This is a genomic window from Posidoniimonas corsicana (genome assembly GCF_007859765.1).
Classification (GTDB): Bacteria; Planctomycetota; Planctomycetia; order Pirellulales; family Lacipirellulaceae; genus Posidoniimonas; species Posidoniimonas corsicana.
The window spans coordinates 186,767-244,437 of sequence record NZ_SIHJ01000001.1 but is presented as its reverse complement, the minus strand read 5'-3'; the positions used below and the strand labels follow the sequence as shown (position 1 = coordinate 244,437).

35 protein-coding genes (1 of these 35 cut by a window edge) are annotated in these 57,671 nt (G+C 64.9%); 8 read left to right on the top strand and 27 right to left on the bottom strand.

Going from position 1 to position 57,671, the window contains the following annotated elements; translation table 11 throughout:
* The 8 genes from KOR34_RS00920 to KOR34_RS00885 form a co-directional block, all read right to left on the bottom strand.
* Window positions 1–1,033: the beginning of a LamG-like jellyroll fold domain-containing protein gene (locus KOR34_RS00920; RefSeq protein ID WP_146561356.1), read on the bottom strand. The gene continues 2,543 nt to the left of window position 1, outside the view; 1,033 of the gene's 3,576 nt are visible here — the first part of the coding sequence; its start codon is at window positions 1,031–1,033; its stop codon lies beyond the left edge, outside the window.
* 223 nt (window positions 1,034–1,256) lie between these two features.
* Window positions 1,257–2,480, bottom strand: coding sequence for a glycoside hydrolase family 113 (locus KOR34_RS00915; RefSeq protein ID WP_146561354.1), 1,224 nt, complete (start codon window positions 2,478–2,480; stop codon window positions 1,257–1,259).
* 14 nt (window positions 2,481–2,494) lie between these two features.
* Window positions 2,495–4,429 carry a glycoside hydrolase family 113 gene (locus KOR34_RS00910; protein WP_146561352.1) on the bottom strand — a complete coding sequence of 645 codons (1,935 nt, stop codon included), beginning with the start codon at window positions 4,427–4,429 and terminating at the stop codon, window positions 2,495–2,497.
* Between the two features lie 58 nt (window positions 4,430–4,487).
* Window positions 4,488–4,916, bottom strand: coding sequence for a hypothetical protein (locus tag KOR34_RS00905; RefSeq protein WP_146561351.1), 429 nt, complete (start codon window positions 4,914–4,916; stop codon window positions 4,488–4,490).
* Between the two features lie 27 nt (window positions 4,917–4,943).
* Window positions 4,944–6,077 (bottom strand): DUF1559 domain-containing protein, encoded by a 1,134-nt coding sequence (locus KOR34_RS00900; protein WP_146565737.1) that lies wholly within the window; start codon window positions 6,075–6,077, stop codon window positions 4,944–4,946.
* A 51-nt stretch (window positions 6,078–6,128) separates the two neighbouring features.
* Entirely contained in the window at window positions 6,129–7,664 is a 1,536-nt protein-coding gene (locus tag KOR34_RS00895) for a hypothetical protein (protein WP_146561349.1), read from the bottom strand.
* A 128-nt stretch (window positions 7,665–7,792) separates the two neighbouring features.
* A complete protein-coding gene (locus KOR34_RS00890; protein ID WP_197531024.1) occupies window positions 7,793–9,001 on the bottom strand; it encodes a PEP-CTERM sorting domain-containing protein in 1,209 nt (402 codons plus the stop codon).
* 365 nt (window positions 9,002–9,366) lie between these two features.
* The gene (locus tag KOR34_RS00885; protein ID WP_197531023.1) at window positions 9,367–10,407 is read right to left on the bottom strand and encodes a LacI family DNA-binding transcriptional regulator; all 1,041 of its coding nucleotides are present in this window, start codon (window positions 10,405–10,407) and stop codon (window positions 9,367–9,369) included.
* Between the two features lie 365 nt (window positions 10,408–10,772).
* Here KOR34_RS00885 and KOR34_RS00880 point away from each other — a divergent pair, with 365 nt between their 5' ends.
* Both KOR34_RS00880 and KOR34_RS00875 read left to right on the top strand, forming a co-directional pair.
* Window positions 10,773–15,038: a lamin tail domain-containing protein gene (locus KOR34_RS00880; RefSeq protein WP_197531022.1), complete on the top strand. Its 4,266-nt coding sequence runs from the start codon at window positions 10,773–10,775 to the stop codon at window positions 15,036–15,038.
* 341 nt (window positions 15,039–15,379) lie between these two features.
* Window positions 15,380–16,627, top strand: coding sequence for an NAD(P)/FAD-dependent oxidoreductase (locus KOR34_RS00875; protein WP_146561341.1), 1,248 nt, complete (start codon window positions 15,380–15,382; stop codon window positions 16,625–16,627).
* Between the two features lie 66 nt (window positions 16,628–16,693).
* On the opposite strand, the gene KOR34_RS00870 is transcribed toward KOR34_RS00875, so the two are convergent.
* The 10 genes from KOR34_RS00870 to KOR34_RS00825 all read right to left on the bottom strand — a co-directional run bounded on the left by KOR34_RS00870 (window position 16,694) and on the right by KOR34_RS00825 (window position 32,475).
* Window positions 16,694–19,867 carry an error-prone DNA polymerase gene (locus tag KOR34_RS00870; protein ID WP_146561339.1) on the bottom strand — a complete coding sequence of 1,058 codons (3,174 nt, stop codon included), beginning with the start codon at window positions 19,865–19,867 and terminating at the stop codon, window positions 16,694–16,696.
* A 1-nt stretch (window position 19,868) separates the two neighbouring features.
* Window positions 19,869–21,425: a Y-family DNA polymerase gene (locus KOR34_RS00865; RefSeq protein WP_146561337.1), complete on the bottom strand. Its 1,557-nt coding sequence runs from the start codon at window positions 21,423–21,425 to the stop codon at window positions 19,869–19,871.
* Between the two features lie 6 nt (window positions 21,426–21,431).
* Window positions 21,432–22,112 (bottom strand): hypothetical protein, encoded by a 681-nt coding sequence (locus tag KOR34_RS00860; protein ID WP_146561335.1) that lies wholly within the window; start codon window positions 22,110–22,112, stop codon window positions 21,432–21,434.
* Between the two features lie 243 nt (window positions 22,113–22,355).
* On the bottom strand, window positions 22,356–25,535 hold the full coding sequence (locus tag KOR34_RS00855; RefSeq protein WP_228714451.1) for an alpha-L-rhamnosidase: 3,180 nt from the start codon (window positions 25,533–25,535) through the stop codon (window positions 22,356–22,358).
* Window positions 25,536–25,744: 209 nt separating this feature from the next.
* Window positions 25,745–27,688 carry a dockerin type I repeat-containing protein gene (locus KOR34_RS00850; RefSeq protein ID WP_146561331.1) on the bottom strand — a complete coding sequence of 648 codons (1,944 nt, stop codon included), beginning with the start codon at window positions 27,686–27,688 and terminating at the stop codon, window positions 25,745–25,747.
* Window positions 27,689–27,756: 68 nt separating this feature from the next.
* Window positions 27,757–28,680 carry a discoidin domain-containing protein gene (locus KOR34_RS00845; protein WP_146561329.1) on the bottom strand — a complete coding sequence of 308 codons (924 nt, stop codon included), beginning with the start codon at window positions 28,678–28,680 and terminating at the stop codon, window positions 27,757–27,759.
* Window positions 28,681–28,766: 86 nt separating this feature from the next.
* A complete protein-coding gene (locus KOR34_RS00840; RefSeq protein WP_146561328.1) occupies window positions 28,767–29,168 on the bottom strand; it encodes a hypothetical protein in 402 nt (133 codons plus the stop codon).
* Complete coding sequence (locus KOR34_RS00835) at window positions 29,165–30,163, bottom strand: DUF1559 domain-containing protein (protein WP_146561326.1); 999 nt, start codon at window positions 30,161–30,163, stop codon at window positions 29,165–29,167. Before KOR34_RS00835 ends, KOR34_RS00840 begins: the two co-directional genes overlap by 4 nt.
* A gap of 273 nt (window positions 30,164–30,436) precedes the next feature.
* On the bottom strand, window positions 30,437–31,933 hold the full coding sequence (locus KOR34_RS00830) for a FecR domain-containing protein (RefSeq protein ID WP_146561324.1): 1,497 nt from the start codon (window positions 31,931–31,933) through the stop codon (window positions 30,437–30,439).
* Window positions 31,933–32,475 carry a sigma-70 family RNA polymerase sigma factor gene (locus KOR34_RS00825; protein ID WP_146561322.1) on the bottom strand — a complete coding sequence of 181 codons (543 nt, stop codon included), beginning with the start codon at window positions 32,473–32,475 and terminating at the stop codon, window positions 31,933–31,935. Before KOR34_RS00825 ends, KOR34_RS00830 begins: the two co-directional genes overlap by 1 nt.
* A gap of 454 nt (window positions 32,476–32,929) precedes the next feature.
* On the opposite strand from KOR34_RS00825, the gene KOR34_RS00820 reads away from it, so the two are divergent.
* Both KOR34_RS00820 and KOR34_RS00815 read left to right on the top strand, forming a co-directional pair.
* Window positions 32,930–33,676 (top strand): PEP-CTERM sorting domain-containing protein, encoded by a 747-nt coding sequence (locus tag KOR34_RS00820; protein ID WP_197531020.1) that lies wholly within the window; start codon window positions 32,930–32,932, stop codon window positions 33,674–33,676.
* A 93-nt stretch (window positions 33,677–33,769) separates the two neighbouring features.
* The gene (locus tag KOR34_RS00815) at window positions 33,770–35,425 is read left to right on the top strand and encodes a hypothetical protein (RefSeq protein ID WP_146561318.1); all 1,656 of its coding nucleotides are present in this window, start codon (window positions 33,770–33,772) and stop codon (window positions 35,423–35,425) included.
* A 63-nt stretch (window positions 35,426–35,488) separates the two neighbouring features.
* Here KOR34_RS00815 and KOR34_RS00810 read toward each other — a convergent pair whose 3' ends face one another.
* Together KOR34_RS00810 and KOR34_RS00805 are read right to left on the bottom strand one after the other, a co-directional pair.
* Window positions 35,489–37,294, bottom strand: coding sequence for a LamG domain-containing protein (locus tag KOR34_RS00810; protein WP_146561316.1), 1,806 nt, complete (start codon window positions 37,292–37,294; stop codon window positions 35,489–35,491).
* A 15-nt stretch (window positions 37,295–37,309) separates the two neighbouring features.
* Window positions 37,310–37,831, bottom strand: a complete 522-nt coding sequence (locus tag KOR34_RS00805; protein WP_146561314.1) for a sigma-70 family RNA polymerase sigma factor — start codon at window positions 37,829–37,831, stop codon at window positions 37,310–37,312.
* Between the two features lie 426 nt (window positions 37,832–38,257).
* Here KOR34_RS00805 and KOR34_RS00800 point away from each other — a divergent pair, with 426 nt between their 5' ends.
* The 4 genes from KOR34_RS00800 to KOR34_RS00785 all read left to right on the top strand — a co-directional run bounded on the left by KOR34_RS00800 (window position 38,258) and on the right by KOR34_RS00785 (window position 45,580).
* Window positions 38,258–39,172, top strand: coding sequence for a hypothetical protein (locus KOR34_RS00800; protein WP_146561312.1), 915 nt, complete (start codon window positions 38,258–38,260; stop codon window positions 39,170–39,172).
* Between the two features lie 118 nt (window positions 39,173–39,290).
* Window positions 39,291–41,555: a BNR-4 repeat-containing protein gene (locus KOR34_RS00795; RefSeq protein WP_146561310.1), complete on the top strand. Its 2,265-nt coding sequence runs from the start codon at window positions 39,291–39,293 to the stop codon at window positions 41,553–41,555.
* A 38-nt stretch (window positions 41,556–41,593) separates the two neighbouring features.
* Window positions 41,594–44,551, top strand: a complete 2,958-nt coding sequence (locus tag KOR34_RS00790; RefSeq protein ID WP_146561308.1) for a hypothetical protein — start codon at window positions 41,594–41,596, stop codon at window positions 44,549–44,551.
* A gap of 42 nt (window positions 44,552–44,593) precedes the next feature.
* On the top strand, window positions 44,594–45,580 hold the full coding sequence (locus KOR34_RS00785; protein ID WP_197531019.1) for a DUF1559 domain-containing protein: 987 nt from the start codon (window positions 44,594–44,596) through the stop codon (window positions 45,578–45,580).
* A 652-nt stretch (window positions 45,581–46,232) separates the two neighbouring features.
* On the opposite strand, the gene KOR34_RS00780 is transcribed toward KOR34_RS00785, so the two are convergent.
* The 7 genes from KOR34_RS00780 to KOR34_RS00750 all read right to left on the bottom strand — a co-directional run bounded on the left by KOR34_RS00780 (window position 46,233) and on the right by KOR34_RS00750 (window position 57,533).
* Window positions 46,233–47,516 carry a sulfatase family protein gene (locus KOR34_RS00780; RefSeq protein WP_146561304.1) on the bottom strand — a complete coding sequence of 428 codons (1,284 nt, stop codon included), beginning with the start codon at window positions 47,514–47,516 and terminating at the stop codon, window positions 46,233–46,235.
* 187 nt (window positions 47,517–47,703) lie between these two features.
* Window positions 47,704–49,587: an alpha-L-rhamnosidase-related protein gene (locus KOR34_RS00775; protein WP_197531018.1), complete on the bottom strand. Its 1,884-nt coding sequence runs from the start codon at window positions 49,585–49,587 to the stop codon at window positions 47,704–47,706.
* 306 nt (window positions 49,588–49,893) lie between these two features.
* Window positions 49,894–50,904, bottom strand: coding sequence for a FecR domain-containing protein (locus tag KOR34_RS00770; RefSeq protein WP_228714635.1), 1,011 nt, complete (start codon window positions 50,902–50,904; stop codon window positions 49,894–49,896).
* 535 nt (window positions 50,905–51,439) lie between these two features.
* Entirely contained in the window at window positions 51,440–51,985 is a 546-nt protein-coding gene (locus KOR34_RS00765; protein WP_146565735.1) for a sigma-70 family RNA polymerase sigma factor, read from the bottom strand.
* A gap of 692 nt (window positions 51,986–52,677) precedes the next feature.
* Complete coding sequence (locus KOR34_RS00760; protein WP_146561298.1) at window positions 52,678–54,228, bottom strand: sulfatase; 1,551 nt, start codon at window positions 54,226–54,228, stop codon at window positions 52,678–52,680.
* A gap of 37 nt (window positions 54,229–54,265) precedes the next feature.
* The gene (locus tag KOR34_RS00755) at window positions 54,266–55,030 is read right to left on the bottom strand and encodes a 3-keto-disaccharide hydrolase (RefSeq protein WP_146561296.1); all 765 of its coding nucleotides are present in this window, start codon (window positions 55,028–55,030) and stop codon (window positions 54,266–54,268) included.
* A gap of 319 nt (window positions 55,031–55,349) precedes the next feature.
* Entirely contained in the window at window positions 55,350–57,533 is a 2,184-nt protein-coding gene (locus KOR34_RS00750; RefSeq protein ID WP_228714634.1) for an alpha-L-rhamnosidase, read from the bottom strand.
* Window positions 57,534–57,671: the final 138 nt, after the last annotated feature.

Below are 57,671 nucleotides of genomic sequence, written 5' to 3'. Positions count from 1 at the left end.
GTGCGACGGCGCCGGTGAACGGGTTGACCGTGGCGCCGGTCGACCCGGGGATGCCGCTGTCGATAGTCCCCTCGCGCTCGGGCCAGCCGTAGTCGATGGGCGGGCCGCCGGTGTTGGTCCCGGCCTTAAGGAAGTTGACCTCCTCCCAGGTGGTCTCGCCGACATCGCCCATCCAGAGGTCGCCGGTCTGCGAGTCGAAGCTCGCCCGGTACACATTGCGGAGCCCGGTCAGCCAGGCCTCACCAAGCCCCGTGATTGGCGTTCCGGGATTGGCCGCGTTGTAGGCCGGGATCGGGTTGCTCGCCGGGATGGCAAAGTTCTTGCTGTCGTCGGCCGGGTAGGCATCGGCGCCCATGACATCGACCCGGAGCATCTTGCCGGCGATGTCGCTCGGGTTCTGCGAGGGCCGCCCATTGGGCGACTGGCCCCCGTTGACAGCGTTGCCGTACGAGCCGTCGCCGGTGCTGATGTAGAGGTAGTCCCGCTCGCTGCCGGTGGCGGTGGGGTCGAACCCGATCCAGTTGATCGTGTGGTTGAGCTGCTGGTTGTTGTCGTACTCCAGCAGCAGCCGGCTGGGCGTCGCCTGGTACGTGGGCGACGGCCCGCTGATGTCGACGTCAAACTCCTCCACCCGGTTGACGGCCGTCGCGGACGCCTCGGCGGAGGTGACGTACATCTTGCCAAATCCCGACGCGCCCTGGACGTTGAAGTCCGGGTGGAACGCCACGCCGATTAGGCCGGTGTCCTGGGTGACGAACCGGTCGAAGTTGAACACCTGCGTGCGGCTGGCGGTCTGCACGTCGTACCGCCAGATGCTCCCCATGTTGTTCGTGGCGGAGAACCCCGGGTTGGCGTCGTCGGTCCGCTCCGTGTAGTAGAGGATGTTCGCCGGATCGCCCGGCGCCTGCGTGACGTACGTCGGCTGGTTCAAACCCGCGGCGATGCGTTCCAGGCGGTACCCCTGAGAGGTAACTCGGGGAGGGAACACGACGGCCGAGACCACGACCGCTATCGCGGCGAGGGAGTGCTTCATGGGAGGTGAAGAGCCAAACAAGAGGAGAGGAGTAGCACGCCGGTGCGGCTATGGCTCTAACCCCACTACATCGGACCCAGGCCTAGCCGCCGCGGAAAACCTACAAGAAATTGCGATTTTCAGCCTAACCGCTTCGGCACCAAGATGGCGTTAAGTTTCCGCCAATTTCCCGTGAAGATGGGCGGCGGCAGCCGAATCTCGGTTGATTCGCGGTCTGCTTGCGTCACTCCGTCGAGCTAGATGGACCCGCGTCGAGAACGGGCCGCTCGCGCGAGGTGTACCAATCGCGGAGGATCCCTGCGGCTGGTCGACCGTACACGCAAAAGCTCCGGATCCTCGACGCCCGCTCCGCGGGGTAGAGCCGCGCGGGCCAGTCCCACCAGCAGAACCCGTGGAACCAGGGCTCCTGCCAGAAGGTCTCGAACATGGCCTCGTAGTAGCGGGCCTGCTCTTCGTCGCTGATGGGAAACGCGGGCATCGAGTAGGCGTGCGACCACGGTCGCCGCGCCGCCCCCCGCACATTGGTGACGCCGGTCTCGATGAACAGGATTGGCTTCCCCCAGCGCTCGCTGACGGCACGCAGTTCATGACGAACGTCGGCGAGCTCCGCGACCATCTGCTCCTTGGGGGTCACGGTCGCGAGCGCTTGCTCCAGCGACTCTCCGCTGCGCGGGGGGATCGGGTAGTAGCCGCTGACGCCGATGAGGTCGAGTTGGTCCCACCAGTTGATTGTGCTTTCCCGTCCGTGGTTGCAGTTGTAGGTCAGCACCCCGCCGTAGATCCGCCGGATGCCTTCGATAGTCGCCCGCCAACGAGTCTCGAACCCCTCGGTCGAGCTCATCTCGCAGCCGACGCAGAACGCCTCTACCCGCTCGTCGGCGGCGATCCGGGCGTAGTGTTCCAGGAACCGGCGGTAGTCGTCCCACCACTGATCCCACCGCTGCGTATCCACCACCTCGCCCTTTCGAAAGGACTCCTCGCTGGCCCAAGGGTCTGCTACGCCCGCGTGACCGGCCGCTGTTTCCTCGTCCGTCGCTGGGCGAAAGAACTTGATCCACGCCCGCCAGACGCCGTCCGCGGGGTTGACGGTGGGTTTCAGGATGACCTTCAGGTTGTGCCGCCTCGCGAGTCGGATGGCGGCTCGCACCTCGTCGTTGGACACCATCCGGGGGTTCTGATCGCCCCACAGGATGCGCGGTGTTTGGGCGGTGGGCATCTCGGCGGCAAACGCGATGCAGACGTGGTCGACACCGGTCTCGGCCAGCTTGGCCATCGACGCCTGCGCCGCGTCCGACGCGTAGTCGCCCCGCACCGCGTTCCATCCCCACGAGTAGCCGCGCACAAACCCAAGCTGCGCAGGCTCGTCGGCCAGGACCGGCCGGCCCGCCAGCAGGCTCACCCCGAGCAGGAGGGCGCTCCAACGCCAGGTTGCAACACGGGGAGGCATCTAATCTCTCCTGGTCAGTCCTGTCGGAATCGGTCGGCCCTCAGCGACGCCGCGCAGACCGCCAGTAGCAACGACGTGAAGGTGGCCGGCTCCGGCGCTGGCGAACCGTGGGTCGGCGATATCGCGGCTGCCTGTCCGTAGCTGCTCCGCCACAGTTCGTAGTCGCCCGCGTCGACGACCCCGTCGCGGTTGCCGTCCGCTGCAAGGCCAGCTCCTGTGGCGCCGAGCGTGTCCCGCCAGACCGTGTAGTCTGCCGCGTCGATAACCCCATCGCGGTTGAAATCGGCGTCGCCGATCGGCATGAACGCCGTGTCCGTCAACGCGATGCGGTCGATGTAGATCGTCGCCTCCTGGGCGCCCGGCCAACTGCCAGCAAAGCCAAGGTTCAGCGCGGCCGAGTTGAGCGCGTCGCCAAGGCCGAAGGCCGTGAGCGGGATCTCGACGCGGACGGTCTGATCCACGCCCGCCGCGATTGGCGCGGCGGAGTTGATCTGATTCCAGCCGGCCGGGCTGGCGTCGATCGCGACGTGCAGGTCGAGCGCGGCGAGACCGCTAGGCAGGTCTTCCGCCCGGTACACGACGTCGAGTTCCAGCAGGTAGTCCTCGGAAGACCCCGCCACGGCTTCCTGCAACGCGGCAAGCTGCTGACCGCCAAGGTTGACGCGAGCGTCCCACGTCCAGGACTGTGTCGGCTTGATTATGGCCAGCACCGTTTCGCCGTCGGTCGCCTGGGCGTGTGCGACCGTCTGCAGATGGCTGTCCGGTTCAGTCTCAAAGTCGGGGTAGTAGAACCCCTCCAGCCCGTCCTCAAAGCTGTACAGCACCGTGGTCGCCGCAGGCGGCGGGTCGGGGTCAGGGTCTCCGGGGTCGACGTTGGTCCCATGCACAAAGCTCGACAGCCACTGCGCGGCCTGCTGGTTGTTCGGCTGGTTCCCCCCGTCGGGGTTCATGTTCCACAAGCTTCCCGAGGAGCCTGGCATGTCCCACTGCCAGATGTGCGCCGCCAGCACCTCCCCACCCGCGAGCCGGCCATCCAGCGCACGCTGGAAGCCCTCAAACGCCATGGTCTGTTCGTCCCGATCGAGCGGCGGCGGCTGCCTCCCCGGGACCGACGGGTTAGTGTCGTCGCGTTGCGGTGTAGCGGTTGTCTGATCGTAGGGGAGGTACCCGATCTCGGTAAACTCGATCGGCAGGCCGGCGCCGGCCTTCCTCGACGCCGCGTAAGGGAGTATCTCGGCGTCGAGCTTCGCCTCCCAGGCGGACTGCACGTCGGAGATGAAGTTCGGGTCGGGGTAGGCGCCCGACTGCTGCGCGTCCTCGGCCGACAGCAGGTTCTGAAAGTACGAGTCGATCCCAAGGAAATCGATGCCCGGGTGGTCCCAGATCGCGGCTGCGACGTTCGGATGGTTGTAGTTGTCCCAGTTCGCCGCGTAGCCGAGCGTGCCGCTGAACGCCCCATCGACGGCCGAGATCACCGAGGTCCACTTTGCGTTGTGGCCCGCGTTCCTGCTGAGGGCGCGTAACTCGGTGCCGACGGTCATCGAGTCGGCGCCGCCGGCCTCGGCCATCGCGGCGACGTCCACCAGGTAGTCCTCGTAATGGCCCCAGAAGGTCGTCGCCTCGGGCGAGCCGGGCGCCGGGTCGTAGAAGCCACGCCACTCGCTGAAGCCGACCGGCTCCACGAACGGGTTAACCGTGACCCGCATCCCCAGCGACTTCGCCCGCTCCACGCCGGCCGCGACGTGGGAGAGCTCCGGCCCTTGGTTCGAGCTTGAAGCGATGGAGCCCGTGCCGATCGAGTAGAACCGAACCGGGCTGAGCGAGACCTCGGTGAACCCGGCGTCGTGGGCCGCCTGCACGGCGTCCTGCCACACCTGCGAACCATTCTGAAAATTCGCCCAAGACACCAGGTTGAATCCGACCCCCGGGTCAACGCCGTGCTCGTACACGGTCGGATCGGCTGAGGCAGGCCGGCCCGCCACCAGCGCGGCGGCCAGCAGAAAGAGCCTAGGGCCTCGGGATAGTGATCTGGAAGGGCGCATCCGCGGTGTCGACCGTGATCGGGGTGGTCGCGATGTTGGTGTACTCAGCCGGCACGAGCGAGTTGCCGTTCTCATCGACCGCGAACATGATCGCCACGGTGTGCTTGCCTGGCACCAGGCCGTCGCCCGGCTTGTGGCTGGTGACCGAATCGAACGTGCCATCGGGGTTGAGGTCGGCGCCCGCGGGCCTCGGGTGGGCGCCGCCCACGGCCGGTGCCATCGACTTGAAGATAACCTTGCCGACCTGAAGCGGCTGGCCGTCTTCGTACGTCACGCGGCCGCTCGCGGGCACGTAATCGAACGGCCCACCCCCGCAGCCAAACAACAGCGGCAGGGTCACGATCGCTAGTAAGACTCGCTGCGGCGGGGCCGCCGTCGTCGCTGTGTGCGTCATACGCGCCGCGGTGCTCCGCCGTGGTGGTTAGTTGCCGAGGTCGAGCACGTAGCCGTCGCGTGACACGTTCAGGCGCTGCCAGGCGCCGAAGAGCTCGGGTGAGGTGCTCCCGTCCCCGTTGGCGCCGCCGATCTTGCTGGCGACCGAGCCGTGGAACGGCTGGATCCCCGACTCGATGAAATCGCTGATGAACGTGACGCTGCCGTCGGCCATCGCGGCGTTGGCGCCTCCCGGGTGCCTGCTCCTGACGACCGATTGCCCACTCCGCTGCACGTAGCCGATGGCCATGCACTCGCCACGGAACAGGTCGCGGTTCTGGTTGTAGACGGCGCCGCTGATGAGGATGTCGTCGTCGTTGACGCAGTCGTTGATGGTCGTCGAGCCGTTGGTGGCGTGGCGGCAGTGCCAGCTTGAGCCGCACATTCCCATGGCCCACACGCCGCGGCGGTCCTCGGGGATCAGCCCCACGCGGAGCTCGGTGAGCATCAGCGTCTTGGAGGTGCCGTCGGTGATCTGCCCGATCCGCAGGCCCTTGTTGATCGTGCTGACACCGACGTTCCACTCGTCGTCGAACCGGTTGCCGGCGCCGTCGGTCTGGTCCCAGCTGTCGGGCCAGAACTGCACGCCGTTGAGCCCGTAGTTGCCCCGCGCCCAATTTCCGTCGGTGGAGCCGCTGATGACCGATCCACTCCCCTGCCGCGTGACCGAGCCGGTGAACTTGTTCCCGGCGCCGGTGTCGCTGGGGCACAGCATCACGTCCAGCTCGACCCCGCGCTCGGCCCAGTCCCCCGGCTCGTCCGGCCCCGCACCGTCGGAGATGCGTGCGAACTCAACGTCCAGGTCGAACCGGTCGTACAGGCTCTGCTCCTCGATAAAGGGCAGCGTCAACACGGCCCAGTTGGGGCCCAAACGGTCATCCCGCCCCACGGTGCTGAACTCGGTCTTCATCAGCGGCGGGAACGCGCCGTAGGTGTCGTGGTAGTTGTGCTGCGCGAGCGCAAGGTTGCGCAGGTTGTTCACGCACTGACTGCGGCGCGCTGCCTCGCGGGCCGCCTGAACCGCCGGCAGCAACAACGCCACCAGCACCCCGATGATCGCAATCACGACCAAGAGTTCGACAAGCGTGAAACCGCGACCCGCTGTGTGCCGGCTAGCGAGCATGTTGATTCACCTCCCTGGAAACGGTTGCCAACGACGCGGTGCGCCCACCAGTCAGGCCGTCCGCCGAGCGCTGCGCGAGCGGAGAGAGGCGATCGCCGCCGCCCCTAACGCCGCGAGCACGAAACCGCTTGGTTCGGGCGCCGCCGAGGCGGCCCCTTCGGGGACGATCGACCGCACTCGGAAGTTGTCGATGGTGATGGTCACGTCGTTGCCATCGGCCAGAACGTTCATGTTGGTCGCCAGATGGATGGTCAGGTAGCCGGTTTGATCGTAGATCCCTACGTCCGACAGCGACATCCCGTTGGTGTCGCTGTCGCCGCCAACGTCGTTGAACTGCGAGAGGAGCAGCTCAACGGTCGTTGGCTCCCCGGTGCCGATGCCGGCCACCAGTCCGTTGTCGTTCTGGAAGAACGGGTCCCCCGCGTTCTCGGGGCCGCCGTCGGCGGCCAACGCCAGGTGGATGATGAGGTAGTCTGGGTTGGACCTCGGGAACTGATCCTCGACCGTCACGTCGAACGCGATGGAGTAGGCGTCCGGGTCGTTCAGGGCGGCGACAATCGTGTCGATCTCGGCTTGCACCACCGGGTCGGGCCCACCGCCCACGGCGCCGTAGTTGCCGGCCCAGGCGTCGTAGTCGCCGGCGCCGACCTCGCCGCTCTCGCCGGGATCTCGGTTGGGCAGTTCGAACGCACTGCCCAGGTTGTCCCGCCACACGGTGTAGTCGGCCGCGTCGACGCCGCCGTCGTTGTTGTAGTCTCCCACCGGCGGCGCGGTGTTGGCGAACGCGTCCAGCGAGAAGGCCGTGCCCCACTCGAAACTGCTGGCGGTTGGATGGCGGGTGATCTCGAGGGCGTTGTTGCCGTCGGTCGCGCCAACCGCGGGCGAACCCACGGCGCCCTGACGGACCGCGACGCTGTGCGCGCCCGCCACGATCGGCGTCGAGTCCCAGCCGAGCAGGTCGCCGCCGTTCTCCCAAGAGAACAGCACGGTGTCGGCTAGCGTCGGGGGCTCGGGTGAGGTGCTGAGAGTCGCCATAGCTCCGTCGTAACCACCCAAGAACTCATCGCCGCCGAAGAGCTCCACTCCGAACGAGGTAATGTCCGTAGGGTCGCCGCCCAGCGAGATGATCTGATCCGGCGTGATCGACAGCGTGATCGGTTCAGTCCCCAGCGACACCGCCTGGCCGTTGCCGGTGAAGACCGCCCCGCCCGCCGACCGGACGAATAGCTGCGCCGCCATGCTGGGGAGGCCGGACGGCGCCACCACCGGATCACTGAATGTGAGCGAGAACGCGTCGAGCCCGGTGAGGTCGGCGGTGACGGGCGCCTCCATGGCCACGCGGTAGAGGTTGTCGTTGATGTCGAAGTCGGTCTTGAAGGTCACCTGAACGGCGTCGCCGCCTACGGCGGTCAGCCCCTGCAGCGCCGCCATGTCCGGCTCGGGATTGTCGATAAAGTCAGCGAACGCAAGCCCGAGCAGGTCTGTCTGACTGGGGCTGAAAATCGTCTGAGCGCGGCCGGCTCCGACCGCAATCAGCAAGACGCCGAGCACGAACGCTCGAAGAGTTAAATCCTTAGCCTTGGCCATGCTGTTTCCACCCAGTTGTTGGTTGCGTTCCTAACGGCTCCTGTAGCACCTTCAGCCAGCCCAACGCGCGGCGCCGGTCCTCCGGCGCCGCGGCGTTGGGCTTGTTCAACGCCCGGCTCCCGGCAGCTTCATGCCCACCGCCGCCGCCGTACGCCGGCAAACACCGACGACGCGATCAGCGTCAGCACCACGCCCGTCGGCTCGGGGACGCCAAGCACGACGCTCTGCACGCGGATGTCGATCGCCCCGCCTGCGTGGGGATCAATATTCAGGCCAATCCACTGCGTCAGGTCGAGGTCTCCGCCCGCGCCGAGGGCGTCAAGCGGGAACATCAACTCGTGGAACTGGCCATCGACGGGGAGCGTGAGACTCGTGCCCCCGAACGCGAATTGGTTGTTGGCGTCACGGTCTGCGTATTGGGCGTAGAACTGCACGCCCACCTCGGTGGCGGCGCCGGCGCCGGGGGTCGCCTTCATCGTGACCCGCGCCACCGAGTAGTTCGAGATATCGAGCGGCCGGGCGGAGAAGTTCACCGCCAGCGCATTGTTGTTGCCCCACGCGACCGCCCCGCCAGGGCCATCGCCCAGGTCCACCCAGCGGAGAGAGTCCTCCAGGTTGGTCAGGCCGTCCTGACTCTCGGTGCCCGTCGCCCCCGAAATGCCGCTCTCGTCAAACTTCACTACAGCGTTTTCTAGGCCGAGTGAATGGTCGGCGATCACACGCTCGTTGAGCGGGGTCCCGGCAGTGCGGATCTCGCTGATCTCATACGTGACGGGCGAGGGTTCCGAGTGACCGAAGATCTGGAAACCGACCGTGCGGGCGTACTTGGCCTCACCGTCGGTCCAACCAAGGCTGTTGAGATCGACAGAAACGGTGTTGGCGCCTGGGTTCAACGTAAACCCACCGGCGAAGAAGCCGCAGCAACCGGAGCTGTCGTCGGTCTGGAGAAAGACCTGTCCGAAGATGTCCCCCGTACCGTTGTGGCTGACATCGATCTCAATCGCGTCCAGCCCCAGCAGGTCAACGCCGCCAAAGTCGTAGCGTCCAGACAGGTCGGCGGCGCCCGCCGACTCTTTGGCGTAGTTGAACCCATCGGAGATGGCGAAATCGCCACCCAGAGCGGTTTCGGTGACGGTGAGCACACCGTCGGTAGCATTGGAAAGGTCCGGCGCCGCCGCGCCAAACTGGAACGACCACTCCTCAACGTTAGGGCCTCCGCTAGACCCAATACCGTGGTCCCAGCTGTACAGCACTCCGGGCGACTGCGCGTTGGCCACGCCGACTTGGTTAAGTGAAAGCAAGAGCGCGCCTACCCAGGCGAATCGACACAACCTCATGAGAACTCCCTCCGGACGCATGTGGTGCCAATTGAAAAGAGATTACCGTTCCGGCTCGAACCGCCGCGCCGACCGACCACAGCAACGCCTCGTCCTGTGAGCATTAAAGGCGTCCTGCCCGGCTTCCGCCGGTGCGTGGGGCTCGAAACGACAGCCCACGACTCTACTACTAGCTACGAACAGCTCTGCACGTGTAAGAAAAGCTGCCGGGCAAGCCCGGCGAATCACGTCACGACGGCATGGTAAAGTACTTGAACTAGCCAGTCAAGCATTTTCTCGGGCTTCTTGATCCCGCGTTCAACGCGGCAATCATGGCGGCGATCGCGCCTTTCGACGCGCCGCAAGCCAGACATGGCGGCAAGCATCTACTGATCGGCCGGCGCCGTTGACTCCCTCAAGATAACGTCCGCCTCGATTTTTGCCTTCGTAAAGGGACCGCTCACGGTCCCGTCCAACCGCTGGAGCACCAGCGAGGCCGCCTCGACGCCGATTTCCCGCGGGCGTTGGCGGACCGTCGACAGGGGGGGTGCCAGGCCCGCCGCAAAATCGAGATCGGCGAATCCGATCACGGACAGGTCGCTAGGAATCGACATACCGAGGGCTGCCGCCGCGTCGTAGACGTGGCGTGCTTCGTGGTCGGTGACGGCGAAAACCGCGGTCGGGCGGAAATCGCTGGTAAGAAGTTCGGTCGCCACTTCAACCCCGTTGGTTCCCTCGCGGTTCAACCGCCAGCTCCTCACCTCGGCGTCGGACTGCACCTCCACCGCCCGTTCAAACTCCTCACGGCGTTCGAGCGCCCAAGTCTGGGACTGACTCTCGCGGCTTGAGATGCACGCGATGCGCCGGTGGCCGAGGTCGAGCAGGTGCTTGGCCACCGTCTTGGCGGCAAGCGCCTCGTTAGTTCCGACCGTGTCACAGATCGGCTCATCGGGCTCATAGTCGATCACCACCACCGGCACGCTACGCTCGGCAAGGTCGCTGATGTGGCGCCGGTACGCCACAGCGAACGTCGGCCACATGATCAACGCGTCGACCCGCCGGTCCAGCAGACGGTTGATCTGACGCAGCCCTTCTTGCTCGTCTGCCTCGAAGTGCGGCATGTGGTCAAGGTCGCCCTGCCAGATCGTGATCGGCAGGTAGTCGGCCTCGCCGAGCCGGTGGTGGATGCCCGATAGCACCTTGACCCAAAACGAGTCGTAGGGCGGGATCATCACGCCAACGGTCATCGTACGGCCAGACTGGATGCTGCTCACCAGCAGATTGCGGCGCCAGCCAAGCCGTTCCGCGGTCGCGACTACTCGCCGGCAGGTCTCTTCGCCGAACCGGCCCACATCGCCACGCAGGATCTTGGACGCGGCGCTGACCGACACGCCGGCTTCCGCAGCGACGTCTTTCAAGCGCGGCACACGTGGCTCATTCATTGTGGGCCTACCCGGCCTCCGGTGGTTCGGCAAGTCTGGCGTTGATGCTGGCGTTCTCTGCTCCGCTGGGCGCCGGCCCCCATCTTAACGACCGGCCCACAGGCTGACGACGTCCGAAGTCCTTAGACCCACAAACGACGCCTCGAACCGGCGTCGATTCGACGTTGTTGTCTCGAAAGAAGCCTCCCATTGCGTCGTATCAACCGCAACACCCACCTAGAATGAGGTTAATCCTCGTTTCCTTCCCCTTTTCCCACCAGCAGCCCTTCACGGCGATCCCCGCAGGGCCGCACCAAAGCACACCCGGCCCCGCCGCATGTGCGGGGTTTCCGTTCTGCACCCGAGACTCTATGCCACGCCGACCCAGCCCCGCTGCACCGAAGAACGACAACTCCCGACACGGCCGCCGCCTGCAGTACGAAACGCTAGAAGACCGCCTGGCGCTGACGGTTGAGATTAGCGAATTCCTGGCGGGCAATGATTCTGGCCTGGAGGACGCCGCCGGTCATCGCCATGACTGGATCGAGCTGACGAACACCGGCGCGTCGCCCCAGAACATCTCTGGGTGGAGCCTGACCGACGACCAGCTGAACCTAACCAAGTGGCAGATCCCCTCGACGCCAGAGACCACAAGCCTGGCACCGGGTGAGTCGCTGCTGGTGTTCGCCTCGGGGGCGAGCGGCGAGGTAGGTGTGGTCAACGGCGAATTGCACGCCAGCTTCCAGCTGTCGATGGAGCCGGGCTACCTGGGGCTCGTGCGGGCCGACGGAACCACCGTAGAGGACGCCTACGACCTCTACCCTCAGCAGGTGGCGGACGTGTCGTACGGCCTGGGGGTCGGAACCAGCGCCACGACGACCGAGACGCTGATCACGGCGGGCTCGTCGGCTACTGGCGATGGCTCCCCGGCCAAGTTCCGCCGATTCACCGGGCCCAACGCCAGCGTCGACGATCACTGGACCGAGATCGACTACGTCGCAAGCTCCGGGGATGGCTGGACCAATGCGACCAGCGGGCTCGGCTACGGCTACGGCAGCCCCTGGCAGGACAGCACGGTCTCGCTGGGGGGCGAGATTGCGGGCTACGTGCGGATGCCGTTCACGGTCGACAACGCGGCTCAGCTGACGTCGCTCAACCTGGAACTGCGTGTCGACAACGGCTACATCGTGTACCTCAACGGCAGAGAGGTGCAGCGCGAACGCCTGCCGACAATGTTCAAGATCGGCAACGACTGGCTCGACGCCAACAACGGGCAAGGCGGGCTCAACAGCCGCGAGAACCTCAGCGATTCGACCATCACCGGGTCGCCGGCGGTGATCGATCTCACGGCCTGGCTCGACACGATCGAAGAGGGCGAGAACGTGCTGGCGATCTACGCCGCCAACCACACCAGCGACCAGGGCGACTACCTGGTGCACGCGGAGCTCACCGCCGGACGCGCGGTCGGCCCAGTGGCCGACTCGTTCATGGTTACGCCAACTCCGGGACTAGAGAACGGCGCGGGCTACCTGGGGGTCATCGAGGACACGCTCTTCTCGCATGACCGAGGATTCTACGACTCGCCGTTTCTGCTGGAGATCACCACGGCCGAGCCGGGCACGACCATCCGCTACACCACCGATGGCACGCGGCCAACGCTCTCCAACGGGTCTACCTACTCGGCCGGTTCACCGATCCTCGTCAACCCGGCGACGCTCAGCTACGCCGATGCCGGCGTGGTGACGATCCGCGCCGCCGCGTTCAAAGAAGGCTACTTCCCCACGAATGTCGACACGCAGTCGTACATCTTCCTGGACGACGTCCTCGACCAGGACGGCGCCGGCCTGCCCGACTACAGCGATTGGGGCTACGCCGGGCCGGATTGGGACATCGATCAGAGCATCGTCTCATCGGTGGGGCCCGAGAACCTGAAGGACGACCTCAAGTCGATCCCCACCATGTCGCTGGTGATGGACTGGGAAGAGATGTTCGGCAACGGCTCCAACGAGGGCATCTACACCGAGGACAGCCGCTGGCGCAACAAGAGCGACGAACGGCAGGCCTCGCTCGAGTACTTCACCGCCGACGGCGCCGAGGAGTTCCAGATCGACTCGGTGGTCGAGATCCAGGGGCACTCCAGCACCAACCGCTGGCGGAGCGACAAGCTCTCGCTGCAGGTCAAGTTCAAGCAGCCCTACGACACCAAGCTGGAGTCGGACACGCTCTTCGGCAACGCGGTCAACGCCGGCGAGAGCCCAGCGAACGACTTCGACACGCTTATCCTCGACGCGCAGTACAACTACACGTTCGCGGTCAACAACACGTCGGTCCAGGGCCCCTACGCCACCTACGTGCACGACCAGGTGGTGGCGGACTTGTCGAACCTGGCAGGCGTGCCGGCCGCGCACGGACGCTGGGTGCACCTGTACATCAACGGCGTCTACTGGGGCATCTACAACGCCCACGAGCGGCCCAGCGACTCGTTCGCCGAGGAGTACTTCGGCGGCGACAAAGACGACTACCTGGTGGTCAAGGGCTTCGAGGGGCGGGACCTGCTGCACGGCGGAACGCAGGACAAATACCTGCAGGACGACGGCGGTCTGGCCTCACAAGAAGCCTACCAAGAGCTGATCGACCAAGTAGACGACAACCTCGCGAGCCTGGGCCAGTACCAGGAAGTCGCCGCGTTGCTCGACATCGATGACTTTGTCGACTACATCATCATCCACTACTACGCCGGCAACTACGACTGGGGCGAGCTCAACTGGCTGGCGTCGTACAACAGCGTGGACCCGGAGGGCCGCTGGCGGTTCCACTCGTGGGACCAGGAACACGCGTTTCCCAACGACCAGAACGCGCCCGCGGGTGACGGCCGCAATCAGGACTACGACCACACCAGCCAGGTCGCCAACGACTTTGGTGAGCACGAGTTCGGCCCGACCGGCATCCACCACAAGCTGATGGCCAGCGAGGAGTACCGGCTGCGGTTCTCAGACCGGGTGGAGGAGCTCATGCGGAACGACGGACTTCTGACCCCCGCCAACGCGCAGGCGGTCTGGCAGGCCCGCGTCGACGAGATTTCGGGCGCCATCAACGGCGAGGCCGCCCGCTGGGGCGACAACCGCAGCCCGGACAAGGACGGCGACGACTGGGCGACCAACGCCCAGTACACGTCGGACCACTTCTTCTTCGCCAACGGGCCGTACCAGAGCCGCACCGACACGGTCATCGGCATCTTCAACAACACGTTCTCGCCGGGCAGCGACGATGACGAGGTCGGCAAGACCGACTGGCTCGTCAACCTCGACGCGCCCGACTTCAATCAGTTTGGCGGCGAGGTCTCCGGCCCGTTCGGGCTCACCATGAGCAACCCGAACGGCGGCGGGACCATCTACTACACGCTGGACGGCTCGGACCCCCGCACTCCCGGCGGCGGCGTCAGCCCGACGGCCACGATCTACACCGGCGCCGCGGTCAGCCTGGCTGAAACCACCCAGGTTCGGGCGCGCGTCCGCGACACGGCACAGTCGGGGACTTCCAACGACTGGAGCGCGGAGGTCGCCAAGACGTTCACCATCAGCCAGTCCGGCCTGCGGATTGTGGAGCTGATGTACAACCCGGCCGCCGCAGGCGACCTGGAGTACATCGAGTTGCTTAACACGGGCGACTACCCGGTCGACCTGAGCGGCGTGCAGATCACCGATTTCTCGAGCGGCGGTTACACATTCGCCGCCCAGATGCTGGAACCTGGCGAGCGGATCGTTGTCGCGCAGGACGTGGCGGCGTTCAAGTCGCACTACCCTGGGGTTGCAAATGTCGCCGCCACAGCCTTCTCAGGCAGCCTCAGCAATAGTGGCGAGACCGTCACGCTGCGTGACGCCAACAACAACGTGCTGCAGTCGTTCACGTACAGCGACGTCGCCCCCTGGCCAACCTCACCCGACGGCGGGGGCTACTCGCTAGAGTACATCGGCCCCTTCGACGCCGACGCGGCGGACCCGACGCAAGTCGCCGGCGACCCCTACGACAACGCCGCCAACTGGCGCGCGAGCCTGCTTGAAGGTGGCTCGCCCGGGACCGATGGATCTGCCAGCACCCTGCCGGGCGACTTCGACTCGAACGGCGCCGTGGAGCAGGCCGACTACGACGTCTGGCGATCAACGTATGGATCCACGTCAGACCTGCGTGCCGACGGCAACAACGACGGCCGCGTCGACGCCGCCGACTACAGCATCTGGCGTGACAATCTAGGCGCGGTCGCCGCCCCCATCATTGCGGCAGTCAGCGTCCCAGCGCCCGCGCCGCAGCCGGCGGCAGAACAGCCCACCGCATCGGCGGCCGATTCGGCGTTTGCCGAAGAATCGAACGAAACCAAACTAGCGGTTGCGTTTGCTTCGGCGACTGAGCACGCGGAAAGTGCATCAAACGCCTCTAGGTCCGCGATCGACCAGTCGTTAGCGGCTGCCGCCCGACCAGACAATCCGCTGCTGTTGTACTCCCTTCGGAGGAGCGGCGGTATGGATGGCGATCTGGATGAGTCCGAGCCGCTTACCGGCGAGCAGCTTGCGGCCCGTGACGAGGCTTACAACACCCTCGAGGGGAAACCGCTCGAGAGCTGGCGCCCTCCCGCGGTGTAGCCCGAGCGTCAATCACGCAGGCGCCAGCCGCCGACCTTCGGCCCGCCAGCTGGTCTGGCATCGAGCGTGCACGGCCCGAGGCAGTCCGGCTCACCGTCCCGAGGCGGCCTGCTCGGTCTGGCCAGCGTGTAGAGCCGCGAGCGTAACTACCTCGAGGCTAGAACCCATCCCATCCGACCCGTGTCGCCCTCCGCTGCGACCGCTTGCGTTAAGCACTTGCCGCGGCTCTACAATAAATTGCTTAGAGCGTTGTCGTTGTAGCGTCAGATGCTCACTGGGTTCAAAGCAACTCGCTCTTCTGCTGGTAGCTGGGTTGCTCCGCCGAATTGGGAGGCTGCCGTATGCCGCGTCGGGTGATTGTTGTTGGTGCTGGGCTGGCGGGGCTGTGCTGCGCCCGCAGGCTGTGCGACTCTGGCTGTGAGGTGCAATTGCTGGAATCAGCCGATGCGCCCGGCGGCCGCATCAGGACCGACAGAGTTGATGGGTTCCTGCTAGACCGCGGCTTCCAAACCCTGCTCTCTAGCTACCCAGAAGCCCGCGGGCAGCTGGACCTCGCCGCCCTCAACCTACACGCGTTCCAGCCCGGGGCGCTGGTGCGTCACCGCGGTGGGTTTCACAAGCTGTGCGACCCGTGGCGTACGCCGTGGGAAGGCGTGAAGTCCTTGATCACTCCGGTAGGCTCCCTGGCCGACAAGGTCCGCATCGCCCGCCTAAGGAGGCTCGCAACGGACGGGTCGCTTGAGTCGTTGCTTGGCGGGCCAGAAACACCGTCGCTGGAGTTTCTGCAGCAGCAGGGATTCTCCGCCACCATGATCGATTCGTTCTTCCGCCCGTTCCTGGGTGGGGTCTTTCTAGACGGTTCACTGGCCACGTCCAGCAAGATGCTGCTGTTCGTGTTCCGCATGTTCGCCACCGGCGATGCGTGCCTGCCCGAGTCCGGGATGCAGGCGATCCCGGAGCAGCTCGCCGCCGAGCTCCCCCACCACGTCCTGAGGTTGCAGACGCGTGTCGAAGCGATAAGCGAAGATGCCGTAACCCTCGCGTCCGGCGAGCACTTGGCGGCGGACGCGGTGGTGATCGCCGCCGGCCCCGGTGCGAGCGGCAGGCTGCTCGACGCCGAGCGCGACCTGCCCACACAAGGAGTAACCTGCCTGTACTACTCGGCGCCAGCCCCGCCGGTCACTGCTCCAATGCTCGTACTCGATGGAGAGGGCGGCGGGCCGGTCAACAACCTGTGTGTGCCGAGCTCTATTGCCCCGTCCTACGCGCCGAGCTGCAAGAGCCTGATCTCGGCTTCCGTCCTGGGAATCCCCGACCAGTCGGATGACGAGCTCTCTCGAGAGGTCATCGAGCAGTGCCGTGGCTGGTTCGGCGACCAGGTTGGCGCCTGGTCGCTGCTCCGCGTCTACCGAATCGCGGACGCTCTGCCGCAACAACTGCCGGGCGCGCTGTCGCCCTCTGAACGCCCCGTGAAGCACGCCACCGGCGTCTACGTTTGCGGCGACCACCTCGACAACGCATCGATTCAAGGAGCGATGACTTCGGGCCGTCGCGCCGCGGAAGCGGTGCTTGTTGACCTGGGCGGCTAGCGAAGTGCGCCTCATCTCTTCCTCGGTTTGTTCACTCACTGAGTCTAGATGGTGGACTTGGTTGCATCAGTGGAAGTCACGCGACACGAACTCGAAACCTGGTGCTGAGCCGCCGCTCTTCTGCCGGGGCAGCGCCTCGATCCGCTTAACGATCAGGTGGATCACCCCTTCGGCGTGCTGCAGCTCGCCGGAGGCGATCCACGCGTTGCTGCGGCGGGCGACCGAGTAATGCTGTTCCCAAACGTGGGGGCGGATAATCAGGTTCGCGACGCCGGTCTCGTCCTCGAGTGTGGCAAAGGTAATCCCCTTGGCGGTCCCCGGCCGCTGCCGCAGCAGCACCAGCCCAGCAACCGCAACCCGGCTGCCCGATCGGGTGGTCTGCAGCCGCTCGGCCCGCAGCACCTGGCGCGTGTCCAGCATCTCGCGGAAGAAGGCCAGCGGGTGTGCCCGCAGCGACAGCCCCAGCGACTGGTAGTCCGCCAGCGTTTCCTGCAGCGGGCTGGGCGGCGGGAGGGAATCAATGAGGGGCTCGTCGTCGTCCAGGTCGGCTAACAGCGGCCGGCCTTGGTCGTTGCTCTCCTGCGCGAGGGCGTGCCACTGCGCCTGCTGGCGGTCTACTCGAAGCGAGCCGAGAGCGTCGGCCGCGGCGAGGCTTGAGAGGGCCTTGCGGTCGAGCCCGGCACGCCGCCGCAGCTCTTGCTGCGTCCGGTACCCGCCCTGGCGGCGCTGCGCCACGATTCGCTGCGCCGCGGACTCCGCTAGCCCGCCAATCAACCGCATGCCCAGCCGCAGCGTGAGCGCGCCGGCCGAGGGCTCGAGCGTGCAGTCCCAATCGCTGTGGTTGACGTCCACCGCGCGGACCTCCACCCCGTGGTCCCGCGCGTCGCGCACCAGTTGGGACGGAGCGTAGAACCCCATCGGCTGGCTGTTGAGCAGCGCCGCGCAGAACGCCGCCGGGTGGTGGCGTTTCAACCAGCACGACGCGTACACCAACAGCGCAAAGCTGGCCGCGTGCGACTCGGGAAAGCCGTACTCGCCGAACCCTTGCAGCTGCCGGTAGCAACGCTCGGCGAACCCCTCGTCCAGGCCATTGGCCCGCATCCCGTCCAGCAGCTTCTGGCGGTAGTGGTCGATCTTGCCGCCCGACCGCCACGAAGCCATTGCCCGCCGCAGCTGGTCCGCTTCCCCCGGCGTGAAGCCGGCCGCGACTTCCGCCAGCTTCATCGCCTGCTCCTGGAAGATCGGCACACCGAGCGTCCGCTGCAGCACGCCGCGGATGGCGTCGTTGGGGTAGTCCTCGGGCTCCTCGCCGTTGCGGCGTTTGAGGTAGGGGTGGACCATGTCGCCCTGGATTGGCCCCGGCCGCACGATGGCCACCTCGATCACCAGGTCGTAGAACTTGCGGGGCCGCAGGCGGGGCAGCATCGTCATCTGGGCGCGGCTCTCGATCTGGAACACGCCCATCGTGTCCGCCCGGCAGATCATCTCGTACACGGCCGGGTCCTCGGCCGGCAGCGTAGCCAGCGTCCACCGGCGGCCGGTGTGCAGGGCGACCAGGTCGAACGCCTTGCGGATGGCGGTTAGCATTCCGAGGGCTAGGCAGTCGACCTTCATCATGCCCAGCTCCTCGATGTCGTCCTTGTCCCACTGCACGATCGTGCGGTCGGGCATCGCGGCGTTCTCGATCGGCGCCATCTCGCACAGCGGGCCGCGGGTCATCACCATGCCGCCCACGTGCTGCGAGAGGTGCCGCGGGAACCCCACCAACTGGTCCACCACCGTCAGCAGCCGCTCGCCCAGCGGCGACGCGGGGTCCACGCCCGCTTGGCGGAAACGGTCGGGCAGCTTGGGGTCGTGCGACCAGCCGTCGACCTGCTTGGCGAGCGCGTCGACGCGGTCGTTCGACAGGCCGAGCGCCTTGCCCGCGTCGCGTATCGCGGAGCGGACGCGGTAGGTGATGACCGTGGCCGCCAGCGCAGCCCGCTCCCGCCCGTACTTGCCGTAAACGTACTGCAGCACCTCCTCGCGCCGCTCGTGCTCGATATCGATGTCGATGTCGGGCGGCTCGTTGCGTTCCTCGCTGATGAACCGCTCGAACAGCAGGTCGCTGTGCTCCGGGTCGACCGAGGTAACCCCCAGGCAATAGCAAACGGCCGAGTTGGCCGCCGACCCACGCCCCTGGCAGAGGATGTCTTGCGAGCGGGCGAAGCGGACCACGTCCCATACGGTGAGGAAGTAGGCCTCGTAGTGCAGCTTGTCGATCAGGTTCAGCTCGTGCCGTAGCATGCCCTCGACCTTGGCGGGCAGGCCCTCCGGGTAGCGGCTCTGCGCGCCCCGCCAGGTGAGCTCGTGCAGCCACTCGCGTTCCGACTTGCCGTCGGGCGTGAGCTCGTTGGGGTACTCGTAACGCAGCTCGTCGAGCGAGAACCGAACCCGCCCCGTGATGTCGAGCGTCTTCGCCAGCGCGTCGGGCCGGTCCCGGAACAGTGACTCCAGTTCGAGCCGGGGCCGAAGGTGCCGCTGGGCGTTGCTGAACAGTTCGCGTCCGTCGGCGGCGTCAACAGTCACGCCGTGGCGGATCGCGGTGAGGACGTCGTGCAGCGACTGCCGGTCGCTGCTGTGGTAATAGACGTTTCCCGAGGCGACCAACGGAACGCCCGCCTGGCGCGACAGCTCACCAAAGGCCGCTAGCCGCTGACGGTCGTCGCCGCCGCGTTGCAGGTCGACCAGCAGGCAGCCGCGGTCGCCGAAGGCGTCACGGAAGAGCGGCCAGTCGAGATTACTAGCTGGCTGCTCCAACGCGACCCCCGCCTGCAGGCCCGAGGCGTGCTCGTAGAGGTCGTTCAGACGCAGCTCACACCCGCCCTTCTCGGCCCGCCGCCGCCCGACCGTCAGCAGCCGGCAGAGCCGTCCGTACGATGCCCGGTCGGTCACCCACAACACAATCGTTGGCCCGTCTATAGGCGTCACCTCAGCGCCCACAACCAGCTTGAGGCTGGTTTTCTTGGCCGCGGCGTGCGCCCGCACGATGCCCGCCAGACTGTTGCGGTCGGTCACGGCCAGGGCCTCGTAGCCCAGCTCCGCCGCCCGCGCGACCAGCTCGTCGGCGTGCGAGGCGCCCTCCAAGAACGAGAAGTTGCTGCGGCAACGCAGTTCGGCGTACGCCGGGCCAGCCCCGCTTAACACCGGCTCTGCCGCCGGCAACGGTACGCGTTTCTGCAGCACGGGCGGGTCGGGCATGTCAGTCCAGACCTCCCACCAGGCGCCACCGGTCGCGCCGCAGGTCGTGCAGCAGCCACAGCCGCCGGCCGTCAGGAAGCGCAACCCAGTAGGCGTCGCGCGCAAGCGGCTCGCCCCGCCACCAACCGGTCTCAACCCGCTCGGGCCCCCACACCGTCGCGACCGGCTGCTGCTCCGCCAGCCAGATCGCCCGCGGCTCGCCGTCCCGATCAACCTCCACCCGCAGCGCCCGCCCGCCCTGCTTTAGCAGCAGCGGCGTCCGCCGCGCCTGCGAGGCGGCGTCGGGGCTCAGCCGAAAATCCACCCGCGGCAGATCGATCGCCGACAACCGCCGGTAGGCCCGCAGCGGGTCGTGGCTGCGGCGCCGCCCCACCCTGCAAACACGCGTCTGCCCAACCCGCGCCGCCAGGCGGTTGACCAGCAGGTCGCGTTCAAAGCCGGCGGCTGTTTGATCGTCCTCAAACAGCCGCCGCTGACGGTTCTGCAGCGGCTCGCTCTCGGCCACCCGGGCCCGCACCTCGGCAACCGCATGCTCGAACCGCAAACCTTCGGAACGCAGCGCAAACAACTCCAGCAGTTCCCGCCGCGAGCAGGTCGGACGCGACACCCGCAGCTCGACGCCGACCGACTGCTCCGCCCCCCGCGGCGCGTCGAGCAGGTAAGTCACTACGATGTGCTTCGCTCCCAGACGCGACGCGACGAGCTCCCCCTCTAGCCTGGTGAACAAGAGAGTCGCCACCGAGCTGATCGCCTCGGCGTTGCTCACCGACGACTCGAAACGCCACTCGGCCTGCAGCTCCACCACCGGTCGCACCGGCGTGAGCGGCTCGGCCGTTTGGCCCAGCAGCTGAGCCAACCGCCGGTTGACCGCCGGCCCGAACCGCGACGGCAAGCTGGCCCGCGGCAGGGCGAGCAGCTGCCCCACCGATGTCAGGTTGAATCCGCGGAGCTTGAATACCGTTTCTTCGTCTAGACGCAGCGCCGTGATTGGCAGCCGTTGGGCGACCTCATCGGATTCCGCGTCGTCCACTACGGGGCGGCGGCCGCCACCGAACCGGGCGGCCCCCAGCGCCAGCCCCACGGTCGCGGCGATAGCGATTCCGTTCTCCAGGCCCTGCTGCCGCAACCACTCGCCTACCGAATCGGCGAGCCGCTTCTCTCCCGCCGGCGCCGATCCACTCCACAGCGGCCACATGCCGGTGACATCCAGCAGCAGCGCAGCAGGCGATTCGTTATCCTCAAGAGCGACAACCGGGCTGAACCGCTCCGCTGCGGCGGCGATCTGCTCGAGCCGGAGGCGGTCCTCGCCCGGGTCGCTGGGCGAGATCATCAGCTTGCCCGGGCCGACCGCGGCCTGCGCCTCGGCGGTGCGCATGCCGGGCGTTACTCCCAGCCGCCGTGCTTCGGCGCAGCAGGCCGTGACGCGCTCGACGCGATTCAAAACAGCCGACACCGCCACCGCCTGGCGTGGGGCGCCGTCCGACCTCTGCCCCAACATCAACCGCTGCACCGGCCAGTCGGGCAGCCAGGCCGCGAGGATTCTTTGACCAGAAGCCATGCCTGCTCAGCGGATAGTCCCCGCCCTCCAATCGATGGTCAGCTCTCGATCGCCCTCCAGACGCCCGTGACGGCTGCGTGTCTGCGTCGCGCGCACCATGATTGCTTTGCTGGACGAGCCACAGCCAGGCAGCGCACGGAAATGAAACTGGTAGTCCGCGCAGCAGGCATCTGGCAGTCGCCGTGGCGAACGCACCAGCGTGGCGAACGCGTACCCCGCTTCGGCCGCCAGCAACAACCGGCGGAAGGGCTGCAAGCCGATCCGCCCCAAGGGCGCCCACACCGCGCCGACCGCCGGCGAGCGCAGCGACTGTTCGACAACCGCCAACGCCTGATTCGGCGTCGCCGGCGAGACCACCAGCAACCGGCGCGCATCGATGCCCCAGGCAATGGCCGCGGGCGGGTAGAACTCGCCCGTCGCGTCGACCACGACCAGCTCTCCTCGCGACTGGCAGGCAAGCCGGCACAGCCATAACGCAATCAGCCCAGCGCCGGCGCCCGACTCCCCCAGGCAGTCCAGCAACACGCCGGGCCGGACCAACCGTTGCAGGGGCGGCGGCTCCACACTGCCCTGCACGCCTTCCGCCCTAGCCGGCGACTCCCCGCAACTGGAGAGCAGCGGGTGCAGCTGCTTTAGCCCAGCCACGCGGGCCGCGGCGTCAATCTGGGGTGGATCGGAGGGCGTCATGCCCAGACAATACACGTGAACATGCGTTCACGCAACACCGGCAAACGCAATCCGCTCACAGGCGGAGATCGCAAAGCTGTCGCCAGCAAAAACCGCGCACGTAGCTCGGAAAACGAGAACAAAAACTTGGCCAGGGCCGGCGCCCTACTTCAATCGGCTTCCCTGACCCCCAAGCGTCGACAGAACCCACTGCGTCTTACTACGCAGTGGAAAGAAAGCAGGCTGTCAGCCTCCGACGGCGGACTACGCCTCGCGGCCGGGCATCTCAAGCAGATAGTCACCTGACGGCAGAAGCAACTCGGCGGTTCTGACCTCGGTCTGAGCGTCGTCGCCGCTGTTGGGGAATCGGTCAACAGCATCGGCAGCTTCGAAGTCGGTCATATCGGAGTTCTGGCCGTTGACCCGAAGCTGGTCGACCGTCACGCCCCGTAAGCGTACCGTGGCGCGGGTGTTCGCTGGGATCGTGACCTGCAGGCGGCGGGCGCCGTCGGCTCGGGACCACTCGCTCTTTATCGGCCCGTGCAGGCTGTCGTAGGTGACGCGGCAGAAGTCGAGATGCGGGTCGAAGGTAGGTTCGATGATCACCGTTTCGAAGCCGGGTCGGCCGGCGCGAATGCCGCCGAGGTTCTCCGCCATCCATCCGTACACCGCGCCGAACGAGTAGTGGGCGAATGAGTTCATGCCGGGGTCCTGGAACCCGCCGTCGGGGGTCCACCCGTCCCAGCGTTCCCAGATGCTGGTTGCGCCGTGACCGATCGAGAATAGCCAGCCGGGGTACTCCTGCTGGTGCAGCAGCCGCAAGGCGACGTCGTGCCGGCCGATCTGAGACAGCACCATCATCAGGTCCTTGGTGCCGACGAAGCCGGTTGACAGCTTCCAGCCGCGAGAACGGATGTCGTCGATCAGGTGGCGCGAAGCATGCTCGTAGGCCTGGCCGTCCAGCAGGCCGTAGCCGAGGGCGAGCACGTAGCAGCATTGGGTGTCGCCGTGGATGCGACCGTCGGCAGAAACGTACTCGTCATTGAACGCCTGCTTGATCTGCTGGAACAGTTCGCGGTACTTGCTGGCGTCGCCGGTCCGGCCGAGGGCCTCGGCGGCCTTGCTGACGATGTCGGCGCTGCGGGCGTAGTAGGCGGTGTAGATGATCTCGTTGGGCGTGTTCGCATTAACGCTGAGCCAGTCGCCGAAGCAGTGGAACCGCTCAGGCGGCAGCACGCCGTCCCGAGAGCGGTTGCGGCAGAACTCGACGTAGCGGACCATTGCGGGGTACTGCTGCTCGAGCAGCTTGCGGTCGTTGTAGACGGAGTAGATCTCCCACGGGCAGATGACGCCGGCCTCGCTCCAGGCGGGGCCGCCGTCGCTCTGGCCGGCCACGACCGGGGCGACCTTAGGGAACTGGCCGTTGGGCTCCTGGGCGTCGACCAGGTCGACCAACCACTTGCGGAAGAAGGCCTGCACGTTGGTCGTCAGGCAGGCGGTGTGCACGTAGACCTGCGCGTCGCCGGTCCAGCCGAGCCGCTCGTCGCGCTGCGGGCAGTCGGTGGGAACGTCGATGAAGTTGGCGAGCTGCGTCCATAGAACGTTCTTGTACAAACGGTTGAGCGCCGGGTCGGAGCACTCGAAGGAGCTGACCAGCGGGGTGTTGCTGCTGAGGGCGATCCCGGTCACGGCGTCCTGGGTCGGCTCGTCCAGCCCTGTCAACTCGACGTACTGGAAGCCGTGGAAGGTCTGCGTGGGGGTCCAGGTCTCTTCGCCGTCGCCGCTGCAGGTGTAGATGTCGGTAGCCCGCGCCATGCGGAGGTTGTCGGTGTAAACCGTTCCGTCCGGGTTCAGGCGTTCGGCGAAGCGGAGCCGGACGCGTTGCCCGGCGCGGCCGCGGACCTTGAGCTGCACGACGCCGGCGAAGTTCTGGCCGAGGTCGTAGACATAGACGCCCGGTGCGGGCTCGCTGATCGACTTGGCTGGGAACCGGTCAACCTCGATCACCGCGGGTCCGGGGTGCCACTGGATGAGCGGCTGAACCTCGGCGCCGACATCGACCGGTTTCCAACCAGGGGCCGAGAAGCCCGGGGCGTCCCACCCGGGCATTTCTTGGGTGGCGTCGTACTCCTCACCGATGAGCGGGTCGGCGACGCGTTTGGGGCCCGCGGTCGAGGCCCGCCAGCTGTCGTCGGTGGCGAAGGTCTGCGTCTGGCCGTCTTGGAACTCTACGCGTAGCATCGCGCGAACGCGTGGCTTCTCACCGTAGTGGCCACGCTGCATGCCCCACGCGACGTGGCCCGAGTACCACCCGTCCGCCAGCACGAGGCCCCAGGCGTTGTCGCCCTGCCGGACCAGATTGGTGGCGTCGTACGAACGGTAGTAGACCCGCTGCCGGTAGTCGGTCCAGCCAGAGCTGAAGAAGTCGGACTTCACCGGCGATCCGTTAATAGAGAAGTCGGCCCATCCTAATGAAGAGAAGTAGGCCGTCGCGCGTCGCACGGGCTTGTCGAGCACAAACTCGTCGCGGAGATAAACCGGCGGCGAGGTAAGGTCCCGGCGGTAGGCGGGCCGGCCCCAAGGCTTGCAGCCGAACGGTCCCACAACCGTTACCTGGTGCTGCGGCTGATCGGCGGCGGCGGAGCTCGTCCAGCGGTCGTCGGTGGTCAGCACATAGACCTGCCCGTCATGGCCTTCGGCCGTGACCTTCAGGCAGATTCCCGTTGGGCCGGGCTGGCCGTTCCTGCAGACAACACGGAACTCGTTCTTGCCCGGCCGGAGGTAGCCGAGCACCTCTTCCACCTTCGGCGTTCCGATGCTGACGCCGCTAACCGCGGTGGTCCCATTGATCTCAACGCGGGCGTGGTCGTCGCACATTATGGCAAGCGTCGCCGTGCGGAGATCGATGTCGGCGGGCAGCTGCCAGGCGCAGCGGTAGTCGCGGGTCTGGGCCGGTGGGACATCGGGGTCGGCCGCGTGGCGCACCCAGCGGGCTCCGTCCAGGTCGATCGCGGGCGGGTCGGCGAGCGGCTGGCGGTCCTTGTCGTACCCAATCCATTCGCCTTGCCAGTCCTCCTGATTCAACAGGCCGACCGTCCACTCCGACGCATCGCTCCACTCGCCGGGCTGGCCCGTGGCGTCCCAAGCCATGACTTTCCAGTGGCACTGCTGATGAGATTGCAGAGGTTTGCCTTTGTACTGGATAGCGTAAGTCTCGGCCGAGCTTACTTTGCCGGAGTCCCATAGATCGCCGTCATCGGCGGCCAACTTCTCTTCGCGGGTCGCAACCAGGATGCGGTAGGCGGATTGCGACTGGTTGGGCTGCGGCGACTCGACAATCCAACTCAGCTGCGGCGCCGCACGGTCCACGCCGGACGGCGTCTCCAAGCTCTCGCAGCGGAGACGGCTGGCGGTGAGCTCCGCGACGGCACTACCGGGGAACACCGCGACGACGACGGCAATCGCAAGGATACGCAGGCGAGCAGCGAGGGCCGCCGGGCGCGGCGACCGAGATACATTGAGCATAGTCCGTGCCTGAGTTGTAGGGGGTTCTACCGTAGCCATCCGTCGATCCGCAACACCGCTCTAAACGACGCGTGGCTGTCCGGCGGCGCCGGACAGCCACGCAAGCTTGCTGCCCTCTTGAAGCCGCTCTAACACGACGCCCGACGCCGACGGGAGGCGCCCGCAACGCAGCAGCCGATCAGCAACGCAGCGGCGCCCGGCTCAGGAGCAGGCGAAGCGGCGGGCGAGAGCCCGCCGCCGATGGAGCTGCCGTAGTTTGACCGCCACACATTGTAGTCGGCCTGATTGACGGCGCCATCACCGTTGCCGTCGGCGCCGCTGCCCGGCGCCACGTCCTGGCCTAGGCTGTCTCGCCAAACGGTGTAGTCGGCCGCGTTCACGACTCCATCGCCGTTGTAGTCGCCCGTCAGCAGGTCGCTCACGGCGCGGTAGTCGACGGCGCCGAAGCGGGTGAACTCCTCGTCCTCGGGGAACAAGTACTGCAGCACCAAGTCCTGAACGCCCGCCGTGTCGAACAGCGTGCCTAGGTTGTAGGTGGCGCCGGCCGCCAGCAGAGTCGCGCCCTCGGCCTGCAGCTCCACGAGGCTGTTGCCGGTCGGGTTGGCCTCGGTCCAAGCCCCGCCGCCGATGTTCTGGTCGTCGAGACTGCTCCAGTCGGCGTTCCCTGGGTTCAGCGACCCCGACTCCGAGCCTACCCAGTAGCCGTCGATGCTGACGGCGAACGGCGAGTCGTTCACCAGCTGGGCGCGGCCATCGGCGGGGTCGACTACCAGGACGAGGTTGTTGTGGAACTTCTGCCCCTCGTAGATCACGCTCGCCTGCACGACGTCGCCGTCGGGGGTGTAGTACTCAAAGGCGACATCTTCAAGCTCCGTGCCAAACTCGATTGGCGTGGGGTACTGAAACACCTGCCCCAGCTCAATGCCAGGTCCAGCCGCGACGCCGGTCGACCCGGTCGGTTTCAGCTCGCTCAGGCGCGAGCCCGATCCGTCGGTTGGCGACTCCCGCCAGTCGCTGACGCCCTGGTTGTCAAGGCTGTTCCACAGCGCAGAGTTGAACGCTCCAAGCTCGGAACTGATCGAGTAGCCATCGAAGTCGACTCCGGTGGGGCCGTTCTGAATCGCCACAGAGCCCGTGTCGCGGTTGACCTTGAGCACGAGCTGCTGCTCCAGCGACACCCGGCCGTACACGCCGTGGGTGCTGGCGCCGTTGGCCTCCGCTTCAAACACGAACGTCTGTCCCAGCGGCAGCGCCGGGGCACCCGTCACCTCGATCGATTCAAATCGGCCGTTCACGCCGGGCGCGTCGAACAGCGTCCAGCTATCGCCAACCGACGGCGTAACCCCGTCGAACTCGAGCAGCAGTGTCCCGGCCACGCCTACCGCGTTGATCGACTTGACCGCCGAGTGCGTGCCGCCGGTGATCCCGGCCGCCAGCGTGCCGCCGCCCGCCATGGTGAACGAGAGGGTGCGGTAGTCGACATTGGGGCCCACGACCCGCAGCGTGTTGCCGGCGCCGACGGTGGTGCCGAACTCGCCGGCGTCGTTCCCGCCGCTGACCGTCAGCATGACGGACGTCACACCGGCCCCCGCGCCGCCAAACGTCGCGACGCTGCCGCCCTCGCCGCCCATCGTCAGGTAGCCGCCTTCTAGGCTTGCGCCCGGCGCCACGTCCAAATAGCCGACGCCCCCAAGGCCCACATTCACGCCGCCGAGGGCGGAATTGCCGTCGATGAATCCGATGCTGAGGCTGCCGCCGTTCTCAATGCGGAGCGTGCCGCTCTCGCCCGCCAGCTCTCCCAGGTAGACCGCGGCGGGCTGGGTGTTGAGGTTGGAGTTGATCCGCGCGACAGGGGTTTGGGCGTTGTCGTTTGTGGTGATGACCGCGGCCTCGTCAAAACCGACGTCGGGCACGAACCCGACGCTCCAGGCGTTCTCGTTGGCATCGTTGTAGACGCCGTCGGCCGGCAGCCAGTAGCTCGGCGTGCCCGGCCCTTGGCCGCGTGATTCGGCGGCGGGCAGGGCGAACGCCGCCAACGCCAGCTGGAGCAGCAGTAGTTTAGGAGTGCGCATCTTCGTTCTCGGAAATGAGTTCTGTGGCTTCGGAGGAGGAGGTTGTCGCTTCCAGACGCAGCGCGCCACTACCTGCAGCGACGGCGGCCCAATACTGCGATCGAGATACAGGCGAGCGCCAGGGCCGTGGGCTCCGGGGCGCTCAGGGCGGCGAACTCCGCCAGCACCGCTGGTGACGCCACACTCTTCCAGAGCCGGAAGTCCTTCTCATCCACGAAGTTGTCAGCCACCACATCCCCATCGGCGCCGATGGCCGAGGGCGTCGTGAAGAAGTTGTCGCTGATCACGAAGAAGTCATCGAGGTCGACGTCGGCGTCGCCGTCGGCGTCGCCGGGAACAAACAGCAGTGAGCCGAACACGTCGAGTTCGGTGTAGCCGGTGTAGCCGTTCTCGACATCGGCAAAGTCCAGCCGCAGGTGCGTCACGCCGCTAGCCAGCGACGGGAGCGTGTCCTCGATGAACTCGACGCGGTGCGAAACAGGGGTCGCCACTACACCTTGCTCCTCGCCCAGACCGTTGTCGTAGCTGGTGAGCAGTGAGAAGTTCTGGGCGCCGTCGGTCGACACGTACAGGTCGTAGCCTTGCGCGTCGCGGCCGCCGTCGTTCCAGCCGCCGTAGACGACGATCGAGTCGATGTCGTAGATGCCACCGAGGGCGTAGGTGACCGATTCGGCCGGGCCGCCGGTCGCGTAGGCCGCGTGCGCGCTGCTGGCATTGCCGGAGCCGTACGCGGTTTCAACCGTGCCATTGGTCAGCGCCGGCGCCCCCAGCGAGTTCTCGTGGGTGAGCGTACCCGTGCTTGACGAAGGCAGCAGACCCTCGAGCAGGTCTGTGGACGACGGGCCACCTGCGGTGAAGGTGGGCGTGTAGGGGTCCCCAGCTGTCCCCACGGGGGCGACATCCGTCTCCAGGGTCGCTACGACCACGGCACGGCAGACGCCGTGGAATGCGAGCGCGGCGGCGAGCGTTAGCAATGCGATTGATCGACACATGGTGTACTTGCTCCGGTAAGACGAGGGGGAGTTGATGTTGCTTGAATCGTAAAGCAGGCCCAATTGGCCCGCGGGCGGGCTGCGGACTAGACAGAAGTGAGGTCAAAGTTGTGGACCGACGCGCCGGGTTGAACGTCGATTTCGAGTTCGCTGTTGCTGTTGAACCGGGCCGGCAGGCTTTCTTCCATAATTGGGCGAGGTGCGCGATTGGGGTCGTTGCTGGGGGCCTGGCCGATCACCCGCGGGACCCTGATGACGACCTTGGCCGGCCCCCGAGGCGCTCGCAGCTCGTACCGGCCGGCTTGGATCTCCACGCCCGCGCGTCGCGAGTCGTCTTGCAAGGGGATAATCGAGATGGCGCCCCGCTCGGCGGGCTGCCCATCAACGGTGACGACCCCCGACACCACCGACAAAGCGTCATCGGGCCGGCACCCAACTGCGAATGTTCCTGCCAATAGCGAGATCACTAGTGCGGTATGCGTCGTCATTCGGCCACTACCTCCCCGCCGTCCATGGTGCCCAACGCAGCCCAGTAGTAGCGGTCGACCCCATCGGTGAAGAAGTCGACCGAGCCGTCGCACAGCGCGGCGTTGACGCCGCCCGTGTGGCGGCTGCGAGCTGCGCAACGCTGGTTCCGCTTCGCCACAGGGGCCACGGGCATCAGCGGGTCGAACGTGTCGACGTACCACGGCTTACCGCTGGGCCCCGCCGAATCGACAAGGTCGGGCTCGGGGCTGTTGGGTGTCATCATCGTGTGGAAGCGGAGTAGCCCCTCGTCGTTGAGGATGTCTCCGCGCCAGTCGAGGTCCTCGGAGGTCTGGGCCATCAGCAACTCCGCCATCAGGAGGGTGTGACTTGTGCCGTCCACGATCTTGCTGAACGACGTTCGAACCGGCGATAGCGGGTCGCCGTTGTCGTGCCGGAAGGGCGCTTCACCCTCGCCAAACTCGAGCTGCAGGTTTTTCAGTTCCGCCCTGTCGAACCGGTCGCCGTAGGGCACGTTCCCCCAGTTCACGACGTAGTTGCCCCGTCGCCGCTGGTAGTACCCAGACAGGATGTCCTGACCCGAGTCACTGGGGCAGCGGTACATCGGCACCGCCTGACCAGACAGGCCGTCCAGGGAGTTCGGCACCGAGAACGGCGGGGTGTCGAGATCGGTGTCTGGACCGACCTCCGCCGCCAGGTTGACCTCCTCAATAAAGGGCCAGAGATGCAGCACCCATGTTTGCCGCGGGAAGTCGACATTAAGCTTGCCCTGCGCCCCGATCGGCAGTTGCCGCTTCGTGTCGTGGTGAAGGTGCATCGCCAACCCCCACTGCTTGAGGTGGTTGACACATTGCATGCGGCGAGCCGACTCTCGGGCCGCCTGCACCGCGGGAAGCAGCAGTGCGATCAGCACGCCGATGATCGCAATAACCACCAGCAGTTCGACCAACGTGAATGCATGCGGGCGGCGTCGCCCGGCGAGCGGTAGGAGTTCCATGGACGCGTTCTAAGGGGCGACGGCCAAGACAAAGGCCAGGTGAGAACAAGGCGGGCGACGAGCAGCGTACGATCGGGGCGCCACATTGCGGGGCGCCCGTGCTACCAATTACATGGGGGGCGGCGGGAAAATCTCACAGAGAAAATCGGCTGTTCCTCAAAACGCCTCGCCACCAAGGCCGTTGGGCGTCAGGAGCCCCCGCTAACAGGTAAGCTGGTCGAACACACCCCCTCCACCGGAGCATGCGCGCGAAGAGCCACCCCGCAGCGACAGCTAGCGTTTCTCGCGTCCGAACGCTTGCCACTCGACGCGCAACCCCGTTGGGTTGAAATCGCTAGGTGTCTTAGGATTGGAGGGGGAATTGTAGACGTCAATCGAGATCACGTTGGTCCCCTCGACAAACCCGTCGAGGATCTCGATCGGGTGGAAGCTCTTGAAGTCGAACTCGTCCCAGGTAGTGACCCAGCGATTGAAGGGGACCGAGCGGCCGTTGATCCGCAGGTCGTTGATGGCGTCGTCCACAAGGAACTGCCCTACCACGTAGACCGTGTCCAAATCGTAGCCGTCGAGTTCGAAGGTAGCCTCAAAAGTGTGCACCGACTCCGGCGGCACCCCGGGGTACGACTCCTCCTCCACCGAGATCCACTGCGAAGCCTCAGGTTTGTTGTCCTTGTAGGACCCCGTGTCACCCGGCGTCACGACAGAGCCCCGCGGATAAGGGCCGTGCTGCTTGCTTCCAGAAACCAATCGCCAGTGGGGGTCGGTGTCGCCCGGCGCCAGGCCGACGCCCGTGTTCCACATAGGGATGGGCCGAAGCGGGCGGAAGTCCTCAATCTCGGCGCCGAAATCCTCGTTACGCGCGGCCATCAGGTTGATGCTCGACCGAAACGGATCAACACGGATCGCCTGCCCAGACTCGAGCAGCATCGAGGAGTGCCGCGGCCGCCGGTGCTTCATCGGTTCGGCCAGGATCTCGCCTTGCAAGACATGCGCTTCGACGACCCCCGACCGGTCGGTCGAGACCGCAAACCGGGTGCCGAGGTCGGTCACCCTGAGGTCCTGAGTCAGCACGACAAAGCCGGTCGCCCACTTGGCCGCCTGCGCCGTTATCGTGCCGTTCAGCAACCGCACCTCGTCGTCGGCGTTGAGCGTGACAACACAGGGCGCCTGCAGCACAATGTCGGCGCCGCACACCATGCTCAGGTGCGCCTGGCCGGTCGACAGTTCCAGGCGCCTCCCCTTCTTCAGGTTCGAGCCCACCGAGATGTCGTCCCCGTCCACCCAGGTTGCGTTCTCTAGGCCAACCACCCGCGCAGCGGGCGTAGAGGGGCGGAGCAGCTGGAACTGCGGCGACTGCGTTACCGAAGCGGTCTGCCGATCGGAGCCCTGGATTGCCCACGGCACGACGGCCGCGACGATCAAGGCGGCCGCCGCGACCCAGATGGCGCCTTTCGTCAGGCGGCTCTGGAGCAGCGGCCGACGCGGCGGCAGCTCCGAGAGCGCCAGATCAGCGGATCTGTCGGCGATCTCGTCGAGCCGTGCGACCGCCCTCACCCGGTCCATCGCGAGGTCGTATACGCGGCTCGACTCGACCAGCCTTTCAAGTTCCAGGTGCACGCTCGAGACCTGCATCAGCACCTCCACGCCGGCGCTCCCGTGCTTTTTCACGAACGCCTCAATGGCGTCCTTTTCCTCGCCAGTTGCGCGGCCGTCCCAGCTGCGAGAGAGCGCCTCGATAAGGGCTTCGACTTCCTTGGGGGGGATTGGCATCAGTAGGCCTCCTGTGCGAGTGTGCGCTTCACACAGTAGTACAAGCTCTTGCGAACCCGTGAAATCGCCTGGTAGATAGCGCCGACAGATCTTCCGTGCTGCTGGGCTATGCGCCCGTAGTCCCGCCCGGGCGAGTAGCACTGCTCAACCAGCTTGCGGTCTTTCGCGGGCAGCTTGCCGAGGCAAGTGGACAACGCGTCGGAGGTGTCGTCGCTTCGCCAGCTCTTTCCGGGATTGTACGTCGAGGCGATCGCCTCGAGCACCTCGTCGCTGAACGCAACGGCGTTCCGGCGACGGGAACGTATGAAGTCTCGCGCGGTGAGGTGCGCCACCTTGGTCGCCCAAGCCGCGAAGTTGGTGCCCAGCTCGAAATCATCGAACTTCCTCCACAGCACCAGCGCCACCTGCTGGTAGACGTCTTCGGCGTCGGAGTGGTGCTGGACCATTGAGTAAATAAACCCAAACAGATCGCGGTGACACTCGGCGAGCAGTTCGCCAAACACCCTCACCCGCTCGCTGTCGGCTTCGCCTGCCCACGCCATCTCGATTGATCTACCTTGAGTGCTTCAAGAGCCCCGCAGGGGTCGATTCCGCCTGCCATTCTGACCCATGGTGGCTGACGCGGGATTCTGACACAGAAAAAACCGCAAGTCGGAATATCTTAAAAAATCACTGGCGGCGGGCCCGCCGCCGCCTTCCATCCGAGTGCGGTCCTGGAAGGCCCGATTTTGGCTACTGGTCGAACCAACCGAGCGAGGCGCACCACACCGGATGGAGAGTTTCCCAGAATACTCCGCTTCAACGGGTCAGAAAACCAGCTGGGAGACCATGTAAGGTTCGGGGGAGTGCACCAATTGCACTGGCGGACGTTCCGCGCAACGGCGCCCCCGCGACTTGGCGTCAGCGATCACCCTACCTAGGCGGGGTGTGCCCGCCGTCGGGCCCGCGATGCCAAGCAAACGTGCGTCTCATCACTATTCACCTGGAGAAGTCCTCATGAGAATTCAATGGCTTAACTTTCGCATTGCCGCAGCATCCGCGATGATCGCCCTCGGCGCTGGCTTGCCCGCCCACGGCGCCGTTACGACGAGTGTCGTCAAAGACGTCGCGCCCGCCGGTGGGGCCACCCACGACCCGTACAGCCCTGTACTGTTCAACGCCTCCAGCAGCGACCTGGCCGAGGGATTGATTGCGGGGTACGACGGCGACTCGACCTTTGAAAGTTCGGCCGGCATTACGGCCTGGACCGACGGGGCACTGGCAACTGTTTATCCCCAGGGCGGCTCTGGTGGTGACGACATCGACCACGCGGCCTACGGATCAGTCACCAACGACACCAACGCTACCTTCGACTTGGGCGGGCTGCACGACCTCGATCAGGTCGACGTCTACGCCGGGTGGAACGACTCTGGCCGCGATCTGTTCTCGTTCGACCTGCTGGTCTCGGCCAACGGGAGCGACTACTCACTCCTCACCAGCTTCCTCAAGGGACAGGATGACACCGGCGCGATCACAACGCCGGTCACTAGTCAGATCAGCATCACCAACAACTCGGGCGCCCTGGCCAGCGCCGTACGCTACGTGCGGCTGAGCATCTACGACGCCGACAACAACGCCGCTGGACTTGCAGAAGTCGACGTCTTTGGATCTGCTGTGCCGGAACCGGCCGCCGCTCTTCTGCTCGCGCTATCCGGTGCCACGCTGAGCCGCGGCCGCCGCCGGCAAGCAGCCCCCCGGGCCTAGCGCCTGCGCAACCGCTACCTTGGCGCCGCCGCTGTACCTACGATGATGGAACAGCGGCGGCGTCACTTCTCGTTAGCAGCCTGAGTAAACTCTATGTTCTCTGACCGATGCTTCATCTCGTTCGCGCTAGCGTTGGCGACCGCCCTCCTCATTTCGAGCCCACGCTGCGAGGGTGTTGAAGGGGCCGGCCGAGCGCCCCGCATCGTGAATATCGTCAACTTTATCAGGCTCCTGGAGCCGCGAGACGAGTCGGTTACCGAGGAGGTGCTCTACCAAACAGTGGTGAAGCAGATCGAGTTGATGCAAAGGCACAACTTGCCGGGCACCTTCTTGCTGCAGTACGACGCCCTCACCGACGAGCGATACCAGCACCTCCTTAGCAAGCTGCCCACAGAGCAGTTTGAGATTGGCGGTTGGTGGGAATTGCCTCAACCGCTGGTGGAGAAGGCTGGTCTGAAGTGGCGTGGTCGATTCCCGTGGGACTGGCACGCCAACGTCGGCTTCGCCTCGGGGTACACACCTGCAGAACGCGAGAAGCTGGCAGACGTTTACATGAAAGACTTCTACGCCGTTTTTGGCCGCTACCCAAAGTCGGTCGCCTCGTGGTTTATCGACGCCCACACACTGGCGTACCTGCACGAGAAATACGGCATCGTCGCTAGCGCGAACTGCAAAGACCAGATCGGCACCGACGGCTACACGCTGTGGGGGGGCTACTGGAACCAGGCCTACTACCCAAGCAAGCTCAACGCATACATGCCCGCTCAGACCGCCGCCGGGCAGATCCCGGTCCCCGTCTTCCGGATGCTTGGCAGCGACCCGCTCCGGCAGTACGACACCGGCGTCGGTGGCGGCCTGCAGGGCGTGATCACCTTGGAGCCGATCTACAACGAAGGCGGCCGCGACCCCGCGTGGGTCGACTGGTTTCTCAACAACCTGGCCAACGGCGAGTGCTTGGCGTTCAACTACACTCAGGCGGGTCAGGAGAACTCGTTCACCTGGGATCGGATGGCGGCCGGCCTGGAGGACCAGTTCCCCAAGATCGCCGCGATGCGTGACCAGGGCGAGCTAACGGTTGAAACGCTAGCCGCATCCGGCGAGTGGTTCCGCAAGAGCTTCCCGGTCACCCCCGCCACAGCGATGACCTTCACCGCGCCGCTCGGCGACGACCACCGGCAGACGTTCTGGTACAACAGCCGCTTCTACCGGGTCAATTTCGTGTGGGATCGCGGCGTCTTGCGACTCCGCGACCTGCACCTGTTCGACGAATCGGTGGAGTCTGACATCCTCCGAGACAAGGTCGACAAGTCCGCGGTCGAATTCTTCACCCTCCCACTGGTGGACGGCAACTTCTGGGGCTCGCGCGGCCAGCAGGCTGGGCTCTACCCAACCGACGCCGAGGGAAACCCGCTTCGCTTCTCCACGCCGCAGGTTAGCCAGACCGAGACCGGCGCCTACCAGTTGACTAGCACCACTCAATCCGGCGACGGAGAGCTGATCGTCACGCTGGAAGAGAGCAGGCTATCCATCAAGCTGCGAGGGTTGCCCGCACAGTGGAAGGTCACCCTCATGACGGCGCAAGCGGCTTTGTTGCCGTTCGACCGAGTGACCGAGAATGCCCTCGAGTGCACTTTCCGGAACGCGCCCTACCGGGTGGAGACTCTCGAAGGCTCCTTCTCGCCGCACGGCTGCGGGTTCCTTCTCCAACCTGAAGACGGTCGAGTCGTTCTCAATCTAGGCGGGCAATAGATACCTGACGCGTCGCCCCAAAACGTCAAGACATCGCGTCCGCATCAACGTGCTAGCCCACCTCTACGCGGAGGAGGGCCGCCGCGTCGACAACGAGGGTAGCAAGGTGCGTTTACCCATAGGACGAGCGGGCGGCGTTTGCTCGCGCGGGCTCGACTTGGCTTGCTCGACCAACTCGTAGTGCCGATGAACATCTTCTGGAGAGAGCGCGTGCGGATAGAATGCTAGCTCATCAAGCTGCCCGAAGAACTGACGCTCGCGGCGGCTCTCGTCGATCTGCCCAACGAGCAGCTTCATGGCGGAATTGTGCATCGTGTCGTCTTTGCCGCTCGCCACCAACTCGCCGTTCCGGTACAGCCGCAGCGTGGTGGCGTCCTTGGTCGCGACCACGTGCTGCCACTTCCGCAGCGAGTAGTGGTCAGGTGAGTAGCAAGAGACGCCGTGGCCGACTTTGTCGCTGGGCGGGCTGCGGTGCAGGAACCGGATCTTGCCGGGCTGTTCGATAAAGGGCTGCGCAGTTCGCGGCCCACCAAGCTCGAGCATCATCCCGTGCCCCGGAACCGAGGCCCCTTCTGCATTCGGGACGATCAATGACGCGATCGTTCCGAGGTGGTAGTGGCTTGGTTTCACCCAGACCTCCAGGCTGTAGCCGTTGGTGGCGGAGAGGTTGATAGGGCGGGACGACAGCAGGTGCGCATTGAGCACGCCGGGGGTCATGCCCGATCCGAGATCGAGCGCCCGGTTGCCCGTGTTAACCGTGTACTTCAGCGTCCCCACTACTTCGGCAGGGTTGCCGGCGGCAGGTGAGCTGTCGTCAATCGCCTCTGCCGCGTTCTCTTCGAACCGCCAGTAGAGGGACGGGTTGAGGGCGGCCACGGATTCGACATACTCGTCGGGAATGACAAGTTGATCCGATCCCATCGAAGAACGCGACACGAACCCGGTCGGCTGAGAGTCGCCAAGCCGTGTGTGAATCTTTCCCTCGCTCTCTTGTCGCAGGCTAAGCAGCTGGCCCTCGGTAAGATCGAAGAACTGTGAGTCGGCGCCACCTAGGCCCCATGGCACGAGGACGGCGGCGGCGCCTTCGAAGACGTGGACCTCGACGTCGCGTCCATTAACGACGACGCCAACCGCGCCCTCTCGTCGCAACGTCACCTGGCAAAGCGGAGTTTCCAGAACGAACGGGGCGAGCTCGGGCATGGCGGTTGCGGTCAATCTGCCATGGCTGATGCTGCAGCCGCCGTCGGCGGTCAACACCACCCCGGCCGGCCCTTCGGCGTGCACGTCCGCGACGCCCGCTTGGCCCTCAAGTCGCAACTCCGCGACCCCCTCAAGCAGGTTCAGCGACTCGCCATACCGCAACTCCCCCGATAACGATATTCGTTGGTCGGGAACCCAACGGCAGGCTGCGGAAGACACCAGGCGACCAATCGGTCGTTGAGTCATGCCCGGTGAAACCGACGATTGCAAGCCGCCGCCGCCCTCGCTCAGCCGGGTTACGCCGTGGTTGCCCCGCTCAACCGACCGCCAATCGCTGATCAGCAGCCCCCCCGTAAACGATACGGCCGCTAGCAGCGTAGCAGCCAACGAGAGCATGAACGGCCAATGCCGCGACACTCGACGATCACTAGCACTCGCACCAAGATGGGGGCGAGGAACAGTCGGGCCCTCGGCGGATTCAGCCAGCCCCGAAGCCGACCGCCACTCTAAGCACTCCTCCTGCTCGATGACGTCCAGCACGCATCGCAGCGCCACCGGATCCGCGGCGAGCCTGCGATTAAATCGCTCGACCTCCTCGGGAGTGGCGTCGCCGCCGAGCATCCGCAGCGCGAGCTCAATGTCAGAAAGTCGATGCAGCGGCGAGTCCATAGTTACTGACTGGTGCTAGGCAAGCGATCGGTCGACGCACCGGCGGAGCAGCCCGTGAACCCGGGCCAGGCTCCGGTACACCGAGTGTACCGACCTCTGATAGTGAGCCGCGAGCTCTTTTGGGGCCAGGGCGCTGAAGTACCTGTCCTCTACCAGCTGCCGATCCTCTGGGGGCAGCTTCTTGAGGCAGCTCACCAGTGCGTTTTCCCGCTGATCGGTCGCGTCCGCCCGGCGGGCCAACTCGTCACGCAGGAGTTCGATAACGTCATCGCCGACGGTCGCCGCGCGCCGCTGCTGCCGACGGAGCCGCATCACCTCGAGGTACGCCACACGACACGCCCAGGCGTAGAAGGTTCCAATGGATGGGTCGAAGTCGTCGTACTTCTTCCACAGGACCACGCTGGTGTCCTGCATCACGTCGTCCGCGTCGACGTGATTGAACGTCAGCGACAAGACAAACCGGTAGAGCCTGCGGTAGTCCTCGGCAAAGCGCCTCAGGAAATCGCTGTGCTTGGAGTTGTCGGTCTCTGACTCCATTTGACCACGCGTGTTGACGGGCTGCGGGCGACCTGATTTGGTTAGCGAATGGCGCGCGACGGGCCGCCGCCCGCACTGCCCAGCCGCGCCGGCGCAGAATTCGTGGAGCGGCTCCTACCTACCACTACGCGCCAGTGCCGGGCAGATTTGCGGCGAAACTCAGAAATCCGCAAAACTATTGGCTGGAACTGCAATTCTGAAAAACTTTCCAATTCTTCCGCAAAAGATCTGCCTCGAGCGGAGAAGCATAGGTAGGCCCGGGTCCCGCCGACGGGTGCTTTCGCGGGCACCCGAGTTGATTCCAACTTTCGCATTGCTGCCGACGCCACTCCTTCGCCCTCCCTTCCCCACCGCGGCGCCCCTGTCCGGGCAGTTTCTCCTTCAGATCTACTTCCATCGACTCCTACTCCTTGAGACTCGCATCTAATGAACCCTAAGCACTCGTTGACGTCGATCGGCATCGCCCTGGTCATCTCGGCCCCCTTGTTCGCGGCAGATATATCGCTGACTGCAGACGATGGATTTGGCGCTTCCTCGTTCAACTCGGCCGGAAACTGGTCGGATTCGCTAGCCCCCGCCCTTGGCAACGACTACTTCACCGGCGACTTCCGGGTACGGACCCCTGCAGACGGTGGCAGCTACACCTTCGGAGGCGACTCGCTAACGGTGAACAACACCGGCGACCCGCTTTTCGGACTGAGCTACAAGGGCACAGGTGACACCGGGACGATCACCGTTGCCAACCTGATCCTCGACGGTGGTTCGATCAACCACATCAATGGCGGGGGCGACATATTCAACCTGGCAGGGGCCATCAGCGTAGTCTCCGACTCGGTGATCTATGCCAAGCAGGGGCCCATCAATGTGCTGGCGGACTTGAGCGGTTCGGCCACCATTACCAACCCTGGCTCGGACGACGCGGGCCGCACGCTAACACTGCAGTCGTCGTCCAACACATTCAATGGCAGCATTGTGAATAGCGGCCGCTTTGCCCTGGCGGATGGCGCCAACTTGAACTTCGTCATCGGCGCTAGCGGGGTCAATAATTCGGTCACTGGCGTCGGGCCAGAAACGGTGTTCAACGGACTGTTCAACTTCGATCTTTCCGGGGCCAGTGCAGCGCTGGGGGACTCGTGGATGATCGCCGGCGCCGACAACCAGTCCTTCGGAGACAGCTTCGCCGTCGCCGGTTTCACGGCCAACGGCGATGTGTGGAGCAACGGCGCCTACCGGTTTAGTGAGAGCACGGGCGTGCTGAGCGTTGTGCCCGAGCCAGCCTCCGCGCTGATGGGGATCGTGGCTGGGCTCGGGTTAGTTACGGTGCGGCGTAAGCGAAGCTAGTTGAAGATGGGGCAGCGGCGGCGGCGCCTGCGTCGTGACCCTCACGGCGCAGGCGTTCCCCGCGTGCGTTGCGGAATGGAATAACTGAAGATTCTGTCTGCTACTGGAATAGTGCATCTTGGCTGATTGGCTTAAGCATCTCCTGGTCACGTCGACCTTTGTCGGCGTCGGGGCCACCGCCCACGCACAAACGGCGGTGGCCCCGGGGCTTGTTGAGTTCAACGACAACGGCGCCTGGTCGTGGTTCGAGGACGAGCGCGCCGTGATCGACGCCGCCGCCGGTAAGCTGTTGGTCAGCTCGGTGGCGGACGGCTCGGGGCCGGGCGGCGCCCAGCGGAACGGCGACGTCGACATGGTCTCGTACGACCTGAACAGCGGCGCCGTCGAGCGGTTCGTCCTCAACCACGGCCTGCAGGACGACGACCACAACTCGGCGGCCCTCTACCGACGCTCCGACGGCCGGTACGTGGCCATGTACGGCGGCCACCTGACGGACAACCTGTCCCGTTGGCGTGTCAGCGACCAGGCCGGCCAGATTGACTCGTGGAGCAGCGAGGCCACGTTCAACAACGGCGCGGCCATGACGTACTCCAACCTGCACTACCTGCCAGCGGACTCGCAGGGCGCCGGCCGGCTCTACAACTTTGTCCGGAGCGTCAACTTCGACCCCAACATCCTGGTGTCCGACGACGAGGGGCTGACCTGGTCGTACGGCGGCAAGTTGCTGAGCGAAGGCGGTTCGGGCGACCGCCCCTATGTCAGCTACGCGTCCGACGGAAACCGCATCCATCTGATTACCACTCAGCGGCACCCCCGCAATTGGGACAACAGCGTGTTCCACGGGTACATCGAGGACGGGGTGCTCTACAACTCGGCGGGCGCCGTTGTCGACGCCGACCTGCTTGACGCGTCGGCGGCCGCCCCGAGTTCGCTCACGAGTGTGTTCCAGACCGGCCAGTCGTTCGGCGGGACCACGATGCGACGGGGCTGGACGGTTGATGTCGCGATCGACGCCGGCTCGCCGGTCGCAGTGTTCCAGGCCCGCGCCGAGGACGACGACCGCGACCACCGCTTCTTCTACGCCCGCTGGGATCAGAACGAGTGGGTCGTGAACCAGATGGCGTACGCGGGCGAGCACCTGTACGCCGCCGAGAACGACTACACCGGGCTGGTCGCGATCGACCCGGCCAAGCCGGGCACGGTGTACCTGTCGTCCGACGTTCACCCGGGCACCCAGGCGCGGCTGTTCGGTGCCGACGGCGAGCAGCACTACGAGCTGTTCCGGGGCGACACTACCGACAACGGCGTCACGTGGCGATGGACCCCGCTGACGTTCAACTCGACGGAAGACAACGTGCGTCCGATCGCGCCCCAGTGGGACGCCGAGAACTCCGCCGTGCTGTGGATGCGGGGCGACTACAACACCTACCAGGACTACAACACCAAGGTCGTCGGCCTGATCAACCCGGAGGCCACCGTGAAAGAAGGCGGGCTGAAGGTCGACTTTGGCCTCAACGGCCAGCAGACACAGTCGGGCTTTCTCGAGTTCTCCCGCCCCGAGTCCACCACCGGCCCGTTGTCGGCTGCATTCGACTCGCCGCTGTCTGGCTCAGCGGGCGGGCAGGTCGAGGTGGCGCTTTCCTCCGGTCAGTTCCGCGACCGCGGCGACGGCGCGTCCGGGCCGCTGGCCGACATCGCAGATGACTTCGTGTTTGGCGATAGCGCGATTGACCTGACGCTTGGAAGCCTGGCCGAGGGTGACTACCAGCTCGTGCTCTACTCGCACGATCAGGATTTCGCCCAACCCGCGTTTGCAATCGGGCTGGGGGGACGCGGGCTGGGGCAGATCGCCACCACCACCGGCGCCGACCAGCCGCTTGGCATCGCCAGCTCGCGGGTCACCTTCCGCAGCGACGGCGCCGGGCCGGTGACGCTGTCACTCACCTCCACCGACGGCGGGCCGGTGGTGCTCAACGGGTTCGAGCTCCTCGCCAGCAGCGGCTATGACTACCCGCCGCCGGTAGACCTCAACGGCGACGGCCAGCTCGACTTCGACGACTACCTGCAGCTCACACAAGAGCTCCACACCCTGGTTCTCGATGGCCAACCGGCGGCGGCCGACCTGAACGGCGACCAACGCATCGACTTCGTCGACTTCAGCCTGTTCCAAACCGCGTACAACAACTGGAACGGCCCTGGCGCCCTGGCCGCCGACACGGCGCGCGCCGCGCCCGAACCGTCCGCAGCCTGGCTGACCGCGGTCACCACGATCGGCGCGGGCGCCTTCCGCGCTACGCGTCACCGCTGCCGCTTCGCCCACCGACAAGCGATTAGGCGTCAATTTTTTTTAATCCCGACACGGCCCGCTAGCGGCCGTTGGTAACGACTACTTCTTCACCCCCCTATTCTAAGGCGACGATGATGAAGACATCCATGACAGCAAGAGCCGCTCGGCAGACGGCGGTCGCGTTCTTCTTGACGATAGCCGCGGGCCCCGCCTGCTGGTCTCAGGGCCTTACCTATGTTGACGCGGACGACGGCTTCTTCAGCTTGTCGACCAATGTCTCGCCGCTCTCGGCGTTCGAGCTGTCCGGCAGCGTCAACTCCACCGACAACCTGTGGCACCTGCGTGAGGTGCCGGCCTACGAGGACACCACCGGCGTCCAGTTCCTCTACGAGGCGACCGGCAACTCCGCCGAGGGCGGCGAGGACGTGCCGGAGGTGATGCAGACGATCTCGGGCCTCACCAGCGGCGTCAGCTACGACCTCTACGCCGTGTACTGGACCAACGGTGAGAGCTGGGTCATCCAGACCGGCACCACTAGCGGCAACCTAACCTTCTACGACGCCTTCGGGACGAAAGCGAACGCCACCGCGGGCGTCGCGGCCGGTTCGGCCGTGTGGTCGTCGCCCCCGCTGATCGACGGCGCCGCCGCGTTCACCTCCGAGGACCGCACCGCCTACCTGGGGTACGCCGGCACGGTGGTCGCCGACGCCAATGGCGAGGCGACTCTGTTTGTCGACGACAACCCTGGGGGCGGGACCGGCAGCGGCGACCGCACCTGGTGGGACGGCGCCGCCTACATCGAGTCGTCGTTTGAGATCGCGCCGATCGCGCAGATCAACCGCGCCGACGGGACGCTCACCCTCAGCAACGACACCGGCCAGCCGCTGGAGTTCACCTCGATCTCCATCACCTCAGCCGCCGCCGGGCTGGATGCGGCCGAGTGGACCACCATTACCGACAACTACGACCAGGGCGCCGCCGGCGGCGTTGACACCGACGCCTGGGAAGTCACCGCCCCGGTAGACGCCCCGCTGCCCAACTTCACCGGCGCCCTGACAGAGATCGAGTCGGCGACCGGCGCGGGCGGCGCGTCGCTCGCCAGCGGGTCGTCGCTGGACCTCGGCGCCGTGTGGCAGGACACCATCTACGACGACGTCCAGGTCGCGTTGACGCTGGCGTCGGGCACGACGCTCACGCTGGCCGCCCAGTACACGGGCGACGCCCACCTGCCGGGCGACTTCGACAACAGCGGCGATGTCACCCTGGCCGACTACCTGACGCTGTCGGCAAACCTCCACACGGACATCGCCGGCCTTGGGCAGGCGGAGTCGTACCTGCTGGGCAACATGAACGGCGACGGCGTCATCGACTACGGTGACTTCGTGGCCTTCAGCAACGCGTTCCCCGGCAACCTGCAGGCGGCGATTGACGCCGCCGCGGCGCCGGAACCGGGCGCGGTTTCGCTGCTCCTGGGCGCCGTGTTCGCGTGGCTCACCGGCCGCCGGCCGCAGCGTCTGGCCCTGGCGTGGGCGGTCGCGCGACAGAACAACCAGCAACGTCTCCTTGGGAAGGCTTGTTCGATGCGTCAGATCTCCACCCCCGTTCTCGCGGCGGCGTTTGTCGCCCTCGCCCTGCTGCCCGCCGCCCAGGCGGCCGACGTTTCCCTCAACGCCGACGACGGGTTTGGCGCTAGTTCGTTCAACGCCGCCGGCCAGTGGTCCAACGGCCAGGCGCCCGCGGCGGGCAACGACTACTTCACCGGCGACTTCCGGGTCCGCACGCCCGCCGACGGAGGGAGCTACACCTTCGGCGGCGATTCGCTGACCATCAACAACAACACGGAACTCACCGATGGCACGCTGTTCGGCCTCAGCTACAAAGGCACCGGCGCCGAGGGCACCATCACCATCGACAACCTGATCCTCGACGGCGGTTCGATCAACCACATCAACGGCACCGGGGACATCTTCAACCTGGCCGGCTCGATCAACGTTGTTTCCGACTCGGTGATCTTCGCCCGCCAGGGTCCGATCAACGTGCTGGCGGACGTCAGCGGATCGGCCACTATCACCAACCCGGGCTCCGACGGCGCGGGACGGACGCTGACGTTCCAGTCATCGTCCAACACGTTCGACGGCGACATCATCAACAACGGCCGCTTCGCGCTGGCGGCCGGCGCCAACCTAAACTTCACGATCGGCGCCAGCGGCGTGAACAACTCGGTCACCGGCGCCGGCGCAGAAACCATCTACGACGGCGTGTTCAACCTGGACCTCTCCGGGGCTAGTTCGAACAACGGCGACTCGTGGGCGATCGCCGCGGCCGACAACCAGACCTTCGGCGGCAACTTCAGCATCGCCGGTTTCGCCGACCTCGGCGATGTCTGGGTCGGCGACGGCTACCTCTTCGACACCGCCACCGGGGTGCTCTCGGTCGGCGAGGGCCCCGAGCGCCTCACCCTCCGCGTGATGAGCAACGGCCAGATGCAGATCGTCAACGATGGCGACTCCGCCAGCTACGACATCAACTACTACGAGATCCGCAGCGAGTCCGGCGCCCTGACCACCTCCGGGTGGAGCGGGATCGACGGCGGCGCGGCGCCCTCGGAGGTTTCGTGGGAGCAGGCGGGCGGGAGCGACGCCAACCTGCTCGCCGAGACCAACCTAAGCGGATCGGCCGCGTTCGGCCCGTCGGACTCCTTGTCGCTGGGCGGCGGCTACGCCGGCCCAACCGCGGACGACCTTGAGTTCTACTACGGCGCCCCCGGCAGCGACCAGCTGGTGCGGGGATACATAGAGTTTGTCCAGTCGGCAGGCCTGCCGGGCGACTTCAACTCCGATGGCATTGTCAACGCCGCGGACTACACCGTCTGGCGCGACGCCCTCGGTGGTCCCGACGACGAAGACACCGCCCTGGGAATGAACGGCGACGGCTCCGGGGTGGTCGACCAGGGCGACTACAACCTGTGGCGTCAGAACTACGGCGCAACCTCAGCGCCGGAGGCCGGGGCGACCTCGACTCCGGAGCCCGCCAGTGCGGTGCTGGTCGCCGTGGCCACGCTCGCCGGCGTCCGCCGTCGACGCCGTGGCTAGGGCGGACCGCTCTGAAAAATCAGCACAGGAGTACAGATGCGAATGGAACCGAAAAAGAAGCATCGTCCAGCGTTCACCCTGGTCGAGCTCCTAGTCGTAATCGCCATCATTGGCGTGCTGATCGCGTTGCTCCTCCCGGCCGTTCAAGCGGCCCGGGAGGCCGCGCGGCGGATGAGTTGCTCGAATCAACTACGCCAGATCGGCCTAGCGTGCCACAGCTACCACGACACCCACAAACGGCTGCCGACCGCCGGCGGCATTGTGGAGGACGGAACCAACCGTGCGACGGGGCTGAGCTACCTGGGGCAGATTCTGCCGTACATCGAAGAGGCCTCGCTCCGCGACCTGGTAGACGACACCGCTCTATGGGCAGCGCCGGAGAATCAGCGTGCCCGCGAAACGCCTGTCGGCCTGTTCATGTGCCCATCCACCGGCGCCGAGCTCTCGTGCAATGTTGGGCCCATCGGCGGCGTGACGGACGTGCGGGAGAACTCCGACCTCCGCGCGCACTACGTTGGCATCATGGGCGCCAAGACGTCCTGCCCGCTCTCTTCCAGGGCCCAATGGCCGGAGTCGGGCCACACCATTGAGAGCTGCGGCGCCAGCGGCGGCCTGGCCGACAACGGCGTGATCGTGTTCAACGACAAAATCGCCTTCAAGAAGGTCATCGACGGCACATCCAAGACAATCATGGTCGGCGAACAAGCCTGGGAGTGCGGACCGATGCGGACCTGGATCGTCGGCACACTCGATGTCAACAGCGGCCCGACCGGCGCCAACCACGGTTACCTCCACAACGCCAAGAACGTGCTATGGCCGATGAACACCGCCTACATGCCAAAGCCGGGCGAACCGCCCACGCCCTATCAGAACAATGACACCAGCCTCGGCAGCCAGCACGTCGGGGGAGCGCTCGTCATGCTGACCGACGGCTCCGCACAATTCCTCCGCGAAGACGTGGAACTTGACACCCTCAAAGCAATGTGCACCCGAGGAAATGAAGAGACCTACGAGCCCCCTTTCAGTTAACCGGCGTACCCACAATGAGCTGCACTTGAATGGCCTAAGCTATCGGCGCAGCAGCCACGCACGCCCGAGTTGGCCCGAGCTACTCTGCCTCGCCGTGCTTTTCAGCGTGGCAGGATGCGGCGGCTCTGATGAGCTCACCGTGGTTAGAGGGCGGGTGCTGCTGGATGGCAGTCCGCTTCCGCACGGCTCAGTTTCCACTCTGCCCGATCACGGGCGAGGGGCGGTTGGCGTCATTAACGACGACGGCCGATTCGAACTCAGCACGCGCGGAGTCGGCGATGGTCTGCGGCCCGGCACACACCGTGTAGCGATCGTCGCGTTTCGAGATCCAACCGGCAAGTCGCTCGAAGGACGCCGGGACCTCCTCACCCCCGCCCGTTACAGCAGCCCCGCCACGTCAGGGCTGTCCATTGATGTGGTTCCCGGCGAGTCGAGCGACGTCACTCTGGAACTCACCTCGCGATTGGATCAGTAAGCAGCCTGTCGAATGCACGCCTGCTGTGAAGCGTCTCCCCTCCGTGGCGTCTTCACTAGCGCGTCGATCTGCGGCCACCCGAGGCGTCGACGGCTATGAGCCCAGCTAAGCGTCACAGTTTCAGTGGGTGGCGTCTGAGGCTGACCTCGCTCCGGCTAGTGACCTCGCCAACCGTTGTCAACGAGCGGCCGCTTTCAGCGTCGAGAAGCGCTTCCGCATTTCTTGGAGTTTGGCTTGAGAGGCGGGGTCAGCGGCAACGTCACTCTCCTCTGACGGGTCCGTTCTAAGGTGGAACAACTGCTCCCGGTCAAAGTCGGGCCAGTAGATGTATTTCCAGTCCTTGCGGACGAGCGCCTCGGACGCCGGAATGAAATCCGTGCTCTTCAGGGTAGGGTGCTCGTAGAAGAACTCTTCTCGCCAAGGCGGCGCGATATCGTCGAGGTAGAGCGGGCCGATGTCGGCACCCTGCATCGACTCCGGCACGTCAATCTGGGCGGCCGCCAGTATTGTCGGTGCGATGTCGACATTCAACGTGATCTCGTCAGTCGTCGTCCCACGCGACCTCGGGGACATTCTGGGATCGCGAATAATCAGCGGAACGCGGATGCTCTCCTCATGGGGGTACCACTTGTCCGCCAAACCGTGCTCGCCATGGAAGTAGCCGTTGTCGGTCGTGAACACTACTAGCGTGTTGCTGGCGGCTCCCTGCTCGTCGAGCTCATCGAGGATCCGCCCACAGGCGGCGTCGACTTCGCTGACCAAGCGATAGTAGTTCTTCATCATCGCTTGGTACTTTGCGGGCGTATCAAACCGCCACCGCCATCTTACGCGCCCCTCATTCTTCGCTGTCGCGATGAAGCTCGGGAGTCGCTCGAACGACTCCTGCGTTGCGTTGACGGGCGTTGGCACCGATGTGCGTCCATATAGTTCTGTGCTCTCAGGCTGCGGCAGGTATTGCGCCGGGTTGGCGTCTTCGGCATGTGGTGCAAAGAATGCAACGGTCAAGCAGAACGGCTTAGACATGGGACGAGCCCTTAAGAACTCGATAGCGTCGTCGCAGTTCTTCTGCGTGACGTGGACCCTTTGACCGCCGGGCTGCCTCACCCAATGGGTCCCGTAGTAAGAGCGGGAGAAATCAAACCGTCCGGCGGGGATATTGCCGTTGTGCCACTTCCCGACATGCCCGACGAAGTATCCGCTGTTCCGCAGGGCTCCCGGGTAGGTCGCGTTCCAGGCCGTTTTCCACGGCCGGAATGCGCGATTGCCGTGACGCGACATCCACTGGCCGGTGAAGAGCGACGCGCGACTGACGCCACAGATTGAAGTCGTTACGCAGTTGTGCGTGAACCGAACGCCGCTGCTTGCTAGCTCATCCAGCACTGGCGTTTCGACGACAGGATTGCCGGCAACGCCCAGCGTGTCGTACCGCCAGTCGTCGGCATAGAGGACGAGGATACTCATCGGTGCGGCTGCGGGTGCAACGTCATCGTTGCCGCAGACTTCGCCGACGGCCGTCAGCAGCGGCCACAGAACAGCCAGCCGTAGAAACCCTGGGATCCTTGATCTGTGCACACTCGCTCCAAGGTTTGGTCGCCGGCGCTAGTCCGGCATGTCGCCTACAACCGACATGCGCAATCGCCCCAGTGACCTAGGGGCCTGCGATCACCTGGACATCATACGCTGCCCCACCTTGGAGCTCATCGCTGAGAATCCAGTATCCGTCGACCAGGTCAGCTTCAACAACATTATCGTTGATGGAAACACCTCGGGCGCCCGGCGCCGTCGGCGCCATCACCGAAGCGGTTACTCCTTCGGGGAGCCTCAACTCCAGCCGCAAGGTCTCGTCATGCTTCCAGTCTACTAGGATCGCACCGTGTGGTGTCGGCACCTTGCCGTGAGCGTACGACAGCCCGCTCAGATTGGGGCGAATGATCACGTGCTTCCACCCCGGCGCTCCCGACTGAACTCCCAGCACGTAGCGGGGAAGAAGGTTCGCCGGCGCCGCTCCCCAGGCATGATTCCAGTCGAGGTTTGGTTTGACCGTCTCGCTCCAGGCCTCCCAGGTGATTGTCGCGTCGGCGTCGAGCATGGTGCGCCAGCTCCTACCGCCCGGCGCTACCATCATCGCGACCGCGGCCTCGCCTGCACCATTCTCGAACAGCCCCTCAAGCAGGTACTGGGCGGCGTAGACAGAGCAGCGCATGCCGCGATTCGCCACCCAGTCCGTTACACCCCGTCGGTGCTGCATGGGAACGAGACCAAACGCAAGTGGAAAGAAGTTTGCGTGCTGCGACGTGTGGTCTACGTGGATGCCATCACGGAACAGGCATTCCTCATTGTCGAAGAGTTCCAGAAGGAAGGCTTCTTTACCCTCCACAAACCTCTGGCGGTAGTGCTCTGCGTCCGCGTGCGCACCCGCGACGTCAGCAAGGACGGCGAGCTTTTCGATGGCTGCTAGGTGGAAAGAATTGACAACGGTGTTGACTTCCGACCGAACATAGCCGTCTCGCTCGGATGGTGGCCAATCGATAATGTCGTTCCAATCTATCTGCTTCTTGTTGCTATGCACTAGCCCGGTTGAGCCGAGCCGTTTAGAAAGCGCCTTTGGTTTCAGTATGACGTAGTTATTTCTTACCCACTCTGCATCGCCGTTGTGCATCCAGTCTGCATAGGCCATGAAGATCAGGTGAGGCGCCCACTCCGTTGGCCAAGTCGGGTGCTTCACCAACCATTCAAACGTCTGCCTCGCTGCTGTTGGATCGCCGTTGACGTAGTAGTCGCTGATCTGGTTCAGATAGGCGTCGGCTTCATAGGGAATGCGTTCGCGATCTCCATCCACGTAGATGCCGGTGAATAGCGTCGCCTTGATCGAGTACCGGCAGAGGTCCCAAACTCGGTTGATAGTCGTGTCGGAGCATGAGAAGTAGGCAGCGTCTGCGTCCCAATTCTTCGGGAAAGACACGCGGCGTGTTAGGGCGTCGATTTCGATCGCCTCGATGTCGCCCTCGATCTCCACCCATCGAAAGGGCGTAAGAACGCCCCATTCGGGCGGGGTAAGCACGGCTGGGGGAACTACCTGACCGGTCGCCGCATTGTGGCTTCCCTGCTGAGTATTCCTACGATCCGCCTCTGGGGCCACGATCTCGATGGCCCCCGGAGTTAGCTTCGCCTGAACTTCACTGTATCGGACCGTGCCTGGTGGATTGCGGTCCACCAGCTGATCTTCGAGCTTCTCTCCGAACCGTACGGTCAACGCGCCCTCGATTTCCCGGGACGCCGACAGTTCGAGGTTGCCAAAAGCAACGCGCCCAAAGTCGATCAAGAGTGAACCCGAGCCATGGCGAACGATTGAATTCGGACGCTGTCGTTCAAGGCAGATAGACCTGCTAGCAGGAACGGCGGCGCCGCCGTTGCTTGAACTAGTTCGCAGCGCGACAGACTGGCTCTGCGCCTGATCGATGGAGCCCGCGAGCACGGGTGCGAAGCACAAGAGCAATGCCACGATTCGGTTCGGCGCCTTGGAACGAGCCACGCCACACGGCGGCGGTGCAGTGAAACCGGAAGTCGAGTGTACGTGACGTGCCATGCCAACCTTGCAGCAAATCGTTGGAGAGTAGTCAGCCGACGGCCCCGGAGCGTCACCGCAGCCTGGTCACAGAGTTCCTTGCCTGAAGCCTTACGGATGAGCTGGATCTTCCGCGGCTTTGACGGTCCACAAGCAGCGGCGCGCCGATCGCGGAGGGCAGAGAGATTGGACGTGAGCCCGATCAACGCTGCAGCTCCGACTGAGTGGCCAGCGGGACGGCGCCCGAGCGCTCTTGGCCGAGGCCCCGCCATCTCATTTCATCAGCCTCTGCGGTGCGTAATGCGGCATACCCGCGATTCGTTCTTGACGCCCGAACGCGTACCACTCAACGCGGAGCGCCATTGGATTCGGGACATTCCTAGAAATGTCGGCTGTCTTCCCACGCATGAACCCGTTCCGCACATCGATCTCGATCACATTTCGCCCGCGAACGAGACCGTCGGTAACGTTGACGAATCGAAACTGAGGGTCGCGAAACAGCTGCCCCCCCACGTTGTCCACCCACGATTGAACCGGAACCTCCTTGCCGTTAACACGCACCTCGGCTACGCCGTTGTCAGCCAGGAACCGTCCGAAGAGCTGCATGGTGGAGAGATCGTAGTTCTGCAAGTCGAACTCGGTTGCGAACGTGTAGACCGAGTGCGGTGCGGCCGATTGCCAATCAACTATCGAGACCCACTGCGAGGAAGCGGGGTCGTTCGCCATATACTGTCGATGCGGGACGCAAACCGTAGCGTACTGAGGCCCTTCGAACGCGCCCTCGGGGCCCGCGATTATCCTCCAGTGCAGGTCCTCGTCCCCTTCGGCTAGGCCAACTCCTGTGTTGTTGAGCGCGACCGGGCGGTAGGCGCCCTTGGCGCCGAAGTCCAGGCCGCCAAGGATTCGGACAATGTCGTCCGGCCTAATGGTGTCAAGCCCGCCTCTCGTCGGGTCGCTCGAGACCTGCTGCCCCTCGGTGAGCAGCACCCCTCGCCGTCGACCGCCACCGGCGCCAGGGGTGTTTACTCGCACCATCCCCTTCAGGACGGTCGCCTCCGTCGTCATGCCGGGGTTTGCGGAGACGGTGAAGGTCGTTCCGAGGTCCACAACATCCATGTCCTCGGTCACCACCGTGAACCCCTTCGCCCACGGGGCGACGTCAACCGCGACCTTGCCGCTGTGCAGGCGGACACGGCTAGCGGAAACAAATGTCATTGAGCAGGGCGCTGCGGCGACAATCTCTGCCCCGAAGCCGACGCTGACGCGAGCAACTCCGCGGGTCATTCGCACCGATTCGCCCTCCAGGATCGCCTGCCCTATCTGAACAGGCGTCTGCTCCCATTGCACCCCTTCTGCGTAGGAAAGCGTAGCTACGGGCGCGGGCGGTCTTTGGATAACCGCAGCCACCACCGAATCAGCCCCTGGCTCTACCGGCGCGTCAGACTCGGCAATCGGTCCTCGCGGACGATCTGAACCAATCAGGGCGAACGTAGAGACCGTCAGCACGAGCGCCGCGGCAATCGTAACACACCAAGCCGCCACTGCACTGAACGTGTGCGAACGACGTCCACCGTTTGTTCGCTGTGAGGAGGCGTCTCGATCAGGCCTCCGGTGTTGTTGGTCTCCTCGCACCAGCGACGACAACCGCCGCATGACGCCGGCGTCCGCAATCTCGTGCATCGCCGCGTCGAGCTGCGAGTACCGGCGGAACAATTCGCGAGACGCCGCCGAAGCTATCAACTCTCGCTGGAGGAGCTCCGATTCCTGGTCGTTGATGCGGCCGCTTACCCACAGGTCAATCAGTCGCTTCAGTTCCTGATCAGACATCGCAGCCCTCCATGGCAATGGCCCGATTGACGCACCTCAACAGAGCCGCCCGCAGGCGCTGCACGACCTTGTAAAACGCCTGCTCGCTCTTACCGGTCGTCTTGGCAATCTCGCGCATAACGGCGCCCGGCGAGTAGACCTGCATTAGCAGATCCCGGTTTCGGGCATCCATCGATTGCAAGCACTTTTCGAGTTTCTGCTGACGGACTTCATCCAAGTCAGCCTGTTCGGCCTCGGAGGCCAAGACACCCCACAGGTCGTCTGAAAATACCAGCGGCGACCTGGCTAGGCGGCGCCGGTACACCATGGCCTCGTACCTGGCTATCGTAAGAAACCAGCCCCCGAATGCGGTGCCTTGCTCAAAGTCCGAGAACTTCCGCCACGCGACGAGACTTGCCTCTTGCATGACCTCCTCGACATCTGGCCATGACGGCAGCAGGCCGCGGAGGAACGCCCGCACGCGGGATTCGTGCTCTAGCAAGAGCTTTACGAATAGCTCGTACCGCTCGGGATCGCAGGTGATGTCTAGTTCTCCCATCGTCGTTTCACTACCGCTCAGCGGGAAAATGGACAATGAAAACCGCTTGTGAGTGAGGGAATCGGCGCTCCTGCGCCTAAGCCAGTCTATCTGCGAGCCTCACAGCGCACTAATCCCGCAAGACCAGGGGCCTACGCCGCAATGGATGCCCTGTGCCCGCCTTGCGGAGTTCACGTGAGGCCCGTCGACGTTGCCGCATTTGGCGCCACGGACGTGTTGTGGTGCCCACTATGCGGCCCTACACCCCGGCCTGCGGCTGGACGCACCCCCCTTGGTTGGCGGGGAAGCGACCAGCCCTAAAATGCGCTGAATCGCCAGACCGATTTCTCCGTCGCATCCGATTCGCTGTGCCGTCTGCAGACGACCCGCTCATCGGAACGGGAGGAAGCCAAGGTCCGTCGGATCACAGTCCTTGTCCGCACTGTTACTCCCGCTCTGTTGCACGTACGACCCTGTGACAGCGCGGCTCTGCGAGGAACTCGAGCCCTTCCAATCGGGCCCGCTGGCGAAATCGTTGCTCGGCTTGCTGGAGCGCGCGGCGTGCAGGCACACTGCGGTGGTCAGTCCTGATATCGAAAGCAACGTATGCAACTCACCGGGCAACCCGCGAAACCTCTCCCGCAATCGGCGTCACGTTAACTTGCAGAATGCGACTGGGGCCATCAGCCGCTAGCGTTGCTTGATTGTGCGCCCTAGGGTCGTCTCTGTTGCCTGCGAGGAGTCGTTGCTCCGCCGCGCACCTTTGCGCGCCCCTCTAGCTCGGGGCGGTATTTTGATGAGTCAAACTTCGGGTCGGGAAGAGGTCGCGCGGCGCCAGTGTCGACTAAGAACTCCTCGATTAGAGCATCTAGTTGGCGAACTCTCTCCGGGTGCTCATCCGCGACGTTACGCTCCTCGCCGAGGTCTTCGTTGAGATTGAACAGCTTGTAGCGGTGGCCGCCGCCCTCGGCCCCGTGGAAGATGCGAATCAGCTTCCAATCTCCTTGGTGCACGCTGATTGACGGGGGGAGCCAATCGGGAACGCGAGGAGAGTGGGGGAAGTAGGTGAAAACAGCGTCACGTTGCAGATAACCGCCACTTAACGCCGGCACGATACTGACGCCATCAATCACCTGCGCCGGACGGGCATCGATGGAGAGCATCTCCAGAAGGGTTGGATAGATGTCGCTGCTCTGAAAGAACTCGGTGCTACTGGAACGGCGCTCAACCGACCCGGAGTCTACGACGATAGCTGGCCCGCGGATTCCTCCTTCATAAACCGTGGCTTTCCCACCACGAAGCGGCGCGTTGTTGGTGGCGGCTACGCCATCGACCTCGTTGTACATGTTCCCGCCGTTGTCGGACGCGAAGACAATGATCGTGTTGTCGGAGAGGTGTAGCCGATCTAGCGCGTCGACGAGCGTTCCGACGGCGTCGTCCATGCTCTCAACCATCGCCGCGTAGGTCGGGCTCCGCTGCTGACCGCTGGGATCCAACCTCTCTCGATACTGCTCGACGAGGTTCCTCTTGGCGTCAAAGGGCGCGTGGACGCTAAACATCCAGTAGTTGAGGAAGAACGGCTCCTCTCGATGCTGCTCCAAGAAGGCGACCGCCTCCTTGGCCATACGATCCTCAATGTGTTCGTCCGGAATATCCGGGTCGGCATCAAAGTCCTTGAACTTCCAGGGCGCTACATAGCTACCCGCGGGTCCAGGGCCGGGGTGGTGCGGAACGTCAACTGAGAAGCCGTGCTCGAGGGGAGAAAAGGGCTGACGGCCCAGGTGCCACTTGCCGAAGTGGCCGGTCTGATAGCCGTTGTCGCGGAGCACCTCCGCAAGAGTGTCGTACTGCTTGCCAAGGCGCGACGCCGATGCGGGGACGGTCGTTCGCTGGTTGGGCGGCGCGGTGCGCGTCTCAGCAGCGTGAAGCCGGACGGCCGGCAGGTGGCAACAGGGAGAGGTGATCCCGTGCCGGGCCGGGCTCTGGCCCGTCATGATGCTCGCCCGCGTCGGCGAGCAGAGGGGGCTCGACGAATAATATCGAGAGAACGTCATCCCCCGCTCGGCAAGCCGCTGGATGTGCGGCGTGCGGTAGAAGTCGGTTGTGCCAAACAGCGTGGTGTCGCTCCAACCAAGATCGTCCGCCAGGATGAGGACCACGTTCTTCTTGGGGGCGGCATCCGCCACCTTTGTGTACAGGCAGACGAAGCACACCAAGGTGCCGAGCAGCACGCGGCGCCAGGTCGACTCGTGGACAAACGTCATGCGTCACCAACCTCCTACTCCGGAACAAAGAAAGCACCTACTGATCGGCGTACTCCTTTACCCGAAGGCCCCTCCAGAGCACGACTCCCTTCGCCCCTTTGTGAATCTGCAGGCCGAAGAATCCCGAGCGAAAACTACCATCGTCCACCCAGTGCGCAGCAGGCGCCCCATTCACCCAAGTCTTCACGACGTCGCCCACCGCGAGGACGGTCAGGCGGTTCCACTCTTCCGGCTTCAGCGCCGCACGAACAGCTTTATGCTCTGTCAGCCACAGCGGATAGAAAAAGCCGCCACAAGACTGGCCGTAGATCCCGCCTGACCAGTGCCGGTCCTTGGAGAAGCCTTCCATTTCGGCTTGCGGACCAAAGACGGTTTCATGCGAGCCACTACCAGGCCTTGAGCGGGCGCGGAACATGACACCGCTGTTGCCGTCTTCTTCCCACTTCATCTCACAGGTAAACAGGAAGTCCGCAAAGTTGCTCCGCGTCGTGCAAAGGTAGGTGCTTGGAGATCCCGGTTTGCACCGGCCGACAATCACTCCGTTGCGAACCTCAAACTCCGAATCCCCGCCCTTGCGTTCCCAACCTTCGAGGTCTTTGCCATTGAAGAGCGGTTTCGCTTCGGGCGGCTGCTTTGGTTCAGGGTCCGTATTCAGCCGCATTTCCTGCGGGCTCGGCGCGTTCGCCTGCTTCTTGTACTGCTCGTACCACCGCTTCTGACTCGGGTCGATCCCCGCCGACGAAGCGTCGTGCCCAGTGATGTAGATCGCTACGAATAGAGAAAGCATAATAGACTTAATCATTCGGCCTGTGCTCTTGCTCAATCGAAGTAGTGGAAAGTGTTCGGGGCATCAGTCGGGCAATTCGGCGGTCCTATCGGTTGCCCGGCCGCACAGCGTTCGTCAGCCACGTCACAGCCCCGTGAATCCGCGACTGCCCACAGTAGAACGATCAAGTCGCTCCGAACTGGACACGCTCGAGCTCGGTATAACCCGAGATTGTCGGTCGAACGCAGGCGGCAGCAGTCTTGGGCTTTAGACTTCAGTATCTTGCAAGAAGACAGGCGGCACATCCGCGTAGCGCCACAAGCATCCGCGGACGCTTTGCTAGGGCGCCGGATGCCTAGTCCGCCACAATCTCGTGTCGGCCCGGAGTCAACAAAAAGGTTGCACCGCCGTCACTAGAGGACAGCTCTGCGCCGCTCACGAGACGGACCTTCGACAGTTTGCCGTCCACCGATGGCGGGAGGAATGTGGCGGTTGTGTTGGGGGGAACCACCGCGACGATCAACAGCCGGTCGCCCTGCTCCTCCCAACCGCAGGATGCTCTCCCGTAAGGAGTATCCAGCGAAGCCGCCGCCGATGTCAGCGGTCCGCCGGGGTTCGGCTGGATAAAGAAGTGCTTGTAGCCCGGGCAGGATGGATCGGGAGCGAGGCCGGCGACTCGCTCGTACATCCACTGCCCGATCGCGCCGTAGGCGTAGTGGTTGAACGAGTTCATCCCAGCGTTGCCAAACCCGTCGTCATGGCTGTAGCTGTTCCAACGCTCCCACATCGTCGTGGCGCCTTGGTTGATGGAGTAGAACCAGGACGGGTAGGTCTCTTTGAACAGAATCTGGTAGGCCAGATCCGACCTCCCCAGCGAGTCGAGCTGAGGCGCCAGCAGCGGGGTGCCCAAGAATCCGGTGCGTAGGTGGCCGCCCGCCTGGTCAATCAACGCCACTAGGCTCTTCACTGCGGGCTCCCGCTGGCTTGAATCGAGCAGGTCGAAGGCAAGGGCCAGAAGGTATCCGGTCTGCGTTTCGTGCTTTGTGGCAAGCCGTCCGTCAGCATCAAAGAACTCTTTGGAGAACGCCCGCTTCACGTTCTGGTGCAACTCCGCATATGCATCGGCCTCGCTGTGACGTCCGAGAGCCGCCGCCGCGCGGCTCATCAGTTGTGCGCACCGCCCAAAGTACGCCGTGGCGATAAGGTCGAGCGGCGTGTCGGAGCGGGAGTTCTTAGTTTCTGGGTACGGTTGAAGCCAATCGCCGTACCCGGGCCTCTGCACTATGTATTCCTTAGCCTGATTCTCGTAGGCTTTCGTCCAACGAGCCATCAACTCGTAGTTCTCGTCGAGTATGCGGGTGTCGCCGGTGCGCACGTACACCTCCCACGGCCCGACAACGGCCACATCGCCCCAGCCAGGACTGCCGCCGTCTCCCGGAAGGGTGTTCGGCACCACGTTGGGAACGAGTCCCGCCGGAGACTGCTCTTGCCTGACGCTCTCCAGCCAACTCGCCCAGAACGAGTGGACGTCGTAGTTGAAGAGCGAGGTCGGACAGAACACCTGCGCGTCGCCGGTCCACCCAAGCCGCTCATCGCGTTGTGGGCAGTCGGTGGGGATGTCCAGGTAGTTGCCCCGTTGGCCCCACGTGATGTTGCTTTGCAGCTGGTTCAGCTTCCCGTGAGAAGAGACGAAGCTACCGGTCTTGTCGAAGTCCGAATGCAGCACAACGCCAGATACCCACCCCAACTGCGGCTCGGCGTCCTCCGGGACGCCGCTGATCTCAACGTACCGAAAGCCGTGGAATGTGAACGAAGGACTCCAGTCGGTGACGCCGTCGGTGGCCGGCACATACCGGTCCGTCGACTTCGCCCCCCGGTAGTTCTCGGTATAGAGCGAGCCGTCGGCATTCAGCATCTCGGCGTACCGGATGGTGATCGGGCTGCCGGTTTCGCAGGGCGTTCGCAGCCGTGGCCAGCCCACGATGTTCTGGCCGAGGTCGAACACGAACCGCCCCGGGCCAAGCCTGTTGACGTGAACCGACTCCAGCTCCTCAGTGGCGCGAACGGGGTGGTGCCGCTTAGGGGTTAGGCGGACTTTGGTGCCGACGGGTGTGGCGGTGACCCCCCGCCAAGAAGCGTCGTCGTAGCCAGGCTCGCTCCATCCCGGGAGCTCCTTCTTGGCGTCGTAGACCTCGCCATCGTAGATCCCAGAAAACCGAATCGGGCCCTCCGTGCAGGCGCGCCAGCGGCGATCGGTCACCACGGTCTCGCTCGATCCGTCGGTGTAGGTCACCTCAAGCTGGGCGATCACCTCGGGAAGAGCGAGCGGATAGACCTCTGTCTTCCTCATCATCCTGCCCGCATACCAGCCCTCGCCAAGAACTAGCCCGATCACGTTCTGCTTGGGCTCCAGCAGATCTGTCACATCGTAGGTGAGCGTCTCGATCCGTGAGTCGTACGGCGTCCAACCGGGCGTCATGTAGTCTTCCCCGACCCGTTCGCCGTTCAGGTACGCTTCAAACACGCCCTTCGCTGTTATGTGCAGACGGGTGACCAGCCCCCCCGGACAGTACCAGTATCTATGTTAAGGCCAGCAGGCCGCTCGCTTGGCTCGCTGTAGGCGTAGCCGGAAGCGAGCCAAGCGAGCGGATCGCCTCGGGGGCTGGGGGCCGGTAGC

What these genes read in the sequence shown, in the direction of transcription:
- KOR34_RS00805 (WP_146561314.1), bottom strand. Translation starts at nt 37,831, where the DNA reads ATGGAGTCAGAGACCGACAACTCCAAGCACAGCGATTTCCTGAGGCGC.
- KOR34_RS00835 (WP_146561326.1), bottom strand. Translation starts at nt 30,163, where the DNA reads ATGGAACTCCTACCGCTCGCCGGGCGACGCCGCCCGCATGCATTCACG.
- KOR34_RS00880 (WP_197531022.1), top strand. Translation starts at nt 10,773, where the DNA reads ATGCCACGCCGACCCAGCCCCGCTGCACCGAAGAACGACAACTCCCGA.
- KOR34_RS00760 (WP_146561298.1), bottom strand. Translation starts at nt 54,228, where the DNA reads ATGACGTTTGTCCACGAGTCGACCTGGCGCCGCGTGCTGCTCGGCACC.
- KOR34_RS00825 (WP_146561322.1), bottom strand. Translation starts at nt 32,475, where the DNA reads ATGGCGTGGGCAGGCGAAGCCGACAGCGAGCGGGTGAGGGTGTTTGGC.
- KOR34_RS00875 (WP_146561341.1), top strand. Translation starts at nt 15,380, where the DNA reads ATGCCGCGTCGGGTGATTGTTGTTGGTGCTGGGCTGGCGGGGCTGTGC.
- KOR34_RS00780 (WP_146561304.1), bottom strand. Translation starts at nt 47,516, where the DNA reads ATGAGTATCCTCGTCCTCTATGCCGACGACTGGCGGTACGACACGCTG.
- KOR34_RS00820 (WP_197531020.1), top strand. Translation starts at nt 32,930, where the DNA reads ATGAGAATTCAATGGCTTAACTTTCGCATTGCCGCAGCATCCGCGATG.
- KOR34_RS00895 (WP_146561349.1), bottom strand. Translation starts at nt 7,664, where the DNA reads ATGGCCAAGGCTAAGGATTTAACTCTTCGAGCGTTCGTGCTCGGCGTC.
- KOR34_RS00830 (WP_146561324.1), bottom strand. Translation starts at nt 31,933, where the DNA reads ATGCCAATCCCCCCCAAGGAAGTCGAAGCCCTTATCGAGGCGCTCTCT.
- KOR34_RS00755 (WP_146561296.1), bottom strand. Translation starts at nt 55,030, where the DNA reads ATGATTAAGTCTATTATGCTTTCTCTATTCGTAGCGATCTACATCACT.
- KOR34_RS00850 (WP_146561331.1), bottom strand. Translation starts at nt 27,688, where the DNA reads ATGCGCACTCCTAAACTACTGCTGCTCCAGCTGGCGTTGGCGGCGTTC.
- KOR34_RS00900 (WP_146565737.1), bottom strand. Translation starts at nt 6,077, where the DNA reads ATGCTCGCTAGCCGGCACACAGCGGGTCGCGGTTTCACGCTTGTCGAA.
- KOR34_RS00765 (WP_146565735.1), bottom strand. Translation starts at nt 51,985, where the DNA reads ATGGGAGAACTAGACATCACCTGCGATCCCGAGCGGTACGAGCTATTC.
- KOR34_RS00810 (WP_146561316.1), bottom strand. Translation starts at nt 37,294, where the DNA reads ATGGACTCGCCGCTGCATCGACTTTCTGACATTGAGCTCGCGCTGCGG.
- KOR34_RS00870 (WP_146561339.1), bottom strand. Translation starts at nt 19,867, where the DNA reads ATGCCCGACCCGCCCGTGCTGCAGAAACGCGTACCGTTGCCGGCGGCA.
- KOR34_RS00770 (WP_228714635.1), bottom strand. Translation starts at nt 50,904, where the DNA reads ATGACCCGCGGAGTTGCTCGCGTCAGCGTCGGCTTCGGGGCAGAGATT.
- KOR34_RS00860 (WP_146561335.1), bottom strand. Translation starts at nt 22,112, where the DNA reads ATGACGCCCTCCGATCCACCCCAGATTGACGCCGCGGCCCGCGTGGCT.
- KOR34_RS00845 (WP_146561329.1), bottom strand. Translation starts at nt 28,680, where the DNA reads ATGTGTCGATCAATCGCATTGCTAACGCTCGCCGCCGCGCTCGCATTC.
- KOR34_RS00890 (WP_197531024.1), bottom strand. Translation starts at nt 9,001, where the DNA reads ATGAGGTTGTGTCGATTCGCCTGGGTAGGCGCGCTCTTGCTTTCACTT.
- KOR34_RS00905 (WP_146561351.1), bottom strand. Translation starts at nt 4,916, where the DNA reads ATGACGCACACAGCGACGACGGCGGCCCCGCCGCAGCGAGTCTTACTA.
- KOR34_RS00915 (WP_146561354.1), bottom strand. Translation starts at nt 2,480, where the DNA reads ATGCCTCCCCGTGTTGCAACCTGGCGTTGGAGCGCCCTCCTGCTCGGG.
- KOR34_RS00815 (WP_146561318.1), top strand. Translation starts at nt 33,770, where the DNA reads ATGTTCTCTGACCGATGCTTCATCTCGTTCGCGCTAGCGTTGGCGACC.
- KOR34_RS00790 (WP_146561308.1), top strand. Translation starts at nt 41,594, where the DNA reads ATGAAGACATCCATGACAGCAAGAGCCGCTCGGCAGACGGCGGTCGCG.
- KOR34_RS00840 (WP_146561328.1), bottom strand. Translation starts at nt 29,168, where the DNA reads ATGACGACGCATACCGCACTAGTGATCTCGCTATTGGCAGGAACATTC.
- KOR34_RS00785 (WP_197531019.1), top strand. Translation starts at nt 44,594, where the DNA reads ATGGAACCGAAAAAGAAGCATCGTCCAGCGTTCACCCTGGTCGAGCTC.
- KOR34_RS00800 (WP_146561312.1), top strand. Translation starts at nt 38,258, where the DNA reads ATGAACCCTAAGCACTCGTTGACGTCGATCGGCATCGCCCTGGTCATC.
- KOR34_RS00865 (WP_146561337.1), bottom strand. Translation starts at nt 21,425, where the DNA reads ATGGCTTCTGGTCAAAGAATCCTCGCGGCCTGGCTGCCCGACTGGCCG.